The sequence below is a fragment of the Occallatibacter sp. genome (assembly GCF_036502485.1).
GTDB lineage: Bacteria > Acidobacteriota > Terriglobia > Terriglobales > Acidobacteriaceae > Telmatobacter.
Genome location: NZ_DASXYM010000127.1, coordinates 1 through 57,671, shown reverse-complemented (window position 1 = coordinate 57,671; position 57,671 = coordinate 1). Strand labels below are relative to the sequence as shown.

Here is a 57,671-nt window from a genome sequence, read left to right as displayed (position 1 = left end):
GAAGTCTATGGTGCGATCGCTATCGCCAATTCTCTGGCATTCGTAAGCGAATGCATCGATCCGATCTCGGTGTTCATCGGGCTGACTCGCCGCGATTTGATGACGCAGGCACTGCGCTACATTCTGTTCGGCGAAGGCGAGACCGGGCTGATGTTCTATACGATTCTTCTGCGGTTCTGGGATGCCACGCCGGAAGAGGATATTCGCCCGCTGATCTTTCTGATGAGCGACTGAAAAGATCAGGCCAGCGTGAGTCGCGGGTGCCTGGACGCCGCTTTCCCGTTGCCATGCGAACTCCGCGCAGTGCGACGGCTGCCGGAGTTCGCATGACGAGGCTTCTGTGATCAGCGGCCCGCTGGAGCCTGCCCGAACCCACGCACCATGCAGTGGATCAGTTCGTCGATCTGTGCGGGTTTGAGCTGGTTGCTGAAGGCAGGCATCCCGTGGTCTGTGCCATTCCTGAGCGCCTCAATGAGCGCGGCATCGGTGCGGCTCGCCTGCCACGCGGCATCGGTAAAGTCCGGCGAGCGCCCACCGGCGGAGCCCTTGCCATTGGGCCCGTGGCACTGCGCGCATCGCTGGACGAAGAGGGTTTTGGTTTCGCCGCACTCCGGCACGTAGGTGGCCACCGCGGCAGCAGCATGGGACACGACCGGTGCGCTCGATGCCGCGGGGCCCTGCACAACGTTGGTGCGAACAGCCGGCGCCCCTGCCTTGCGCAATGCGAAGGCGTACACCACGCCATCATGTGTGGTTACAAAAACTTTGCCATCGGCGACCGCCAGGCCGGAGAAATGTGTCCACCCGCTGATGGCATCGCCGCTTGACCACAACTGCTTGCCGGTGGCCGCGTCGAGTGCATACAGGATGGCATGGCCTGCGGCGCGCGCTTCGCGGCCTACAAGAAGCTGGTTGATGTCGCCATTGTTGACCTGGCGCGTGTCTTCGCCGGTTCCCAGCACGAACACGAGTCCGCCCGCAATGGCGGCGGGATCCGGCACGGTGATGTTTTGCGAGATCCACGCGGGGGTGAGCGAAAGCTTGTGATCAGCGCCGGCTGACACCTTGAACGCCATCAGGCTGCCATCGTTGGCCGGTCCATACGACAGCGGGAATTGCGCATCCCTGGTGGGCGAGCCCCACGAAGGGACGTAAAGCCACCGCTGCCCTGCGCTGTCGCGATAAGAACTCATGGCGCCCCAGATGCCGTTGCGCTCGAAAGTCTGCGCGGCGTTGGTATAGCGCGGCGAGATGAAGGCGGTGGTGTGATGGTCAGGGCCGGACATGGCGGAGGTGTCGGTCAGGTAGATTGCGCCTTCCTTGCCGCCCACCGCGGTGTATGCATGCGATCCCATTCGAAACACGATGGGTGTGGAGGTGCCCATGTCCAGGTCGCGCCGGGTGAGATACTGCCAGTCCGCGGGCGTGTAGTAGCCGGCCAGTTGGAGGGTGCGGGGCGCGAGGCGAAACACCGTGTCGCCGAATTCGTTCGCGGGGGGATCGAAGGGGGCATCGCCGGTCACACCGTAGATGTTGTCGTCGAACCCAACGGAGAGGCCTCCGCGGCCCCACACGCCGGCGCCGTTGGCAGCCGTGTAAAAGCGGGTGACGGGCCGGCCCGGGGCATCGGGATCCATGGCAGCGGCGCCGGACTGGGCCTTGGCGCAGCCCTGCGAGATGGACGTGTACACCACGCCGCCGACATAGTTGAGGCTCCACATCTTCGAGTAGGCGGGGACAAACTGCGCGGGGGGTTGCGCGTCCTGCCCGTCAGTCAGGTTCAGGATGTGCAGCACGCCGTCGCTGGACACCACAAAGACGCGCGCCTTGCCGGGATCGATGACGGGTGTGGCGTTCAGGGCGTTGGGACAGAGCCAGTCGCCGTTGCCGGGGCGCGGCTCGCGGAGCTTGAAGTCGACCTTCCAAGCGAGTTCGCCGGTCTCGGCGTCAAGGGCCCAGATGTGGTCAGAGCTGCCCGCGACAAGGACGAGGTTCTTCTCGCCGTGCGCAGACTTCACTCCGCGTACGACCAGCGGTGCGGTCAGGCCGGCCATGGAGAGCGGCTGATTGGGGACGGTGGTCTTCCACTCGAGGCCCATGGCCGCGACATTGGCCGGCGAGAACGCATGCTCTTCCTCGGTATAGCCGGAGCGCTGCGGGTCATGCCCGAAGGTGGTCCACTGGCCCATCTGGGCAAGCGCTACCGCGCCGAGGGAAACAACGGAAGTAGAAATGGCGAGGAGAATTTTTCGCACTGGCGCTCCTGATTCGTTGCCGGTTGGTTGCTGACTGCCGCAGCATTGCACTCGCCGGAGCCGAGATCATCCGAGCGGCCCAGGCATGCGCCCGGCAGGCTTTGACAAGGGAAGCGGCGGGCAATTTCCGGGTGGTGCGTTGAAAGGTTTCAACCGGCTGGCACGAATCCTACCGACGCCCCGCTCCGGCTGTCAACGTCCGCCCGCGCGCGGCCGCGTTTGTTTGCGATCTCTCCGGGAACTCGGAGGCAATCACCTCGCCGCCCTGGGACGTTAGAATGCAGAGTGATTCGAACCTCCACGACAGAACTCACCAGATCAGGCAGAGATCGAACTATGGGGATGATTGCACAGGTGCGATATGCCGCGGCCGCGTGTACGCTGGCTGCCTCACTGAGCCATGGGCAGGCGCAAAAAGCAACGGAGACGCCGGCCACCGCGACGGTTTCCGCCGATCGTTGCGACCTGCACAACCAGCACCTGACTGCGGGGTTCGTCACCACGGGCGGGCATGTGAGCGGCTTTCTGATCACCGATCGCATGCACCACATGGCCCTCCCGATCTCGCAACCATTTGCCATTCTGCTGAAGAGCGGCGGCAACTATCGCGCGTCGGATGTGGTGCTGTCGGGGCCGGTGTCACAGCACGAGCTCACGGCTCGTCCGGCAGCATCGCGGATGGCGGACCGTATTCGCGGCGAGCAGATCGAGGTTCCGCTGGAGACAGCCGATCACGCACTGCGCCTCACGTGGTCACTGATCCTGCGCGACGGCTCATCTTATATACGCGAAGCTCTCAGCATTGCGGCGGTCGATCAGGATGCCGAGATCAGCCGCGTGCAGTTGATTGACCTGCCGCTGGCGGGCGCCCAGGTAAGCGGCTCGGTGCAGGGATCGCCGATCGTCGCGGGCAACATCTTCGCGGGATTCGAGCACCCCATCGCGCGCAGCAAAGCCACGGCGGGGCGCGCCACCGCCTGGATCGATCGCGAGTTGCCTCTCAAGGCGGGGCAGTCCGTCACTTACTCGGCCGTGATCGGCGTGGCGCGCGAGGGGCAGATGCGCCGGGATTTCCTCGACTATATCGAACGCGAGCGGGCGCATCCCTATCGTACTTTTCTGCATTACAACTCGTGGTTCGACCTCGGCTTCGGCAACGACTTCAATGCCGACGGCGCGCTGGACCGGGTCAACGCCTTTGGCCGTGAGCTCAAGCAGAAGCGCGGCGTCACGCTGGACTCCTATCTATTCGACGATGGGTGGGACGATCACAACGCGCTGTGGAAGTTCAATGCCGGATTTCCGCAGGGGTTTGCACCGGTGAAGCAGGCCGCCGAGCAATACGGCGCCGAGCCGGGGGTCTGGATGTCTCCCTGGGGCGGTTACGGCAAGGCCAAGCGGGAGCGCATCGCTTTCGGCAAGTCGCAGGGTTACGAGATTGTCGCGGGCGGGTATGCGCTCTCCGGCCCCAGGTATTATGCGGCCTTTCGCGATGTGGCGCTGGATATGATGCGCACCTACGGAGTGAACCAGTTCAAGTTCGACGGCACCGGGAACGTGGACTCTGTATTTCCCGGCAGCCAGTTCGACAGCGATTTTTCCGCGGCCATCCACCTGATTGACGAGCTGCGTGCGGCCAAGCCGGACGTGTTTATCAACCTGACCACGGGCACCTGGCCATCGCCGTTCTGGCTGCTTTATGCCGACTCCACATGGCGCGGCGGGGAGGACGACGATGCGACCGGGGTGGGGCCTTATCGGGAGCGCTGGATCACGTATCGGGACGCGCAGACTTATCAGAATATTGTGCAGGCGGGGCCGCTTTATCCGCTGAACTCGCTCATGCTGCACGGCATCATCTACGCGAAGCAGCATCCGCATCTCAATGTCGATCCTGACAACCGCTTCCGCAATGAAGTGCGCTCGTACTTTGGCACCGGCACGCAGTTGCAGGAGATGTACATTACGCCCTCGCTGCTTTCGGATCAAAACTGGGACGATCTGGCGGAGGCCGCCAAGTGGTCGCGCGATCACCAGGACATTCTCAAAGACACGCACTGGGTGGGCGGCAATCCGCAATGGCTGGAGGTCTATGGGTGGGCCGCATGGGACTGGGGCAAAGGGACGCTGGTCCTGCGCAATCCCAGCGACAAGCCTCAAAGCATTAAGCTGAAGCTGGCAGATGTGTTTGAAATGCCGCCCGGGGAAAGGCAGAGCTGGACAGCGAAGAGCCCATGGAAGAGCGACGCCCGCAAGCCTGCTCTGGACCTGAACGCGCAGCAAGGGCATGAGTTTCACCTGGAGCCATTCGAGGTGCTGACCCTGGATGTAACCCGGCGTTGATGCCGCGGATCACCACACGACGCAACAAGAGCAGACGCGAAACGCATCACATACACGTCACGATTAAGGAAAGGAAACGATGCAAGCACCCACTCTTCTTGTGATGGCGGCCGGCATGGGCAGCCGCTACGGTGGACTCAAGCAGATCGATCCCGTTGGCCCGGCGGGCGAAACCATCATTGACTACTCGATTTATGACGCCATGCGAGCCGGATTCGGCAAACTGGTGTTCGTCATCCGCAAGGACATTGAAGAGCCTTTCAAGCAGACTGTCGGCTCGCGTTTCGACAAGCGCATCCATGTGGAATACGCCTTCCAGGAGCTCGACAAGTTGCCTGCCGGCTTCAGCGTTCCGGAAGGCCGCACGAAGCCCTGGGGCACCACCCAGGCGGTGCTCATGGCTGAGGATGTTATTCAGGAGCCCTTCGGCGTGATCAATGCCGACGACTTTTATGGCGGGGAGAGCTATGGGGTGCTGGCGGAGCACCTGAAGTCCGGCTCGCCCGACTACGCGATGGTCGGGTTCATCCTGCGCAATACGCTGTCGGACTTTGGTTCGGTGGCGCGGGGCGTGTGCCGTGTGAGCTCGGACAATTACCTGCAGCGCATCGAGGAGCTCACCAGCATTGAGCGCGACGGCGAGGGCGGCAGGAACACGGCGCCCGATGGAACGGTGACCAGGCTCAGTGGCGACGAACCCGTCTCAATGAACTACTGGGGATTTACCCCGCAGATCTTCCCGCAGATCCGCGAGGTGTTCCAGCGCTTCCTTGAGAAGAACACAGGGGAACTGAAGGCGGAGAGCTACATTCCCATGGCAGTGGGCGAACTCGTATCCGACGGCGAGGCGCGGGTGAAGGTTCTGCAGTCACGCGATCAATGGTTCGGCGTCACGTATCGCGAAGACCGCCCTCGGGTGGTAGACAGCATCCGTGCGCTGGTGGATGCGGGCAAGTATCCGAATCCACTGTGGTCATGAGCTCCGGGGCGAGTGAAGACTCAGCAGTTTCAGAAGCGATTGCGACTGTGGTTCGCCAGTTCGAGATAGCTGGCGAACCGCGCAGCGCCGAGCCGTTCGGCAAGGGTCTCATTCACCGCTCGTACCTGATCAGGCTGGACACGGGAGCGCGCTTCCTTCTGCAGCGCATCAACACACGGGTTTTCTCGCGACCGGTCGAACTGATGGAGAACATCGACCGGGTCACCGGGCACTTGTCGCGGATGGCCGCGGAAACCGGCGGCCAGGCTCTGCAACTCGTTTCCGCAACCGGCGGCGGCTCATGGAGTGTCGATGATGAAGGCACCTACTGGCGGCTCTACCACTACATCGACAAGACTCGCACGGTGGAGCAGATCGAGTCGGCCGAACAGTGCTTCACAGTCGCCCGAGCGTTCGGCGACTTTCAGCGCCTGCTCACTTCCCTGCCTCCTCCGCGGCTGCACGACACGATTCCAGGGTTTCACGACACGCCCAGCCGGATTGCAGCCCTGGATCGCGCCATTGCCGCCGACGCTGCCGGCCGCGTCCGACCAGCGGGGGCGGAAATCGATTTCGTCGAGGCGCGGCTGCCCCTCGCCCGCGTCCTGCTGGACCGCGGGATGCCGGAGCGCGTCACCCATAACGACACTAAGATCAACAATGTCCTTCTGGATGCGCGAACCGGAAACCCGGTCTGCGTGATCGATCTGGACACCGTCATGCCGGGTCTGGCGGTCTATGACTTCGGCGACATGGTTCGGACTGCGACCTGCCCGGCCGCTGAAGACGAGCAGGACCTCAGCAAGGTGCATGCCCGGTTCGACCACTTCGAGGCGCTCGCCCGCGGGTATCTGGCCGGAGCGGGCGGCTTCCTGACCGGCGAGGAGAAGCTCTCCCTGACGGCCGCGGGCAAGCTCATCACGTTCGAGCAGGGCGTCCGGTTCCTTACCGACTATCTTTCGGGGGACACCTATTACCCTGTGAGCCGGCCCACGCATAACCTGGACCGTACGCGAACCCAGTTCCGCCTGCTCGAATCGATCGAGGCCCAGGAGCGTCTAATGGTACAGGTAGTACGTTCACTCACATAACGTGAGTGTCCGACTCACCTGCGGCAAACGACGTCCGCTGCGACATAAAATGGGAATACGGGCTGTCCTCCGCGCACGCGGAAGGAGCGATGCCCGGCGAAAACGGGAGTTTACAGATGCCTTTGATGAAGACTTCGAATCCGGCCCTTGGTGAAAACACGTTTCGTAACGTGGGCGGCGGCTACGGCGGCGGGCTGATTGATGCCGCTGCGCGGATGACCCTGAGCGGCACGGTCAACAAGACCGGGGTGCTGCTGGTGCTCACCTTTGCCACGGCGGCATGGACGTGGTTCAAGTACCTGTCGTACGGCTCCCCGGCGGCAGTGGGCGGGCTCATGGCCATTGGCGGCATTGGCGGATTCATCTGCGCCATGGTGACGATCTTCAAGAAGGAGTGGGCGCCGGTGTCTGCGCCGATCTACGCTCTGCTGGAGGGGCTGCTGCTGGGCGGAATTTCCGCCATGTTCGATCAGCGCTATCCGGGCCTCGCCATTCAGGCGGTGGGTCTCACGTTCGGCACGCTGTTCGCATTGCTTTTCCTCTACAGCACGCGCATTATCCGCGTGACGCAGAAGTTTGCGCTTGGCATCGTGGCTGCGACGGGCGGCATCATGCTGCTTTATCTGGCGCAGATGGTTCTGGGCTTCTTCCACGTGCAGTTTTTGTCCAGCGTCAACGGCTCCGGGCCGATCGGCATTGTGTTCAGCCTGATTGTGGTCGCCATTGCCGCGCTGAACCTGGTGCTCGACTTCGATTTCATCGAGCGGGGCGTCAACTATGGAGCTCCCAAGTACATGGAGTGGTATGGCGCGTTCGGCATCATGGTCACGCTGATCTGGCTGTATCTCGAGATCCTGCGCCTGCTGGCCAAGACGCGCAGCCGCGACTAGCGGCAGCGCCGCCTAACAGCAAGGCCCGCTGTCAAGCGATCGCGGGCTTTGCTGTTTCAGGGCGGCAATGGGAGGCGAGACCTGGCCGAACGAGGCCGGTCATCGCGTAGCGCTGTGGCTCATCCGAGGGATCAACGAGTGCGTTTCCGTATAAGCGAATGCCCGCCATCGCTGCGCGATAGCGGGCATTCGACCTGTCTCCCCGGCGGCCCCAGACAGCCGGCTCGGAGACATCTTGTTACCGCGGGCTGACAGTCAGGTGTCCTCCGCGGGGGCGCCAGGCTGCTCGAAGCGACCGTCACGCCTCCGGGTCGGCAGCGGTCGCGTAAGCGCCGGCAGCATCGTTGGCTGCGTTCTTACACTCTGGATTGAGCACGTATCATGCCAGATGGTAAAAACACGAGAAATGACTGCCGGTGAAGGAGTTAGCCCCCGGTGCTATCGAGGGCGGCGCAAGGGAATAATGTCGCCCATCGGGCAAAACTTACCTGCGAACCAGCCCAACGACGGCGCGCAAGCTATGGTTTGTATCCCGCTCCGCGCAGGACCTTGCCCGGAAGGGCGCCCGTCATTTTGCCATCCGCGATAACCGGAACCCCGTTCACCAAGACGTATTCCATTCCCTCGGAGAGTTGGTTGGGCTGCTCGAAGGTGGCGAGGTCACGGATGGTAGCCGGATTGAAGATCACGATATCGGCGGCCATGCCCGCCTTCAGCACACCGCGATCGTTGAAGTGCAGGCGCTGCGCCGGCAGAGCGGCGAACTTGCGGATGGCATCTTCGAGTGTAAGTGCGTGCTCCTCACGAACATACTTTCGCAGGATGCGTGGGAATGTTCCGTAGGCCCGCGGGTGCGGATGCTCGGCGCCCAGGAGACCGTCGGGGGAGGTGCCCTGAGAGTCGTTGTCGACTGAAACCCACGGCTGCTTAAGGGCGAGAACCACGTCCGGCTCCGACATGGCGAAGACAGCTACCTCGGTGAACGCCTTGTCCTTGATGAGAATGTCGCAGAGCGCATCCATGGCGTCCTCGTGCCACAGGGTGGCCACATCGGAGAGTCGCTTGCCTTGCAAGGGGACTAGTTCGGGATTCTGCACCACCGCGATCTGAATCGCCTCCGGACCGGGGATTTCCTGCCACTCGTTGTCCCAATCGCCTTTGGGGTCGAGCATGTCTTTGCGGATGCGGGCGCGCGTGGCGGGATCTTTCAGGCGCTCCACCAGTTTGGCGTCGCCGCCATCGTGCGCCCAGGGAGGGACGAACGCGGAGAACGTGTTGAACCAGGCGGTGTAAGCGTAGGTGTTGGCGGAAACGTCGACCCCGGCATCACGGGCTGCCTGAATCTGCGCGACGATCTGCGGCATTTTGCCCCAGTTATTTTTACCGGCCACTTTCAGGTGCCAGATCTCGACGGGGATGTGGCCTTCGCGGCCAATGCGGATGGCTTCGTCAATCGCGGCGGGCTCGGCATCGCCTTCGCTCCGCATGTGGGTCGCGTACACGCCGCCGTACTTGCCTGCGGTGGAGGCGAGCGCGATCAGCTCTTCTGTCCTGGCGTAAGGCGCGGGGGCATACTGCAGCGAGGTGGACACGCCGACGGCTCCATCGCGCATTCCCTGCTCGACGAGCGACTGCATCTGCGCGAGCTGGGCCGGCGTGGGCTGGACATCCTCGTCGCCCAGAACCATGCGGCGGACGCTGGTAGCGCCTACGTAGCTGGCCAGATTAATGCCCATGCGCTGCTTTTCCAGCCGCGCGAAGTACTCACGGAACGTAGTCCAGTCAGGCGTGATCTTCAGGTGCTCGTAGCTGGCTCGGTCAGCCTCAATCATCTGCGGGTTGAGCGGGGCAGCAGAGCCACCTTCCCCCGTGACCTCGGTGGTGATGCCCTGAAAGATCTTCGAAGGCAGGCGCGGATCGACCAGGATGGTCAGCTCGGACTGGCCGAGCATGTCGATGAATCCGGGGGCGACGACCTGGCCGTGCGCATCGATGGTCCGGGTGCGCGGCGCGTCCTCAAGACTCCCGATGGCCACGATGCGGCCGTTGCGGATCCCGATCTGGCCGGAGTACCAGGGGGATCCGGTGCCGTCGATGATGTGGCCGTTGGCGATGACGAGGTCGTAGGGCTGTGTTGATTGCGAGGGCAGCGCCAGCGGCAGTGCGAAGAGTGAGGCGGCGAGGGTGAGTGCGCGCATGTGTCTCATAAGCATTGAATTGGTGATCGACGGCGTGGGTGCATCGTAACACGCCCGCGCCTGCGGCACGCGCTTTGATATCGAATCACAAAGCGAACGGATTGTGGAGAGTACGCATCTCACTCAGCGTTGAGTAGTGCACAGGGCGAGGTGAAGAGATGAAGTGGCTATCAGAGGACTTTCAGAATCTGCGCGATCTTTGGGTGAACCAGCTTCGGGTGCTGCTTTCAGCCGAGGAGCAGATTGTGCGGACGCTGCCCACTATGATCACGCATGCCAACGATGAGCAATTGCGGCAGGCCTTCCAGTCGCATCTTCAGGAGACAGAAGAGCACATCAAGCGGCTGGAGGAGATCCTGGCTGAACAGAAGCGCAGTGACGCGGGCCTGGACAATACAAGCCCTGCGAAGTGCAAGACGATTGCTGCGATGAAGACCGAGGCTGAAGATCTTTTCGTAGATGCCCGCGATGCCTGGGTGCGGGACGCGGCGCTGATCGCCGCAGCCCAGCGCGTGGAGCACTTCGAGATTGCCTCCTATGGAACGGTGCGGCAATGGGCAACGCTGCTGGGCGAGACCCGCGCGGCCGAGTTGCTGGACCAGACCGCCAAGGAAGAAGGGCACGCTGATCACCTGCTGACGGAGATCTCGGTTCGGGTGAATCCGAAAGCTAAAGCGGCCTGAGGGGCCAGTGAGTCCTACCTCATCCTGAACGTGAATGCCTTGTTCAGGATGGGGTACTTGTGTCTGTGCAGGGGCAACTTCACACAAAAGCTGGGAATCTGACTGAAAGAAAAGGAGGTTCGAGGGTGGCGCGTCCGTTCTGGTCAGGACAGATACAGATTTCGCTGGTCAAGTTCGGCGTGAGGCTGTTCCCCGCCGTGGAGGCCAAGAGCGAGATTCATTTTCACCAGATCAGCAAGAAGTCTGGCGAACGCGTGCGGCACCAGAAGGTTTCAGGCAGCGCTTCCGGCGAGGAGGAAACGGTTGAGAAGGATGATGTGGTCAAGGGCTACGAATACCGCAAGGGGGAATACATCCAGATCGACCCCAAGGAGATTGCCAAACTGCGGATTCCCTCACGCCGCACGCTGGAGTTGCAGCAGTTTGTAGATATGAAGGAACTTTCGCCGGAGTACTTTGAAAAGCCGTACTTCGTCACGCCGGACGGAGACTCGCAGTCTGAAGCGTTTGCCGTGGTGCGCAAAGCGCTGCTGGATACGCACAAGGTGGGGCTGGGCAAGATTGCGATGAGCGGCCGCGAACACGTGATGGCGATCAGCGCACCGGAGGATGAGTCGTTACCCGGGCTGATGGCCTACGCGCTGCGGTATGAAGAGGAGTTGCGCAAGCCGAAGGGTTACTTCGCAGACATCAAGACGCCGACGGTGGATCAAGAATCGCTGGACCTTGCGAAGGAACTTATCAAGCGCAAGAGCGGCAAGTTCGCGCCCGAGAAATTCAAGGATGAATATGAGACAGCGCTGCGCGAGATGATTGAAGCCAAGATGAAGAACGAGCCTTTACCGAAGGAAGAGAAACCGGGGCCGCGCGGCAAGGTGGTGAACCTGATGGATGCGCTGCGGGCCAGCATCGGAAGCGGCGAGAAGAAGCCGGCGGCGCACGCGACCTCTCATAAGAGAACGAAGGGGTCGGTAACGGAAATGCCGCGCCGGACGAGTCGAGGGGAAAAAGGAAATCACGAAAAGCGACGGAAGTCTGCTTAGGCGAACGCTATGGCACAGGCGCGGCGAGCAGTCTCAAAAAAGCGACCGGCAGACGAGCAGCTGAGCAAGTATCGTTCCATGCGTGATTTTCAGGTCACACAGGAACCGAGCGGGCACAAGGCGGCTACGCCGAGGAGCGCGTCGGAGCTGCCGTTTGTGATCCAGAAACACGCTGCGAGCCGTCTGCACTATGACTTCCGGCTGGGCTGGAACGGCGTACTGAAGAGTTGGGCCGTAACCAAAGGCCCCAGCTACTTCCCAGGGGACAAGCGGTTGGCGATGGAGGTGGAAGATCATCCCATGGAATACGGCGGCTTCGAGGGCATTATCCCCAAGGGGCAGTACGGGGGCGGCACCGTGATGCTGTGGGACCGCGGTACGTGGGAGCCGCATGTGGATGTGAACGAGGGCCTGCGCAAGGGCTCGCTGAAGTTCGCCATGCATGGCGAAAAGATGAAGGGCAACTGGGCTCTGGTGCGCATGCATCCCCGCCCCGGCCAGCGCGCCGACAAGCCCGCGTGGCTGTTGATCAAGGAGCATGACGAGTTTGAGCGCGCGCGGGACGAGATGGCGATTACAGAGGAAGAGCAGAAGAGCGTGCTGACGCAGCGCGACATGGATGCAATTGCGCGAGCCGAGGATAGGGTGTGGCAGTCAAATCGTGGCGCGGAAGATGGCAAGGGCGGCGAGACGAAGGCCGCACGGAAGAAGCCGGTTGAGCGCGAGTGGTCAAAAGAACTGCGGGGCGCCAAGAAGGAGACTCTGCCGGATTTCATCGCGCCGCAACTGGCGCAGATCGCCAAGGATCCGCCCACGGGGGACAAGTGGGTTCACGAGATCAAACTCGATGGCTATCGCATCCAGGTGCGCGTCGACGCAAAAAAGCGCGCGGTGCAACTGCTCACGCGCAACGGGCTTGACTGGACGCATCGCATGAAAGAGGTGGCAGATGCGGCACTCCGGCTGCCGGTCAAGAGTGCGCTCATCGACGGCGAGGTTGTGGTGCTCAGCGCGGAAGGCACCTCAAGCTTCGCGGAACTGCAGGCGGCATTCCAGGAATCGACGAAGAGGCCGCTGACCTACTTTGCTTTCGATCTGCTGCACCTGGACGGCTACAATCTGCGCGGTCTCCCCCTTATCGAACGAAAGCGGATTTTGGGGGAAGTGCTGGAGGCAAGCGGCGAGAGCGAGACCATGCGCTTAAGCGAGCACCTGGACGGCGACGGGCGCGCAATCTTTAGCAAGGCATGCGAGCTCGGCACCGAGGGGATTATCTCCAAGCTGGCGGACGGTAAGTACTCCGAGGGCCGGGGCGGTGGCTGGCAGAAGATCAAGTGCTATCGCGAGCAGGAACTGGTGATCGGCGGATTCACTCTGCCGACGAATGGAAGCTATGGAATCGGCGCGCTGCTGCTGGGATACTATCGCGAGGGAAAGCTGATCTTCGCCGGCAAAACCGGAACAGGCTTCACGCAGAAGACGCACCGCCTGATGCGCGACAAGCTGGAGAAGCTGCGCTGCGCGAAGACTGCGTTTGCTCAGATCCCGCGCGATGCGGTGCGGGACGCCATGTGGGTGAAGCCGGAATTGGTGGCGCAGGTGAACTTCACGACGTGGACAGCGGACCATCTGGTGCGGCAGGCATCCTTCAAGGGCTTGCGGGAAGACAAACCGGCAAAGAGCGTAGTACTGGAAGACGTCGAGAGCGAAGCAGAGTCATCGGTGGACAAGCAGGTGCGCAGCGCGGCGGCACACAAGACAAGGGCGCCCAAAGCGGCCAAGAGCGCGGGCAAGTCCGTGGCAAGCGACGGCTCCAAACCGCTGCCCATCAAGTTGTCGCATCCTGACAAGGTTCTGGACGAGAGCACCGGCGTGAGCAAGGAGCAGCTGGCGCGCTACTACCTGGAGATTGCCCAAATCATGCTGCCGCACATTGCCGATCGGCCGCTCACGCTGGTGCGTTGCGTGGATGGCAGCGGGAAGCCGTGCTTCTATCAGAAGCACCGCAACCAGATGGTGAGGGGCCTGGACAGGGTGGACGTGCTGAATCGCAAGACTGGCGAGCGCGAGCCCTACATCACGCTCAGCACGCCGGAAGCCCTGGTGCAGCTTGCGCAAATCGGCGTACTCGAAGTGCATCCGTGGGGCTCAAAGAACGAGACGATGGAGCAGCCGGACCGCATTGTGATTGATCTCGATCCTGATCCCTCGATTGAATGGGCGACTGTAGTCTCAAGCGCGAAGGAAGTGCGCAAGCGCCTGCAGAAGCTGGGCTTGAAGAGCTTTGTGAAGACTACCGGAGGTAAAGGGCTGCACGTGGTGGTACCGATCCGGCCGGAGCATGAATGGCCTGCGGTGAAGGACTTCACACATCAGTTTGTGCTGAACATGGAAAGAGATTTTCCCAGCCAGTTCCTGACCAAGATGAGCAAGGCGGCCCGGGTGGGCAAGATTTTTCTGGATTACCTGCGCAACGATCGCGGGGCAACGGCGGTGGCGCCGTACTCGCCGCGGGCACGCGCCGGGCTGCCGATAGCCATGCCTCTCCGTTGGAGCGAACTCGATCAACAAGGGCCGCCACGTTTTCTGGTTTCAGACATCCAAGACTGGAGAAAGCGGCTGGCGCGCGATCCGTGGAAGGAAATGCTCAGGCTGGATCAACCGCTCAGGCTGGGCTGATTCTCTTCCGTAACTCGGCATGAAAATGAAACATCCCACGGGCAGGCGTGAAGCCGATGCTCTCTTTGTGACCCAACCAGGTGACTCGATGCGACGTGTTCCTCAATCGACATACCGGCTGCAGTTGAACAAGCAGTTCAAGTTCAACGATGCGTCCGCCATTGCCGGTTATCTGAAAGATCTCGGCGTAACTCACGTTTATTGTTCTCCCTATCTGCAGGCCGCGCCAGGCAGCATGCACGGCTATGACGTCGTGGATCACGAGAAGGTGAATGAGGAACTGGGCGGCGAGGAAGGGCACCAACGTTTTTGCGAACGGCTGCGGGAACTGAGCCTGGGCCAGGTGCTTGATATCGTGCCTAACCACATGGCCATCGGCCCGTGGAATCGCTACTGGTGGGACGTGCTCGAGAACGGGCCATCGAGCTGTTACGCAACATGGTTCGACATTGACTGGAACTCCGCCGAGGTGAAGCTCAAAAACAAGATTCTCATCCCGGTGCTCGGCGATCAGTATGGCAAGGTGCTTGCGGCGGGCGACATCAAGATCGAGCAGGAGGGAGAGAGTTTCCGCGTCCGATACTTTGACCATTCCCTACCGATTGCGCCCCGCTCTCTGGGAAATGTTCTCAAGATGGCGGCCCAGAACCTGCAGGAGAACACAATCGGATTTCTCGCGGACAGCCTGGCGCGATTGCCCGTGCCGGATTCTACCGATCCTGCGCTGGTGCAGGAACGGCAGCGCGACAAGGACGTGATCTACGCGATGCTGGCGCGTGCGTGCGCCGAAAAGCCGGCGACCTGCGAGGCGATCTCGAGAGCCATTGCAACCATCAACGCTGACGTCAATCTGCTGGATGATCTGCTGAATCAGCAGAACTACAGGCTCGCGTACTGGCGCACAGCGGATCAGGAACTGGGATACCGCAGATTCTTTGACGTCAACACGCTTATCGGGCTGCGCATGGAGCGGCAGCATGTATTCGATGCGACCCACGCCCGCATTCTGGAGTGGGTGCGGAGCGGCGTGCTGGACGGCATCCGCGTCGATCATCCTGACGGGCTGCGCGATCCACAGCAGTATTTCGATCGTTTACGCGCACAAGCCGGAGACGCGTGGATCATCGGTGAAAAGATACTGGAGCCGGGAGAATGGCTTCGCGAGCAGTGGCGGATCGATGGAACGAGCGGCTACGACTTCCTGAACGTGTGCAACAACCTGCTGATGCATCCTGAAGGGCTGCGCGAGTTCAGCGCGATATATGGTGAGTTCACGGACAGGACGCTCAGTTTTGAAGACATGGTGCACGATAAGAAGCTCAGCGTAGAGCAGGAGGCGCTGGGAAGCGACGTGAACCGGTTAGCGAGTCTCTTCGTGGAGATATGCGAGGGCAATCGCGACCGGCGCGATTACACGCGCGCGGAGATACGGCGCGCCATTCGCGAGGTTGCGGCGGCGTTCTCGATTTATCGAACCTATGTGGTGGCGGAGCGGAACGAGATCACGGATCAGGATCGTGAGCATATCCACGCAGCAGTGGTCAGGGCAAAGGAGAACCGCCAGGACGTTGATGCCGGGCTCTTTGATTTCATGGAGGACGTTCTGACCCTGCGATACCGTGGCGTGCTGGAAAGCGAGTTTCTGCTTCGGTTCCAGCAGTTCACGTCGCCGGTGATGGCCAAGGGAGTGGAAGACACGGCGTTCTACTGCTTCAACCGCATGATCGGACTGAATGAAGTGGGGGGCGCGCCGGCAATCGATGGCATGAGCATTGATCAGTTCCACGGGTACTGCGAGCACATGCAGGCGAAACATCCGTTGAGCATGACGACGCTGGCGACGCATGATACCAAGCGCTGCGATGATGTGCGCGCACGGCTCGCGGCTCTGACGGAGATACCCGCGCGCTGGAAGACCGCGCTGCAGCGGTGGGCCAAGATGAATGCGCGCTTCAAGACGAAGGGTTTGCCGGACAGAAACACGGAGTATTTTCTTTACCAGACGATGATTGGCGCATGGCCTATCTCCGAAGAGCGGCTGCAGGCTTACATGGTGAAGGCCGTGCGCGAAGCCAAGGAGCAGACGACCTGGACGCAGCAGAACAAAGAGTTCGAAGACGCGCTGCAGGCGTTCATCGCGCAGATTCACACGTGTCGCGAGTTCCTTGCCGATCTCGAAGCACTGGTGGGCCGGGTGGATCACCCGGGGCACATCAACAGCCTGGCGCAGACGCTTCTGCATTACACGGCTCCAGGGGTTCCCGACACGTATCAGGGAGGCGAGCTCTGGGATTACAGGCTGGTCGATCCCGATAATCGCACTCCGGTGGATTATGAGCAGCGGCAATCGATGCTCAGTGCTCTAAAGGCTGGAATGCCGGTGGAAGAGATCATGAAGCACGAAGACGCGGGCATGCCCAAGCTCTGGGTAGTGCATTGCACGCTCAGTCTGCGTCGCGAGCATCCGCAGTGGTTCGGTGAGGAAGCAGCCTACGAGCGGCTGCTCGTGAGCGGGGCAAAAGCGGAACATGCGGTGGCGTTTATGAGGGGTGATCGCGTGGCAACGGTGGTTCCGCGCTGGCCCATCAAGCTGGGTGACAGCTGGGCCGGAACCACAATTTCGCTTCCTCAGGGAAAATGGGCCAATTTGCTCACAGGGGACGTAATAGATGGCGGCCCGATTCGCATCCAAGCGCTGTTGCGGCGTTTTCCCGTCGCACTGCTGATAAAAAATTCGGAGTGAGCTGATGCACAGGTTTAAAGTTTGGGCACCGCTGGTAGGGAAACTGGAGGTGGAGGCGGGAGGCGTGCGCGCCGCGATGCAAGGTCCTGATGAGCACGGATGGTGGGTGGCAGATGTGGAAGCGGCGGGGCCGGGTTCTGACTACGGCTTCGTCATAGGCGAGGATGAGAAGGCGTATCCCGATCCGCGGTCGCAGTGGCAGCCGAACGGAGTGCATGGGCTCTCGCGTGTGTACGATCAGAGCGCGTTTGGGTGGACTGACGCTGGGTTTCAGGCCAAACCGCTGGCCAGCGCCGTCATGTACGAGTTGCACATCGGAACGTTCACGCAGGAGGGCACGCTCGACGCGGCGATTGAAAAGCTGGATGCGCTGAAGGAGCTGGGAATCACGCATGTGGAGTTGATGCCTGTAAATGCCTTCGAGGGTCGACACGGCTGGGGGTATGATGGCGTGGCACTATTCGCCGTGCAAGACTCTTATGGCGGGCCCGACGCACTCAAGCGCTTCGTGAACGCGGCGCATGAAAAGGGTCTGGCCGTGCTGCTGGACGTAGTCTATAACCACTTTGGGCCGTCAGGAAATTACACCGGTAAGTACGGCCCCTATCTCACTGAGGCGCACCAAACACCGTGGGGCGGCGCGGTGAATTTAGAGGACACGTGGGCCAATGAGGTGCGTCGCTTCTTCTGCGATAACGCGCTGATGTGGATGGGCGCCTTTCATATCGATGGCCTGCGGCTGGACGCTGTCCATGCCTACGTGGACCGCTCGGCAATTCACTTTCTTGAGCAGCTTGCGGTGGAGACCGAAGCACTTGAGGCGACCGCGGGCCGCCGGTTGGTGCTGATTGCGGAGAGCGATCTCAACGATCCGCGGGTCGTGACAGCCCGGGAGGCCGGCGGCTACGGACTGGATGCGCAGTGGAGCGATGACTTCCATCACGCGCTGTTCACGATGCTCGAACCGGGACAAGGTGGATACTACGGCGACTTCGGCACACTGGCCCATCTGAAGAAAGCGCTCGAAGAGACGTTTGTCTACGACGGCATCTACTCGAAATACCGCAAACGCGTGCATGGAAGGCCCACGCGCCACCTGCCGCAATATCGGTTCCTTGGGTTCATCCAGAACCACGACCAGATTGGAAACCGCGCCGTGGGCGATCGGCTGCACGAGTGCGCGGGTCTTGCGCGCGCCAAAGTAGCGGCGGCGCTCGTACTCACCGGCCCGTTCGTGCCAATGCTGTTTCAGGGCGAGGAGTGGGCTGCATCTTCGCCGTTCCAGTACTTTGCGGATCACAGCGATCCGGAGCTGGCGCGCCTGGTCTCTGAAGGGCGCAAGCGTGAATTCGAGGCCTTCGGGTGGGATCCCTCTGAGGTGCCTGATCCGGAGGCGAAGGAGACCTTCGAGCGCTCAAAGCTCAACTGGCAGGAGGTCACGGAGGGCGAGCACGCCGAAATGCTGGCGTGGTACCGCGAACTCATCCGCGTGCGGAAAGCGACTCCGGCGCTGAACGACGCCGAACCGGGGCATACACGGGTCACCGTCGGTGAAGAAGGCCGATGGCTGGAAATGCAGCGCGGAAACATTCGTGTGCAGTGCAACCTCGGAACTCAGGCGCATCGGTTTCCGGCACCTGCGGGATCGGTGATTCTGCTGAGTTCAGGGGCCGGGCTGGAAGTGAAGGACGAGGGCGTGCTGGTTGAGCCCGACGGAGTCGTGATTATCCAGTCCTGAAGTGCATGATTGGCGGCCGGGTCCGTTGCCCCCTCAGCGCGCGCTCTGGGGCTCTGTCGGGCCGCCAAATTGGCGTCGAATACAACTCAGGGGACGGCAGCGCATCCTACTTCAAGAGACGCGAACCATATTGAGTGGTTTCAACCTCCGTTTATCTATTCCGGGGTGGTAAGTTCCTCGTGATCCAGGATTTGTATATGGCTGCATCTACGGTAAATATCGCTGATTTCCGCTGCCGCGGGCTGAAGGAACGCTCAACGGACACTCCGCAGGGAGCGGCGCAGAACCCGGGCGGGCTAAAAATCGTGGACCGTCAGACGGCACCCGAGGAGCGCGAGCCTGCGGTGAGCACTGCAACCGGGGACAGTCCGGCCGTGCGCGAAATCGGCGTCGGGCGCGAACCTCAGCACATGCAGCGGTTGATTCTACGTCCTGCGTTGATTTCGAGGAACCGCTCGAATCTGGTGCGCTTCAACGAGCCGCATGTAACCGTAATGAAGGTCAAGCAGCCTTATGCCATTCAGAGCTGGGCGGAGCTTGCCGATGACTACGATCACCCGCCCGCCGCGTAGAGCGCACCGTTAGAGACACAGGAGCCGCCGATCCAACTGGATCGGCGGCTCTTGTTTTAGGCGAATTCAGCGCTTGCGCAGGAAGCTACGTGCCGCGCGCAGGTCCTCAAGAAACTCCGCCGTCTGGCGGTGGCGATCATCCTCCGTGCGGGCTCTAAGTATGGAAGCGGGGTGCGCAGTGGCGAGAATGGGCGGCCATCCTTCCGCATGCTGCACCTGACCGTGGGACTTGGTGACACGAAACCCGGCGCCTAGAAGCGACTGCGCCGCCGTCGCTCCAAGGCATACGAGGAGTTGCGGTGCGACTGCGTCGACCTCGGCGCGCAGCCACGGACTACAGGCGAAGATCTCCCTGGAGTTCGGCTTTTTGTGGAGGCGGACCTTGCCGCGCGGTTCCCATTTGAAGTGCTTCACGGCATTGGTGACGTAGACTTCCTTGCGGACAATGCCGGCCTCATCCAGGCAGCGGTCGAGAAACTTGCCGGCTGGGCCTACGAAGGGATGCCCTTCTCTGTCCTCGCGGTCGCCGGGCTGCTCGCCCACGATCATCATGCGGATTTTGCCGGAAGCCGAAACATCGGCTTCACCGAAGACGGCCTGGGTGGCGTTGCGGTAAAGGTCGCATCCTTTGCAGTGCTGAACGGCGACTTGGAGGACCGGCAGGCTATGCTCGGCGGGCAGAAACTCCGCCGCACCGGGCACTTTGATCTTCTGAGACTTGAGAGTAGCCATGCAGGCGCACACCAACTATGGGACTGGGATGCGTGAGGAAGCGAGCAAGGATGCGCGAGAGGCGTTCAAGCTGCGCGCGGAATATCGAGGTTGAGCTTGCGCAGGCGGTTGGCGGAGCCCAGGGCGGCACGCAACTTGTCCTGGCTGGTGTCGCGGAGATGATCCAGGATGTCGCGATCGGCCGCGGGATCGAGACATTCTTTCGCAAGGCTGTGAAGTTCGAGCCAGTCGTGCCACTCACCAGCCTTGTCCTTGAGCTCGCCGAGAGCGTCCATGCGCTGCCGGGTGGTTTCAGGAAAAAGCTGCAGCATGTAGCGCAGTTCCTTGGCGTGGATACGGAAATCGTGGAGGTTTGCGGCGTGCAGTTTGGGCCATCGGTCCAGTTTCTCGGCCAACACCTGAGGTGCGGCGGGGCTGAGGTAGCCGTCGCGTGATCCAAGCCAACGCACGTATCGCTTGAGCACGCGGCGGGTCAGTTTAAGCTCGCTGGCGATGATCAGGTGAAGACGCGCAAGGCGTTTTTGGCGGAGCTGCGCGATGTGTTCCGTAAGGCGCACCAGGCCGTTGCTTTCGGGTTCGATTTTCAGTTGATGGAGCCGAGCGATAAAGACGTCCATGTCGCGGGCTTTTCCGGCAGCTTTGCGTATCGGCTTGATGAGTTTGAGGAGGGTGTGGGCTTGGCGATCGGACTCAGAAGAAAAGGTGTGAACGATGGCTTCGAGCTTGCGCGCGTTGGTACGCAGGCTGTGCACCTGCTCTGGGGATGGATGCGGAGGGAAATCTTTGAGCAATTTGCGAAGCTTACGCAGCGGCTTGACGGCTGACTGGGTATCCACGTCCATAGGGGAATTAGACCTCGGGACCCATCCCGGAGTTGCTAAGCGCGTGAAGGCGGGAACGAACGGCCGCACCGGCAGTTCCGGGTGTGGATAAAGAGCATATCACCGCCGATCCCAGGGCGATCAGCTTTGAGACGGAAGCACGGTGTAGCGTCGGCGAATTACCCAGAGAAGGATTCCACTGAAGGCCCAGACAGTGCCGACGATTTTGGCTTTGGGATCGAGGTTCCACCAGAGCAGGGCGCAGGTTGCGAATCCGCCGAGCGACAGGAGGATGGGGAACCACTGGGCGGCGCGTCCGTGACGCCAGCCCCAGAGCATGGAGGCAAGGTTGACTCCCATGAAGGCGAGAAGCGCGCCGAAGTTGAGCAGGTCGGCTCCCAGCGAGTAACTGAAGATCATGGCCCCGGCGAGACAGATGACGCCAATGAGGATCACGTTGTTGCGGGGAATGCGGTTTTTGGGCGACACACTGGCGAAGAAGCGGCGCGGGAGAGCGCCATCCTGGCCCATGGCGTAAAGCAGGCGTGCAGCGCCCAGTTGCGAGGCCATGCCGGAACCCACATTGGCGAGCAGAAGCGCAGCATTGACGACGGCGAAGAGGAGCGGACCACCGACGCGGCCGGAGACGTACACATAGGCGGTATTGATGTCAGGAAAAGCGGCTCCGCGCGGCCAGACGAGTTGGGCGAAGTAGACCTCGACTACCGCCAGGATGCCGGTGATCAGGCAGGTGAGAACGATGGCGCGGGGCACGGTGCGTTCAGGGTCGCGCGCTTCGTCCGTGAGTGTGGAGATGCCGTCAAACCCGATGTAAGTGAGCACGGCGGTGGCGGTCCCGCGGAGTACGGCGCTGGTGTGAAAGCTGGAAGGATTATAGAGCGGGTCAAGGAACAGTGCGGCCGACGGGTGTACGAGTGCCAGCACCCAGCGCACCGACGCAGCGAGCACCCACACAATAACCAGGCCGAGGGCTGCCGCCAGCAGGGCGTTGATGCGCGCCGAGGTTTCGATGCCGTTGCAGTTGAGGGCAGTGAAGAGGATTGCGAAGAAGGCGGCCCAGGCGACATAGGGTACCTGGGGAATGAAATTCATGGCCGCACTGGAGCACCAGATGGTGCAGATGAGCGGATTGATGATGTAGTCCATCACCAGGCACCAGCCGGTGATGTAGCCGAGGCTGGAGTGAATCTCCTTGCCCACATACAGGAACGCCGAACCACCGTGCGGGTATACACGCGCCATGCGGCCGTAGCTGATGGCGGTGAAGAGCATGGCCACAAGGGCGAGGAGGATAGTAGCGGGCACGTGGCCGCCGGACTTGTCGTAGAGCACGCCGAAGACCGGCATGGGCGCCGTTGGCTGAATCAGGATGATCCCGTAGAGGACTAGATCCCGGAAGCGCAGGCTGCGCCTGAGGCCGAGCCTCTCTGAGGTTCCGTCAGCCGCGGCCACTACTCGCCACCATGCGCTGCCGCAGCAATGACTGGCGTGAGGACGAGGGGGCTGATGTTCCATCCATCCACGTGAATCACCGTAGAATCGGGCGCGCCGTCAGGCAGGTCGGCAGTGAGAGTCGCAGATTCGCCGGGGCCGAGTTCAATCCAGTTGTCAGACCAGAGCACGGGGGCGATGAGGCCGCCGTCTGCCGTACGCGGTGCGACGCTGACCTGGAAGGCAAGCGTGTTGGATGGATTATTGAGTTGCACTGAAACGCGGCGGCTATGTCCGGCGCGTTCCAGGGTTGCGTCTGCCTTGATCTGCGCTTTGGGCAGATTCGCGAGCGCGGTGAGATCTTCATGGCGTTGGGCGGCGGTGTGCGTGTAATCCGTGCGCCCGAAATCAAACGTGGTGAGCGTGTATGGCACCCAATAGAAGTTGCGGCTGACGGTGCGGCCGCCGGAGTCAGTGAGTGCGAGTTCGATGAAGAAGATCTTCTCCGCTCCGGTTAAGAGGCTCTCAGGCAGTTCGAAGACCGTCTGCGAACTGTCGGCGCCGGCATTCAGACTGGCTTCGGCTTTGTACAAGTCTTTCCAGCCCATCCCACGCACGTGCAGGCTGGCATGCAGCCCCTCGATCGGCATGTAGGTGCTGTTGACAACCACGATGGAGCGGTCATCGTAAGAATATTGGATGTGCACCGGCTCGCAGGCCTTTTTGGCGGCGTAATAGCCGGCGCCCGTGTCGAGATAGTAGTCGTAGAGATGCCAGATCATCGACGGCCAGGCGTTGTTCAGCATCCACTGAATGACCCCGGTGGACACGTACTTATTCTTCGAGTAGGCCTCGAACATGGCGCGTTCCGAGTCATACGCCATGGTCTGCGCGGTGCGTTCGTAATCCGCGGCGGAGCTGGGCTTGGCGTAAACCGCGGCCATAGCCTCATCGAGCACCCTCAAATTGGTGAATTCACCGCCGCCGTTGTGATACGACCAGTTCGCCGAGGGCGGCCACGCTTCAGGATCGGGCAGAAATTTCGCGCGGCTCGCGAGCGAGGTGATTGCCGGGCCGGGGCTCGTCTCGGTGTTGTAGCCGAAGGCGCCCCCGTTGTGCTGATCGACATACCAGTAGCTCGGCGCTACGTAATCGTAGGGCCCCGTCATCTTGACGCCGTTAGGTCCAGCGCCGGCGGTGTTTTGCGCAGACGCCGCAGAGAGAACCGGATTGGGCCAGTGCACATCGCTTTCAACCTGCAGGTACGCGCGCTCGACGTTCGGGGGCGGCGCGTTGTCACTGCCGTTAAGCCACACGAGCAGGCTGGCATGCGAGCGCAGACGCAGCAGTTGATCGCGTAAAGACGCCGTCGCAATGGGCAGATCCTGCGGACCCCATTCGTTCCAGTGTTCCCAGTGATCGCAGCAGCACCAGCCGAGCATCACCAGGATTCCCTGCTCGTCCGTGAGGCGGAAGAAGTCCTCGGTCTCGAGCTTGCCTTCAAGGCGAATGGTGTTGAGGTGCATGTCCGCAACCATGCGGATCTGATCGCGCAAGCGGTGCCCGTCCGTGCGGAGCAGCATGTCCTGCGACCAGCCCGCTCCGCGGATCAGGATGGGCTTGCCGTTGATGCGGAACAGCCGTCCGCCGGTAGCGCTGAGCTCGGACGTGATCTCGCGGATGCCGAAGGCCACGGATTTCTCATCGGTCTTTACGCCGTGGTCGGCGAAGCTGATGTTGAGCTGCTCGAGGTGAGGCTCGCCCATCTGCGCCGGCCACCATGGCCTGGGATTACGGATGCGAAGATTCGGGAACTGCTCTGGGGAGAAAGCGACGGTTCTGTCTTCATTCGCCGCAAGGCGAACCGGCTGCTCGATGCGCACGCCGGCGACGGTGGCGCTCACAGCGCCCTGGATGTCGCGACTCGTGGCGTTGTGCAGTTCGGCGTAGACGGTGAGTTCGGCCGTGGCCAGCGACGAATCGGTAAAGTGCGTGACAGCCATGGGCGAGCGCAGCGTGACAGCACCGGTTTCGACCAGATTTACTTCACCCCAGAGGCCCATATCTTTGTCGGGCGGACAGGGGTTCCAGTCCACCCAGTTGATGCCGAGGTCTTTCTCGGTGGGCGCAAAGGTTTCGACGGCGAGGATGTTCTTCGCGCCGGGCTTCAGGGCGTCGGTCACATCGAAGTCATAGGCGCGATAGGCTCCCGCCACCTGGGTAGAGTCCGCGATTCGATGGCCGTTCACCCAGATTTCACCGCGATAGTTGATGCCGCCAAAATGCAGCCATACGCGCTGGTCGCGCGTTGCGGGGGGGGCCGTGAACTCAGTGCGATACCACCACCCACAGCGATAGGGGCTGTCTTGCGGCATGGGAAGATTGGAAAAGTTGTGGCCGATGGGATAGTTGCTGCCCGGAATGTTGCGCAGGTTCATCCCGAAATACGGATCGGGGTAGACCTTGCCGGCCACCTGCGCCGCAAGAACCGTGTTGGGAACCGTTGTCTCCAGCCAGTCGTTGGAGGCGAAACCCGGCGTCGAAATTGCAGCTCCGTCCGCCTTGACGGAACATGCTGACTGCAGCCGCCAGCCGTCATGCAGCGGAGTCGGGGTTCCCGCATGGGCGCAGGCGATGGAAAAAACGGATATCACGGCAAGGATAGGAGTTTTGAAGTTCATCGGCGCGTTCATTTCTGAACCCTCGCGAGGGCCGGACCTCTGACCGAACCGCTTGGGAACGGCATCCTCCGTATTCAGGGAGATGAAGATCGCAGCCTGGGCTTTTCACGTGGTTCGTTGTTCCTGATCAAAATAGCATAATCCAATCAACACGTTGCGCATTTTCTGGTTTTCTGCGAAGCTTTGACACAGGAAAGCCAGTTCTTCACCATGTCTCCAGAGAAGCCTACGTTCGAGCTATGTGCACCGACTCTGGCGGCCGCGGTGGCCGCAGACCGCGGGGGCGCAGACCGCATAGAGTTGTGCGCGGAGCTGCCTCTGGGCGGGATCACGCCCGGGCACACGTTGCTCGCGTCTGTACTCGCTTCCGTCTCGATTCCGGTGCATGTGCTGATCAGGCCGCGAGCGGGAGATTTTGTATTCACATCCGAGGAGTTCGCCCACATGCGCCGTCAGGTGGGAGCGGCCAAGGCCGCCGGTGCGCACGGGGTCGCGGTGGGAGTGCTCTTGCCCGAGGGCGGAGTGGACGTAAAGAGGAGCCGCGAACTCGCGGAACTGGCGCGCCCGATGAAGGTGACTTTTCATCGCGCCTTTGATGTGACGCCGGATCTGAATGAGGCTCTCGATGCCGTTATTGAAACCGGCGCTGACTATCTACTGACTTCAGGGGGAGCCGCCGACGTGGCCACCGGTGCGGCGTCGATTGCGCGCATCCGAACGCAGGCGGCAAGCCGGCTCGAAGTGATGGCGGGCGGAGGACTGCGGCTCAGCAATCTGCGCGAAGTGGTGCGCCGGGCCGGCGTCTCGTGCCTGCACGGATCGCTATCCACCCCTGTCAACGGACACCCCCGCGAGACGGATCGCCTGGAGCAGGATGTGCGTGAGGCGGTGCGGCTGCTGTGCGAAGCGTGCGCTCAGATTGCCGCTGACGCGGCGAATGAGCTGAATCATCAGCATCATTAAAAGTTGTCAGAGGTATTTGTGCTCACACGCGCAGGATCTTTGTTCCCTGGCGCTCGAAGGGGGCCAGCAATTCGGGGCTCGCTCCTGAATCGGTGATCAGCACCTGAACTTCGCCGGCCGGGCAGATGAACGCGGGGCTTACCTTGCCCAGCTTGCTTGAATCAGCCGCGATGATCACGGACTTCGATTGTTTGATCATCTTGCGATAGACCAAAGCTTCATCGGCCTCGAGCGACGTCGCTCCGCGCTCGGCATCGAAGCCGGTCACGCTGATGAAAACCTTGTCCATATACATATTGTCGAGGAAGCTGAGCGCGGCATTGCCTGCCAGCGCAAAGGACCATGGCCAAAGAACGACGCCGCCGGTGAGATAGGTGCGGATGGCGGTCTGGTTGCAGAGTTCCATGCCGATGTTGATGGCGTTGGTGACAACCTGGATCTTTTCGCGATGGCGCAGGCTGCGGCCGATATGCGTTGTGGTGGTTCCGGCAGAGAGGCCAACGGTTTCACCCGCTTCCACGAGTTCGGCGGCACCCAGTCCGATGCGGCGCTTCTCAGCGGCGTGGCGCTGCTCGCGCGCGAGGAAAGAGCTGTCGTATCGGAACGGCTCGTAGAGCAGAGGCTCCACAAGTTCTGCTCCTCCATGGGTGCGCCGGATGAGTCCGCGCGCTTCAAGCCGTGCCAAGTCGCGGCGAATGCTGGGTGCGGAAGAACCCGCGACCGCCAGCAGTTCCTCGATGGTTGCCGAACCGGAGCGAAGAAGAAGCTTGACGATTTGCTCGGAACGGCGGGTTATCGACTCGGACATGATGCGACGCGGCGTTCTCCCCTCGCTTTAAAAGGAACTGCTGCCTGGGTCGCCTAGAATCATACATGAGCGTCATCGTTTCAATCGATCTCTTTCAACGAACTGATCATTCCGAGCGGATTTTGACAGCTCGCTCCCGCACCGAGGGTCTCCGTCGTGATTTGGCGGGGCGTACCTGTAATGCAAGAATTGGCATGCTGCCAATACATCCCTCGGGAGAACAACGTGGCAAGTGCTCTACAGATGCTCAGAACTATCTTTGCGTGCGCACTGTTTGCGACTGCTCTCAGCGCCGGGTCGCAGGAAGCCCCTGCGACGATAAAGATGGATCAGGACCTGCTCGAAGTCACCGTTCCGCAGCTTCAGCAGTTTTATCGCGATCACCGATACACCGTGACGGACGTGGTGGAGTGGCACATCGCGCGCATCCGCCGCTATAACGGCACCTATGGAGCTATCGAGTACGTCGACGTGCAGGGCGCCCTGGCAACCGCGGCGCGCGAAGATGCCGAGATGAAGTCCGCAGGCACAACGACGCGCGGGCCGCTGTGGGGCGTGCCTATCGTCATCAAGGAGAACACCAGCGTCCGAGGGCTCGCAACCACCGACGGTTGGAAGGGCTACGTGATTCCCGGGCACGAGCTGATGGCGCCGAAAGATGCCACCATCGTCGCGAAGCTGCGTGCCGCCGGCGCCATCATCCTGGGCAAGAGCAACATGCCTGACTTCGCCGGTAGCGATACGAACCGCAGCACATCTTATGGCCGCACCGGCAATGCCTATGATGTGCGCTTCAGCCCCGGGGGCTCATCGGGCGGGACCGTCACGGCCGTCACCTCGAATATGGCTGTGCTGGGCAACGGCACCGATACAGGCAATTCCATCCGCATGCCCGCCGCTACGAGCGCAGTGGTTGGCGTGTTTCCCACGCGCGGACTGGTGAGCATCGCCGGGATTGCACCGCTCGACTGGCTGCTGGACAACACTGGTCCCATCGCCCGCAACGTTACCGACGCAGCCATCGCTCTCACGGTGATGGCGGGCCCCGATCCGCTGGACCCGGCGACGCTTGGATCGGCCCAGCAGGCACAGCCCGGCCCTTACACGAAATACCTCAAGCCGGACGCGCTGAAGGGAAAACGCTTCGGGGTTCCCGCTTTCATCCTGGCGGGAGCCGGCATTCCCTTTCAGGGCATTCCCGCCGCAGAAACGCCGGAACAGGCCGCGGCAGATCGTAAATCAGCGGTTCTCCCCCTCCAGCCGGAGACTCGAGCGGCTTTTATGAAGGCGGTGGAGGCGCTGCGCGCGGCCGGCGCAACCGTGGTGTTTGATGACGCCATCCTGCCAGAGAGCTTCGCAGAAACCGCCTCGCGCATTGGCACACTCCCCTACATTCGCGAAGGCACCGAGAAGTTTCTCGCGGAGTTCGGGCCGGCGCAATATCACTCGCCCGCGGAGTACGAACGCGTAGTGGGATCGCCCCTGCCGGCAACGATCATCGGAGGCGATAAGCCGGGTACGCTCTCTGCCGATTTGCGGCCCGTGGTCAAGCAACGGAGGTTCGAAGGCAATCCCCAGGCTGAAGCCGACGTGCTTGGGCCGAAGCGCCGCGCGCTCGCCATGTATGACGACACGCTCGACCGCCTGCACCTTGATGGGTATGTTTATCCCGCCATCCAGATGCCGCCGCCCGACGAGACCATGCCGCAGGATGGCGTGCTCAGCACCGGCCCGCACAGCGACACGGGCTGGGTGAACATGCTGGGGGTGCCGGCTGTTGTCGTTCCCGGAGGGTTCTATCCGAGCGGGCTCCCATTCGGCCTGGAGATCTCCGCGCGCCGCTGGCACGACGGCGACCTGCTGGGCTGGGCCTATGCCTTCGAGCAGGCTGCGCACCTGCGCAAGCCTCCAGCGCTGGTCGAAAGGGGTTTGCTGCCCATTCATCCTAAGATGTGACGCGCCAAGCTTACGCGAGGCTGAACCCGCTCTGGGTAATCGGTAGCGAGCGCACGCGCTTGCCTGTCGCAGCAAAGATTGCGTTGCACACCGCCGGAATGGCCGCGGGCATCACCGGCTCCCCAAGTCCGGTGGGTGGGTTGTCCGTGATCCGCCACGAGATGTGCATCTTCGGCGTGTGACGCATGCGGGGCAGATGGTACTGCCAGTAGTTGGTCTGCTCCACGCGGCCGCCGGCCAGCGTGATTTCCACGTTCATGTGACCGAGCGCTTCGAGGATGCCACCTTCCGCCTGTGCACGCGCGCCAGAGGGATTGATGATCTGTCTGCCCACGTCGGCAACGGCCCACACCTGGTTCACGCGTATGCGGTTCTCTGCATCTACCGCGACTTCAGCCACCTCAGCGCAATAGCCCGAGTGACAGGAGTAGGCGGCGATACCCATGCCCCTGCCGGGCGCGCGGACGCGGTTGCGCCAGTTGGACTCCTCGGCCACCTGCCTGAGGACACCCGCTAGACGCTCCGCATTGAAACCCGAAGGGCGGCCGGATCCGTTCGCGACGGGCGTGGCGAGCAGCTCAAGCTGCAGATCGAGCGGATCGCGGGCGGCCGCCAGCGCTACTTCATCCACGAACGACTGCCCCACGAACGCATAGGCATTGGCTCCCGGCGCACGCATTGGCCCGGTCCGCAGCCACAGCGGCATGGCGGAGTGACCGATCAGGTAATTGGGAACGCGGCCGGATGGGAACTCGTCCCCGCTGATGTCCGCAGTAGGCGCCGTGTGCTCGCCTTCCCCATAGGTGACGAGGTGCTGGCTCCACGCCGTCACGTGCCCCTGCGCATCGAGCCCTGCCTTGAGGCCGTGCCATCCGCCTGGGCGGAAGGCATCATGCGCAAAGTCGTCCTCGCGTGACCACATCACCTGCACGGGCGACTTTGCCTCGCGCGCGATCCACGCCGCCTCCACCATGTAGTCATTCATGAGCCGGCGGCCAAATCCCCCGCCGGCACGCACCAGGTGAACGGTGATGTCGCTCTCGGCGATTCCGAGTTGCTGCGCAACATAACGGCGCCCCTCGCCGGGTGTCTGGCTGGTGGTCCATATTTCCAGCTTGCCGCCGTTGAAGCGGGCGGTGGCGTTCTGCGGCTCTAGAGTCGCGTGATTCAGAAACGGATAGGAGTAGCTGGCTTCCACGATCTTCGCGGCATTCTGGAATGCGCTGTCGAGGTTTCCGTTAGAGCGGATGGTGTGCGCGGGAGACTGCTTCAACAGGTTCTGCGCCTGCGCTTCGAATGCCGCGCTGCTCTGCGCCGCAGCCGATGCCGAGCCGGCCACCTCATCCCACTCCACCTTGAGTGCCTTGCGTGCGGCCTGCGCCTGCCACCAGCTATCGGCCACAATGGCAATCCCCGGCTCAATGCCTGGATCGGAGCCGACGATCGGTGCCTGCTTTACGGTCCCCTCCACCACAAATGCGTGGCGCACGCCGGGCATGGTGCGGACGTGGTCGAGATTGGCTGTTTTCACCTTGCCTGCGAACACCGAGCACTTTTGGAACACGGCGTACAGCATTCCGGGCAGCTTCACATCGACGCCAAAGATGGGCTTGCCGGCGAGGATCGCGGCGTTGTCGACGTTGGGCAGCGGCTTGCCGATGATGCGGTAGTCACGCGCGTCCTTCAGCTTGATGGACGACGCATCCGACAGGGGAAGCGACGAGGCCTCTTGCGCCACTTCGCCATAGCTGACCGAACGCTGTGATGTTGCGTGATGAACCTTGCCCGCGGCAGTAGAGCACTCGCCTTCCGGCACTCCCCATCTGCGCGCCGCGGCCGTAATCATCAATTGGCGCGCCGCGGCGCCCACTCGGCGCAGAGGCTCCCAGTTCATAGGCGTCGACATGGACCCGCCCGCGAACTGCGGCCCAAAGGCGTGTTCATCGAGTTCAGCCTGGGCCACCCGCACTTGGCTCCAATCCACGTCGAGCTCTTCGGCAATCAACATGGGGAGCATGGTGCGAACGCCCTGACCGATCTCAGGATTTTTCGACTTGATCGTCACCGTGCCGTCGGAGTGGATCTCAAGAAATGCGCGGGGAGAGAGTCCCTGGCCGGCGGCCTGTTGGCCTGCTCCCATGGCGCGGGCCAGTGGCCGCTCGTAGAGTGCGAGCGCAAACCCGCCGCCCGCGAGGGCCGTCATCTGCAGAAAATGGCGCCGATTCATTGCCACGCGTCCCCTCCACTTACAGTCCAAATTCACGCTGATCAGTCGCGCAGGGCGGTCTGGCCCGCGGCGCGGTGAATTGCGCTTCGAATACGCGCATAGGTTCCGCAGCGGCAAAGGTTACCCTGCATGGCCGTGTCAATCTGCTCGTCGGTCGGGTTCGGAGTGCGGCTTAGCAGGGCGACTGCGGCCATGATCTGGCCCGACTGGCAGTATCCGCATTGCGGAACGTCCTCCTGCTGCCACGCCTTCTGCACCGGGTGGGCACCCTCCGCGGAGAGACCTTCAATGGTGGTGATCTTCGCGTTGGCTACGGCTGAAACCGGCGTGATGCATGACCGCACCGGGCGCCCGTCCACCAGAACCGTACAGGCACCGCAGGAGCCCACACCACAGCCGAATTTGGCGCCCCTCAGGTCGAGCGAATCGCGCAGTACCCACAGCAGCGGCGTGTCGGGGGAGGCCTCCACCTGGACGGTCTTTTCATTCACCGTAAGTTTCACAGACAGGCCCTCCTTGGCGGCGCTGCAACCCTCCGAGTGTCTGCGAACTGCCTGAGGATCATCAGTGACGTGGGTCACTACGAGTCTCGGTCGAGCCTGCTCAGCCAAGATTGACGGGTTTGCGTCCGCCCCAGAAGAACAGGCGCATCATGTCTGGTTGCTGCAGATCCCCGGATGGGCCCACCCCAGGATTCCACGTGGCGCATTGCGCACAGAAAGGCTCAGCCATGTCACTGGCGCTATGAATGGATGCTTTCGGAAAGGGCGCCGAAATCCCCAAGATGTACACCTGCTCCGGCAACGATGTTTCGTCGGCCGTGAGTTGGAAAGTAACGCCGCGGAATACCCAATCGCTTGCTCTGATCCTGGATGATCCCGATGCGCCCGGCGGTACGTGGACACACTGGGTTATCTGGGATATCCCGGCAGACGCAGGCGGCCTGACGGAGAGCGTTCCCACCCGTGAGAGGTTCTGGAGAATGGAGCGCGCCAAGGCAAAAACGGCTTCGGCCGCATGGGCTATGCGGGACCATGCCCGCATCCCGGCAAAGCACACCGCTACTTCTTCCGGCTCTATGGGCTGGACAAAGCACTTGAGTTGAAGGCGGGCAGCGAGCGCCGCGACTTGGAGAATGGCATGCAGCGGCACGTGCTCACACAAGCAGAATGGATGGGACTTTCCAAGGCTGACGTGATGAGTGGAGGAACTGCTTACTGGGCAGAACGCCAGGCTCGCGGCTACACGGCCGTCACACTCTTCGATGTGACTTTAGAACGCAAAAATAGGCGCCCCAGCCACACCACTCAACCCAAGGAGGAAAAACAGGAACATGAATGCCACGAGCCTGCGTGCTGCCGGCGGAGCGCCCGCGAACTCACGCCATACAAAGACGCCCCAGACCGCTGAGACCATCGTGGCGCCCTGCCCCAGAGCGTACGCAGCGGCCGGCCCGACCATCTGTGCGTAGGAGGCCACGAAGTTCGAAATCATGCCTATACCCCAGATGGCGCCCCCAAGGATTCCCCAGAAGTGGAACGCCATGGAACCGCGGAAGTAGTCGCTCATCGCGACGGGCTGCCCTGAGATCGGCTTGCGCATAAAAAGGTAGTTCACCGGGATGGTGCACGCCAGCACGCCCAGGGAGAACACAAACGCAACCGTATAAGGCCCAAGGTGATGGGGTCCGGTGGTCGCTTTGGCAACGAACGGATAGAACAGACCCATGCCGGTTCCGGCAAGAAGACTGAGCAGAATGCCTTTGCGAGTGACGCTGAGATCCTTCACCAGCTTGCGATAGGCGAAAGCATCGAGCACGATGGCGACAATCACCAACAGGATCCCGCCGAACAACAGCACTGGATTGCCCTTGGGGAGAATGATGTAATTGAGCACCGAGCCGATCACCAGCGCGAGGCCGATACCAATGGGGAACGCTACAGCCAGGCCGGCGATCGCGATGGCGGCAACCAGCAGGATGTTTGCCACATTGAAGACCGCGCCGCCCAGCAGAGCGAGGCAGAGATGTTGTCCGTCGGCTGCGCGGAGATTGGCAAGGAAGCTGTCAGGACTAGAGGAATCGGTGTTCCCCATGGTGAAGCCCAGCACCACGGCCATCAGCACGATACCCAGAACGTAATCCCAATAGAACAGCTCAAAGCGCCAGCCCCTGGCCAGCTTTTGGGTGTTGGCCCAGCTGCCCCAGCAGATCATCGTCACGATCATCATGAACAGCGCAATGGGATAAAGACTTGGTATGTACATGCCGTCCTCTTAGCGATGGATCAACTCGGCAACGCGGGTCATCGTCGTCACCTGTTCTTCGGGGATTCGTCCCGTGTTGTCAGGCGTGAGATTCAAAAGCAGGTTGGCGTTGCTGCCCATGCAAATCTCGTAAGACTTCGCGATCACTTCGGCGGGCTGTGTCTTGTACCAAGGATGCCAGAACCAGGTGTGCATCCACGGCATGGGCGGATACACCGGCCCCGTAGGCAGCCACGTCTCGAAGGGCATGTAGTACTGCTTCCCCTCAAACTTGACGTGGGGATCATGACCATCCAGCGGCGGCAGCGTATCCTCTCCGTTGATCACATCGCATGGCCAGCTTGCCTTCTCGGAGGAGCGCCCCTGGTTGACCCGGCTCTGCCTGAAGCCCTGGTTCATCACGATGATGCAATCCGGACTATGCTGCTTCACCAGGCTGTAGAGTTCGGCGCGCTGTTCCGGTTTCAGCTTCCACGTTATGTCGAATAGCTGATAGAACGTGTTCGGATAGAGGGAATGCAATTCGGCCACGTGCCGCTTTATGGTGTTGAAATACTGATCCGAGATCAGCGAGTCCCAATCGAACTTCTCGAATGTGCCCTCGTTATGCGGATCGAGGATGCAGTAGTAGAAGCCGGCTTTGAGTCCGAACTCGTTACAGGCATCCACGAACGCGCGCACCACGTCCGTCTTGTTGCCGCTGTTGGCAACGCTATAGTCATAGCCCTTGGACGGCCAAAGTGTGAATCCCGACATGTACTTTGCAACCAGGATCGCGTATTTTGCGCCGAGGCTGTGCGCTACCTTGATCCATTGCCGGACGTTGAGGTGCGTGGGATTGTAGGTGCTGGCGGGCACTCTGCCAACATCGTAGTCGTCGCCCGTAAAGTTGGGCATGCCGAAGTGGAAGGAGCAGCCGAACCGCAGCTTCTGATAGGCGTCGAGGGCTGGGGTCAACTCAGTTGCGGGACCAACCGGCGGCGCCACAGTTGCAAAGGACGGGGTCATTCCATTCAGGGCCGCTCCGATTGCCGGGGCTGTGATGAACTTGAGCACGCTGCGTCGATTCACCAGAACTTCTCCTTGCGTGCACCTTGATTCTTCTCTCTCAAGAAACCCGCCAGCATCCCGGCTCACCCTTCAGTTCGTCCCAGTGAGATGTGCGAACGCACAGTGTTGCCGCAGGCTTGAAAGCTTTCAGAGAACGGGATGAATCTACATGCTGGCGATTTGCATGTCAAGACAGGTAAAGGGACGCTGTCGAGTTTATCCCCAGGTCGGTCATCCGACGCGCGTTCACGCCAGTGCAGCTGCTTCCCGAGCCTTGCGCGATCGAATTCGTTCAGCTCCGAGCGGCGGCGCCACCGACTCGCGAATGCGAAGCTCTGTGTTGAGCACAACCTGACGTACCGGACTGTCAACCTTCGCCAGCCGATCCAGCGCCAACTGCACGGCGGTCGCTCCAAGCTGATAGGGCGATTGATACACAGAGGTGAGTTGCGGGGTGGTAATGTCCGCAAGATCAAGACCATCAAAACCGATCAGCGAGATATCCTCCGGACAGCGCAGCTTTGCCTCTCGTATGGCCATCAGCGCTCCCAGCCCAATCAAGTCGTTGCAGGCCAGAATCGCGGTTGGCCTGGGCACCATGCGCATCAAAATCTTGGCCTTCGCGTACCCGCCGGCCCTATCAAAAGTGGTCTCTTGCAGGTAGCCCGGAGGCAGTTGGAGACCTGCCTTACGCACCGCTCTCTTGAATCCCTTCAGCCGATCCTGCGAGTTGGTCAGGTGCAGAGGGCCTGTGATCGCCGCCAAATGGCGATGGCCAAGCCCGATAAGGTACGAGGTTGCATGAAACGCGCCGCCGTCATTATTGATCGTGACGCTGTCGCCATCCCAGTTGCGCGGAGTTCTGTCGACGCATACCACAGCCGATCCCGCTTTGCGGAAAGAGTCGGTCTCCCCCACCAGTTCGCTGAAATCCGAGGGAATGACGATCAGCCCCGAAGGCAGGTACGCCAGCAGTGCCCTCAGATGGGCCACTTCTTTGTCATGATCGTTGTCTGTATTGCACAGCACCAGGCGATAGCCGTTTGCAAATGCGATATCTTCCGCTCCCCGCACCACGCCGGGAAAAAACGGATTCAGGATGTCAGGAATGATCATTGCAAGGATGTCGGTCTTGTCCTTGCGCAGGCCCCGCGCCAGTTGACTCGGCTGATAGCCAGTCTGGCGAATCGCTTCTAGAACCCGGTTGCGCAGCGGTTCGCGCACCTTCACCGTGTTATTCAAAACATGGGATACGGTGCCGAGGGAAACACCCGCGAGCTTCGCAATCTGCTTCATGTTGGCCATGGCTGTGCCTCTTTTCAGTCCTGCAGTGCGCTGTTCCTGTTCGCGAACAGCACGCGGGCCCATGGACAGTGCCTTGAATGCTTTCACGAAAGCATACCAGAGATGCAGATTCCGTCATGCAGCAGGCGGCCGCTAAATCTTCTCCAGGTTCGCGAACTTCTCAATCAGCTTCTTCATGCCATGGCGCGTGAACATCACCGTGATCTTTGCGTCCTCGCCGTCTCCCTCGCGCATCAGAACCGTGCCTTCGCCGTATTTCGAGTGCCGCACGCGCTGGCCCTTGTTCAGCCCGCTTGCTCCCCTCGACTCGGGAATATCCATGGCCGGCCGAGCGAACGAACCCGGCTTCACCACTCCCTTGCCACCGAAAAAACGGGCGATGTTGTCAATGGAATCGGCGTTGGGTGGCGGAGTCGACGACGCCTTGTTGCCAGCGCTTACGCCCTTGCTGTAGGTCAGCCGGGGAGTTTCCTGGCTTTCGTTTTCATAGTCGAAATGGCGATCGCCGTATTCCTGCGAGGCGCGTCTCTGCTGGCCATAGGCTGAACTTCCGCCGGCCCAGGCCAGTGCGCGATGGCTCAGATTCTCGACCAGCGCCGGGGGGACCTCTTCAAGGAATCGCGATGGAATACTCTGCTCCGGCGCATCGTTGCCATAGCGCCGGCGGTACTGCGCCCGCGTCATAACGAGGGTATTCATAGCCCGCGTCATGCCCACGTAACAGAGACGCCGTTCCTCTTCCAGTTCCTCCGGATTGTTCAGCGTGCGGGAGTGCGGGAACAAGCCTTCCTCCATGCCGGCGAGAAACACCAGCGGAAACTCCAGGCCTTTGGCTGCGTGCAGCGTCATAAGGGTCACGCGCGCGTCCGGGTCGAACTGGTCCGTGTCCGATGCCAATGCGGCGTGATCAAGAAATTCCGCCAGCGTCTCGCCGCGCACCTCGGCATCGTGCGCTGCATTCGCAAGTTCCTTCAGGTTTTCAATGCGGCTGAACGCCTCGGGCGATCCCTCCGCCTCAAGCGCTTTGATGTAGCCGGTGCGATCGTTCAGAAATCGGATCAACTCCGGCAGTGTAGCCGCATCGCCGGGCGCGCGGAATCCCTCCATCCGCTCCCCGCCGCCCGCCTCTCCGCCATTCGCGGGCTCCGGATTCAGCTTCGCTGCCTTCGTCGTCCAACCCTTCGAAGCCGACGCTGTCTTCTCCTCGGCAGCGCTCGTCTGCTTCGGCATCTTCAGGAACGGCTTCTTCGGCTCTGCAGCGAAGGGAGAAAAGCTCGTGAGATCGAGCAGCGACATCTGGTTCTCATTGCCGCCAAAGTTGAAGTCGACCGCCTCCGCATCCGCGAGAGCCTCGTTCGCTTCGGCGTCCGGCTCAGCTGCCCCAAACGAGAAGTCCGTATCCACATCCTCGTCGTTGCTCGCCGCAATGTCAGCCGACAATTTGCCCGCGAAATCGGGATCCATCATGGCCTGCGCATCGGTAATGAGAGTGCGGAATGAATCGAGCGCCATGAGCGCCCGCGTGGGAATCAGCTTGTTCTGGACCGCCGCCGCAATGGCATCCCACGTGGACGTACCCGTTTCGAGAGCGAGCCGTTCCAGTGTCGCCAAGGTCGTCGCGCCGATGCCGCGCGCCGGCGTGTTGATCACCCGCTGCAGCGCCATGGAGTCATGCGGATTGCGCACCAGACGCAGATAACCCATCATGTCTTTAACTTCAGCGCGCTCATAGAAACTGAATCCGCCCACCATGGTGTAGCGGATGTTGTAGCGCCGTAAGGACTCTTCCACCAGACGCGACTGTGAGTTGGTGCGATAGAGAACGGCGCACCGGCCCTGCTCGCCCTCTTCGTTGACTTCGCGCAGAAATTTCTGGATGCGGTTGGCGATGAACAGAGCTTCATTCTCGCCGTCCGGCGCTTCGTAGTACCCGATCAGCGAGCCGCCCTGACGATCGGTCCATAGCTTCTTGCCCTTGCGCCGCAAATTGTTTGCGACCACCGCCCCCGCTGCTTCAAGAATGTTCTGCGTGGACCGATAGTTCTGTTCCAGGCGAACGATCTTGGCATTCGGGAACTCCTTCTCGAAATCGAGAATGTTCTTGATGTCGGCCCCGCGCCATGAGTAGATGCTTTGGTCCTCATCGCCCACCGCGCACACATTCTGCTTCTCGCCGGCAAGGAGTTTCATGATCTCGTACTGGGGACGATTCGTATCCTGGTATTCATCCACCAGCAGGTAGAGATACCTGCGCTGATAGCGCTCGCGAACCTCGGACGAGACCTTCAGAAGGCGGACCGCCTCCAGCAAAAGGTCGTCGAAATCCAGCGCGTTGTTCTTTTTCAGATCCGCCTTGTACCCCTGGTAAATGTGGGCGATGCGCTCGTTGTTCGGGTCCTTGGAGCCGAGATAATACTCCTGCGGATCGACCATATGATTCTTCGCCCAGGAGATCCGTCCTAACACCGTTCGCGGCGTCAATTGCTTCGTGTCGATCCCCATGCGGCGCATGATCTGCTTGACGATGTTCGATTGATCGTTCTCGTCGTAAATGGCGAAACTCCGCGTAAGCCCTTCATTCCCCACCTTCAGCGCCTCGATGTCGCGGCGCAACATGCGCACGCACAGCGAGTGAAAGGTGGAGATCAGCGGCTTTTGCACGGATGCGTGCCCAATCAGCCGGTCCACGCGCTCCGCCATCTCCGCGGAGGCCTTGTTGGTAAACGTGACAGCCAGAATCGAGTCGGGCGCCACGCCCTTCTCGGAGATGAGCCATGCAATACGCGCCGTGATCACGCGGGTCTTTCCTGACCCCGCGCCGGCAAGAATCAACAGCGGCCCTTGCGTCGCTTCGACGGCCTCGCGTTGTTGAGGATTCAGCTTTGCAATGAGTGATGACAAGAATACAGATCCGGAGGGAAACGCCCTTCTCCCAGTTTACCTGCTGGCGGATTCGTTCGCCGGTTGGCTTATGCCGCCCTCACTCTTGTCAGGAGACAATAAGACATGTTCGATCTGTTGCGCGGACTGGCGATCATCGTAGCCGTCTCTTTGGCCGGCGGCTGGCTGCATGCGCATGGCGCCCCCATACCCGGCGGCGTGCTGGGCCTCCTGCTCTTTTATGGAGCGATGGTCACGGGCGTGCTCAAGCTGCGATGGGTCGATCGGGCCGCCAACCTCCTGCTTCGCCATATGGTCCTTCTCTTCGTACCACTCACGGTCGGTCTGATCGAGATTGGGCCGGTTCTGTCGCGCCAGGCTGTGGCCATTGTGGTGAGCCTGATCGTGAGCTTTTTAGCCGTCCTCCTCACCACCGGCCTGCTGGCGCGCTGGCTGCTTCGTCCGGTAGAGACCAGGGCCACGGAAACTGCCGAGGTGAGCAGGTGAAGTATCTCTCCTTTCTCCTCTCGAACCCGCTGTGCAGCCTGGTGCTCACCGTCGTGTGCTACGGACTGGCTGTGAAGCTCCATCAAAGGTGGCGGTGGATTCCCCCCATCGTCGTGGCGTGCCTGCCCATCGCTGCGCTGCTCCTGGTGGCTCACCAGCCCTATGCTGTCTACAACCGCGGAGGCAGCCTGCTGACCTGGTGCCTGGGTCCGGCCACAGTCGCGCTTGCCGTGCCCATGTATCGCAATGGCCTCGTCCTGCGCAGTTCCCTTCCCAGGCTGGCTCTCATCGTGTTTATCGGCGTGGTGGTAGCCATGGCCACCGCCGGAGGGACGGCCTGGCTGCTGGGGGCGCCCTTCCCTGTAGTCATGTCGACCGTCCCAAAATCGGTAACAACGCCCATCGCCATCGAAGTGTGTCGCCAGCTTCACGGCATCCCGCAACTCACCATCGCCCTGGTAGTTCTAGCTGGCGTCTTCGGGGCGACCTTTGGGCCGTTCCTCCTGGGGCTGTTTGGAGTTTGGGAAGACCGCGCCGTTGGCGTGGCTATGGGCATCTCTTCCCACGGCATCGGAACCGCCAGCCTGGTGCGCCGCTCCGAGATGCAGGCCACGGTCTCCTCCTGGGCCATGGCGGCTACCGGCGTGTTTACATCGCTGCTGGGAGCTCTGCTGTCCGTTTTTTTGCGCTAATCCGGTCGCTCTGAACTCGCCGTTCGTTTTCATCATCCAACCCACCGCATCACCGGGCTGAAAAGGCTGAGGCGCGCGCATGGCGCCTTGACCCGGCTCCGGTGGATACACTGATAAATGGGAACACTATCGATTTTCGGCAATCAGCACCGCGTATCGGGCGGCCGCCCGTGAGCAGCGGCGACCACACCGCCGTGGCCGGAAACGCCGAGTGGGTGCCCTCGGCGAATCCCTGGGCCATCGCTGCCGCCGTAATGACCGCCACCTTCATGGTGGTTCTCGATTCATCGGTGGCGAACGTCGCGCTCCCCCATATCGCCGGAAACCTTTCCGCCTCTACCGATGAAGCTACCTGGGTACTGACCAGCTACCTCGTTTCGAACGCCATCATGCTTCCCGCGACCGGCTGGATCTCGCGCCGGATCGGCCGCAAGCGCCTGCTCATGCTCTCGATTTTGCTGTTTACCGGTGCCTCCATGCTGTGCGGAGCCGCCCTCACTATGCCCATGCTGATCGTCGCCCGCATCCTCCAGGGCATCGGCGGCGGCGGCATGCAGCCCCTTGCGCAATCCATTTTGCTGGAAAGCTTTCCGCCCGTGCAGCACGGCAAAGCCATGGCCGTCTACGGCACCGGCATCGTCGTTGCCCCGGTCATCGGCCCAACCCTGGGCGGATGGATCACCGACAGCTACTCCTGGCGATGGATCTTCTACATCAACCTCCCCGTCGGGATCCTGGCGTTCTTTCTGGTTGGCATGTTCGTCGAAGATCCTCCGTACCTGAAAGTCGCGTTTCGCGGAGTCATAGACGCGGTGGGTTTTGGGCTCATGGCCCTGTGGCTGGGGAGCCTCCAACTCGTGCTCGACAAAGGGCAGGAAGCCGATTGGTTTGAAGCTGTCTGGATCCGGTGGACGCTGGCGATTTCCGTTATAGCTTTTCTGGGCTTCATTCTGCGCGAGCTGACAGTGCCCGAACCCATCGTCCAACTTCACGTACTGCTCAACCGCAACTTCACCGTGGGCACACTGGTCACGGGGGTTTACGGGTTCGTCCTGTACGCCTCCACGGCCCTGCTGCCGCTCTTTTTGCAGACCCTTCTGGGATATCCAGCACTCGACAGCGGGCTGGCCGTGAGCCCGCGAGGCTTTGGGTCCATCGTATCGATGATTGTCGCCGGCGCGCTCGCCAGCCGCATCGATGGCCGCTGGCTGCTGATGTTCGGCTTCTTTGTCTTCGGCGCATCCACGCTGATGCTGAGCCATCTGAATCTTGGAATCGGCATGGGCTCCGTGGTCGTGCCCAACATCCTCAACGGTTTCGCCGGGGGATTTGTGTTCGTCCCACTGACGACCATGGCCATGGGGCGGCTGCAGCGGCAGGAAATCGGCAACGCCGCCGGCATCTACAACCTGGTGCGCAACATCGGCGGCAGCGTCGGAATCGCCACTGCAACGGCCCTGCTGGTCCGCCGCGGGCAGGTTCATCAAAATTATCTCGCAGGTAATGTGGGAGTAACCGACCCAGCCGCAAATGCCGCCGCGGCCGGGCTGGCGAGTACCCTGCACGCAGCCGGCGCCGACTCCGTGACGGCACATCAAATGGCGCTCGGAGCCCTTTACCGGAGTTTGCAGCAGCAGGCCTCCCTCATGGCCTATGTGGACGGTTTCCGGCTGCTGGGCTACCTGGCGCTGCTGTGCATCCCCTTCATCTTGTTTTTTCAGCGAGTGCGCAAGCCATCGGGACGAAGCATTTCGGTTGAGGAGTAGACCTACTATCCTGAAGCCATGCCCGCCTCAGCCGCGCCTTGCCGCGTTGCCGTTTACTGCGCCTCGTCGGAAGGCACAAACCCGCTTTACCGCGCGGAAGCCCAAGCCCTCGGCCATGCCATTGCCGCGGCCGGCCTCGGCATGGTCTACGGGGGCGCCAACATCGGCCTGATGGGCGCAGCCGCCGACGCCGCGCTGGCCGGCGGAGCCGAAGTCATCGGCGTTCTTCCCGAATTCCTTGCCGGCCGCGAGATTGCCCACACCGGCCTGACGCGCCTTGAGACCGTCGCCACCATGCATCAGCGCAAGGCACGCATGGTTGCACTGGCCGACGCATTCCTCATCCTGCCTGGCGGCTATGGCACCCTCGACGAGATGTTCGAGATCCTCACCTGGTCGCAGCTCAAGATGCACGCCAAGCCGTGCATTCTCATCAACACGGCGGGCTACTGGAACAAGTTGCTTGATTTCCTTGATAGCGCCGTCGCGGCCGGTTTTCTCCCGCCCAGGAGCCGCGCACTCCCGCAGGTGGCGGCCGACCCGGAGACCGCACTCGAAATGATCCTCACCCGAACCTGGCGAGGAACTTTCCGCAGGTAATATACTTCCGCTTCCGTCGCCAGCTTCACAGTCCCTCTAGAATTGAAGAGAAATGCTCGTCCTCGACGCCGCACACCCCGTACTTCACTGGCGATCTCTGTGGCTGATCATCGCGGCATTCATCGCAGGCGTGCTCAACGCCGTGGCTGGCGGAGGCTCCTTCCTCTCCTTCCCCGCCATGCTCGGCACCGGAATTCTCCCCGTGCAGGCCAACGCCACCAACACCGTCGCCCTCTGGCCGGGACAGCTCACCTCCGTCGCCGCCTACCGCGAAGACATCCGCAAGAACATGCGGCTGGTGTTCCCCATGACGCTCGCCGGCCTCATCGGCGGAACGTTCGGCGCGGTCGTGCTGCTCATCACGCCACAGACCACGTTCATGAAACTGGTCCCCTGGCTGCTGCTGGTCGCGGCCATCATCTTTGCGCTCAGCCGCCCCATCACCCGCTGGCTTGACCAACGCGCGGCCACCCGCCACCAGCTTGCCGGAACCCGGCCCCAGCCGCCGCGCCGCCGGCTTGTCTTCCTCTTCACGGTCGTGGTCTGCTTTTACATCGGCTACTTCGGTGCAGGCGCGGGATTCCTCATCATCACGCTGCTCTCGCTCTTCGGCATCGAAGACCTGAACGAGATCAATGCGCTCAAGGTCGTCTCCACCACTGCCGCAAATGGCGTCGCATTTCTCATCTTCGTGGTCAGCGGCAATGTGGCGTGGCGCTACTGCCTCATGGCCATGGTCGCCTGCGGCATCGGCGGATATACCTCCGCCCGCTTCGCCCGGGTGATTCCCCAGCCGGTGCTCCGGGCCATGGTCATCGTCATCGGCTTTGGAATGGCAGGCTGGTACTTCTGGAAGACGCACTGAAAACCCGCGAGCTGCTACCCGAGGCTGTGCGAGTCACATAGCAGACAACACCGTTGTACGGGCTGGCGCTGAGACCGGTTCAGCCCGCTCTCGTGCCTAAATTCCGAAGAGACTGCGCGGGCTGCGGTGGCTTCTTGGAAAGCGTCATGTTCCCCGAGCCCCCCACCTCCGCCTGCGATACATGCAGCCATCCCTGCACGTACGCGCCGTCGTCTGCCTGGCTGACGGTGGCAAACCGGTCGACCTCGATGCGGTTCGGCTGCGCATAGCGCGCCATCGCCGCGGCGCGATACGACGGTTCCATCGAGGCAGAGTCCAGCGCTTTCGACTGCTCCTCCGACTCTTCCACTTCCCATGTTCCAACCACTAGAGACTTGCCGTTCCTCACCACCGTCAGCGTGCCGGCCGTCTCTTCATCCTTGACCTCGTCGGTGAGGCGGCAATCCCCAATCAGCTTGAAGATCTCGGCCAGCGACTGCTGCGCCTTTTCCATATCCACTCGGATGACAAGCTCCATGTGCAGTTCCGCCCCTCCCCGCCTCACGCAGATTTGCGCTTCCCGGCAGCCTTGCCCGATGCCTTTTCCAGTCCCTTTTCTTGCCCTTTGACCAGACCGATCTTCCCCTTCTGCGGTTCCTTCTCACTCTTGGGCGGCTTCTTCCCGGTCTGGTTACCGGCCTGGCTCTCTTCCCCGATGCTCTTTCGCAGCGCATCCATGAGGTTGATCACCTTGCCCATCTTCGGCCTTGGCTCTTCCTCCACCGGCACCGGCATGTTGTTCACCTTGGCATCCACCAGCGCCTTCAACGCAACCTCGTAGGCGTCTTCGAACTTGCCTAGATCAAACTTAGCGCTCATCTTCTTGACCAGCGTCTCGGCCAGTTCCAACGAGTCCTGGTCCACCGCCGTCGACTTGATGTCACGAAAGTAGTCGGCATGGTTGCGCAACTCGGCCTGGTAGCGAAGCGTGTAAGCCATCATCCCGCGCTCGCCCGCCGGCACCACCGCGATAATGTTTTCGCGGCCTGAGAACGCGACCTTGCCAATGGCTACCTTGCCGCTCTTCACCAGCGCCTCGCGGATCACCCCATAGGTCTCGGTCTGGGAGTCATTCTCCGGCAGCACGAAATACGGCTTCTCCACGTACTCGGGATTCAGATCGGCTTTGTCGACAAACTGTGAAACCGCGATCGTGTGCTTGGTCGGCACCCGCAGATTCTCCAGCTCCGAGGGCTCGATGATCACGTATTGGCCTTTGCTGTACTCGTAGCCTTTGACGATCTCATCCTTCTCCACCGCGGTGGTCGCTTCGTTGTTCTCCACAGCGCTCTCCAGCACCTTCTGGTGGCGGATGCGCTCGCCGGTGCGGCGGCTCAGCTGGTGAAAGCTGATCTGACTCTTCGTCTCCGTGGCGACGTATAAACTCACGCCAAAAGACACAAGGGATATCTGCAGATTCCCCGTCCAATAGGGACGTGCCATTATGACCTCACTGGGAACGCATCCGGGATGTGCGCTCAAGACCTCGTAGATTGAGGAGTTTATCTCAACTTCAAGCTCGCTGAAAGCAAATTCCGCATGAATCCTGCAGCTTTCGCCTTGTATTCGCGTGACAAACTGTCTACTTCTTCACGCCGGCCAACGCCAGCATCTCCACCGTCAGATGCTGTCTGTCCTGAAGCATCTGCTTCCAGGGATCTCGCCCTAGCCGCGCCCGCCATCCGCTGAAGTCCGAAACGTGAAACACCGGGCGCGCATTCACCCGAAGCTCCTTCCATTCGAGCGGCACCGCCACGGGCACACCCGCCCGGGCACGCGTGGAGAATACCCCAATCGCCGTCGCCTCCCGGTCATTGCGCAGATAGTCGAGATAGATCCTGCCACGGCGCACCGCCTTGGACATATTGGTCGTATAGAGCTGCGGATTGTCCTTCTGCATCTGAGCCACCACGCCATACGAAAACTGCTTGATCGTCGGCCAGTCATGCTCCGGCTCAATAGGAACAACCACGTGCAGCCCTTTCCCGCCCGTGCTCTTCAGGTAGCTCGTCAGGTTCAGCTTTTTGAGACGCGAGCGCATCTCCGCCGCGGCTTCTGACAACGTCCCCCAGGTAACCGCTTCATCCGGATCCAGGTCGAAGATGATGCGATCGGGCTTGTCCACCGCGTCGTTCTTCGATCCCCACGGGTGAATCTCCAGCACCCCCAACTGCGCCATGCCCATGAGGCCCTCGGCAGAATTGACCGTGACAAACTCCTCCACTTTGCCGGTCTTTTTGTTCGCAACCGGAACCGTGTGCACCCCGGCGGGCAGCCCTGAAGCGATGTGCTTCTGAAAAAATGCCTGCTTCCCGATGCCATCAGGGCAGCGCAACACGCTCAGCGGCCGATCCCCCACGTGCGGCAGCATATGCTCGGCAACCGCAAGGTAGTACTCCGCAATCTGCTGCTTCGTGGTCCCGCTCGCCTCGTCCAGCACTTTGTAAGGCTTCGTCAGCGCAAGGGTCACGCCAGCCTTGCGATCCTGCTTGAGCGGGGACTGGGTCCGCGACGAAGTTTCCTCCTCCGCCGCCGCGCACTCCCGCACCACTTCCGTCGGCAACTTATCTTCGCGCAGGCTCTTGAAGGACGACTGCCGGATCAGGTTCTCATTGGTCCACGCGGAAAACGCCACCTGCGCCACCAACTCAGGCTTCACCCACGTCGCATTCTCTCGCGCCTCGCGCGGCAGTGCCGCAAAGGCCGGCGCCTTCTGCGCCAGCGCATCCAGCCGAACCCGCAGCGTGCGCTCCACCTCCTGCGAGAAGCCCGTCCCGGTCCGCCCGGCGTAGATCAACCTCTCGCCATCGTAATAACCCAGCAGCAGCGCGCCGATTCCCCGCCCGGTCCTTGCAACCGGGGTGAATCCGCCAATCACAAACTCCTGCTTCTGCGCCCCTTTTCTCTTCAGCCACATGCTTCCACGCCCGCAGACGTAGGGTGCCGAAATCAGCTTCGACACAATCCCCTCAGCGCCCAGTTCGCACGCCTTGCGAAACACCACGTCAGCGTCCGCTTGGATGTGCTCGCAAAATTGCAGGGCGTGATCTGCACCCGAAAGCACGGCCGCCAGAATCTCTTTCCGCTTCAGCAGCGGCAACCCACGCAAGCTGTGCCCGTTCAGATGCAGCAGGTCGAAAGCAAAGTACGTCAGCTCGGCGCGCGTGCCGTTCTGGAATGCCGCCTGCAAGTCCGAGAAGCTGCTCCTCCCCGAAGCATCAAGCACCACGACTTCGCCATCGAGGATCGCGCTCTCCACAGGCAGCGCCGCCGCGACCCGCGCCAGCCCCCGCATTCTTGCCGTCCAGTCCAGCCCTTTGCGGGTGAACAGCCGCACCTTCCGAGGGCCGCCTTGTTCCGCGGCGCGAATGTGCAACTGCGTCCGGTAGCCATCCAGCTTGATCTCGTGAACCCACTCGTTTCCCTTTGGCCCTGACCGCGCCTCCTCCGCAAGCTGCGGCGCAACAAAGCTCGGAAACTCCTCCACCGGCGCCCCACGCAGCAGCCGGTCAAGCAACTTGATCCTCTGCGCATCGGCCTTCCCGTCAGCTCGTACCGGAGGCTTCTCCGCGTCCCGCAAACCTTTTCCCGAATCCCACACATGGTCGCTGCTCGCAGCAATCTCTTCCATGCTCCGCTGCGTCAGCGCACTGTCTGAAGCCAGATCCGTGATCTCCTCGCTCCCGTCCGGCTGCGCCCACTCATCCCGTTCCTTCAGCAGCAACCAGCTCGGCTTGTCTCCTCGATCGCGATCCGGATTGCGCTTCATCCGCACCAGCGCCCACTTGCCTTTGAGCTTTGTCCCACTCAATTGGAATTTGAGATTTCCCTCAGCCAGTTGCTTCTCCACATCGCCCAACGGCTGCCACTCGCCAAAATCCCACACCATCACGGTGCCGCCGCCATATTGCCCCTTGGGGATCGTGCCCTCGAAGCCGCCATACTCCATGGGGTGATCTTCCACCTCTACGGCCAAGCGTTTCTCCGCCGTCGAGTAACTCGGCCCCTTCGCCACAGCCCAGCTCTTCAGCACGCCGTGCCAGCCCAGCCGGAAGTCATAGCGCAACTGCCGCGCCGCGTGCTTCTGCACCACAAACGGCAGGCCGGCCGCCTTCTTCGTAACTCGCGTCCTCGACCCGCCGCGCGGCTCTGCCGTCATTTCGAAATCGCGCATAGCGCGATAGCGCTCGAGCTGCCCATCAACAGCCTTGGCCGAATCAGAAACGGATTTGCTTCGCGCCGGCATCAGCCCAGAGCCCGCGCAAACGCGAGGAATCGCGCAGTGACCTGCTCGATGAATTGCTCCCGATTCTTCTTCAGCAGCTCATGGCCCGCGCCCTCCACAGGCAGAAGCTCCGTCCGTGCCGGAATCAGTTCCAGGGCCGACTGCATCTCCGCAGCCGTGCCGAACCCGTCGCAGGTCCCATGCACGAAGAACGCCGGCACGCGCAATGACGGGAGATGTTGCGTACGTAAGTTCTCCGCCTGCTTGGGCGGATGCAGCGGATACGAGAGCAGCAGCAGAGCCTCCACCAGCTCCGGCTCGCCTGCCGCCAGCATCGACGCCTGCCTTCCACCATACGAATGGCCACCCAGAAACACGCTTCCCGCTCCGCCGCGCCGCATGGCCTGCGCTGCCGCTCTCAGTCCGGCCTGGTCGCGTTCCGCGCTGCCCCGCATGGGAGGCCCGTGGGGCCGCGCTTGACGAAACGGCAGATCGCAGCGCAGCACCGTCACTCCCGCCGCATCAAACGCCTCCGCCAGCGCAGTCAGCAGCGGCGACTGGCAGTTCGCGCCCGCACCATGGGTCAGGATCAGGCAGTCCCGCCCGCCTCCCACCACACCGTGCAGGTAGCCGCGCACGGGCGCTTCCTTATGCGACAGGTCAATGAACTCCGTCCACGCCTGTATCGTCATGCAGCCCCGGTCACCTCTGCGATTCTCTTCGTCAGACTCACCGCGTCATGCGGCGCACGTACTTTCACATCATCATCGAAATAAACAAACACATCGCGCGCTGCCTGCCTCGGAGCAAGATCCGGATGGATGTGCACGCCATCCATCACCTCTTCCCCGCACGACCACTTGAGCACCCGCTGCGCCCACGTCTCGATTCCCTCCGCGTCATAGCCGATGGGATACACCTCTTCCATCCCATGCAGCCGGCAATACACAAAATCCGCGGTAATATCCATCATGCGCGGCCACTTATCGGTGTCAGCGACCACTAATGCAATATTGTTCCTGCGCAGCAGAGAAACATACTCCGGATCCGCAAAGCTTTTGTGCCGCGCCTCCATGGCATAACGCAGAGGCAGGTCTTCCTCCACTTCCAGCCAGCACCGCTCTGCCATCCACTCATCGCGCTGGCGCGCATATGCCGCAGCCTGCCTGTGCGTGCGCGGCAGCAGATTGAAAAACTCCTGCAGCCGCTGCGCATCGAACTTGGAAACCGGCGGCAGCTGCCAAAGAATAGGTCCCAGTTTCCTGCCCAGCCGCAGCAAACCCTGCGCCAGAAAATTCGCCAGCGGTGTCGCCACGTTCTCCAGCTTGCGTATGTGCGTGATGAACTGCGTCCCCTTCACCGCGAACACAAAATCATCGGGCGTCTGGTTGTTCCATTCCAGATAACTCTTCGGTTTCTGGAGCGAGTGAAACGTGCCATTCAGCTCTATCGAGTTAAGCTGCCGTGACGCATACTCAAGCTCGCGCTTTTGCACCAGCTTCTCGGGATAGAAGCTCCCGCGCCAATCATCAAAGCGCCACCCGGACATGCCAACGCGGATTCGACCCTGCTCGCTCATCGATGCACTCACCAGCGAAGTGCCACGAGTCTATCAAAGGACAAGTCACGAACGCGTCAACTTCACCCCCGTCCTGCGGACCGATGTTCAGCCGCCGGCGAATACTGAACACCTCCGGCGAACCCCGCCACGGCGCACCCGTTCCCGTGGTTGTTGTGGCGCAACTCCACCCAATTCATACGCATAGAGAGGCCATAATTCCTTTGCTGCGCTGCCGGTTGCGTGTTAACCTTCCCGTCAGGCTTTCCCCCCATCTAAATAACGCCACCAGCATCCATACAGGGAATCGACTTGAGCTCACCCTTGCTGCTCCACCTGCGAAAGGCGTCCGTCGCTGCCACGCTGCTGGTGCTTGCCACCTTTGGCGATGTCCGCGCGCTGGCGCAAGCCGCCCCGCAGTCCCCCGGATCTCCCAACATCGGTGCCGGCATTCCCGTCGTCGAAAACTACACCAACAAGGAGTACAACGCCTCCGGCCAGGTGTGGACGATCGCCCAGGACAAGCGCGGCATCATGTACTTCGGCGTCTCCGCCGGCATGGTCCTCCAGTTCGATGGCGTCTCCTGGCGCAAAATCTTGCTGGGTTCCAGCGTTGTGCGCTCCCTCGCCGTCGACCCCGATGGCCGTGTCTGGCTCGGCGCCAATGCCGACATCGGCTACCTCGCCCCAGATGCCGCCGGCACTCTCCAGTTCGTCTCCCTGCTGGACCAGATCCCCCAGGCTGACCGCGGATTCACTGACGTCTGGCAGACCCTCGTCACGCCCCAGGGCGTGTTCTTCCGCAGTTTCGAGCGCCTCTTCCGCTGGGACGGCAAACGCATGCAGGTCTGGCGCCCCGCGGACAACTCGCGCTTCCAGGCTCTTTCGCTCGTCCGCGACCGCGTCTACACAGACCAGGAAGGCATCGGGCTCCAGGAGATCGTAGGCGATGAGATCCGCAACAGCCCCGGCGGCGACGGCTACCGCACCTCCATCAAGCTCTTCCTCTATCCCTACGACGACAACCAGATCATCGTCTCAGAGCGCAACGGTCTGCTCAGCCTCTATGACGGCCAGAAGGTCACCCCCTTCCACACCGGGGCGGACGACTACCTCAAGAAAAGCAAAGTCTATGTAGCCACCCTCCTGCGTGACGGTTCGCTGTGCGTCAACACGCTGAACGGTGGTGCCGTCATCCTCAACCACGACGGCACCCTCCGCCGCGTCATCGACGTTGCCGAAGGGATCCTTACCTCGGACGCACTCTCCGTATTCCAGGACCGCGAAGGCGCTCTATGGATCGGCAGCGACGGCGGCGTCTCCCGCGTGCAGATGGATGGAACTTTCTCCATCTACGTCAACGCATTCGTTGAAGACATGACTGTGTTCGAGAACACGGTCTATGCCACCACCGTCTCAGGCAACACAGCTCTTGCCCGCGTCGTGCTCGATCCCCAGACGCACCGGCCCAATCTGCAGCCCATTCACGGAGCAACGCAAGGCTGGACCCTGGTCGATTTCAAAGATCCCGCCGGACACGCTCCGGAACAACTGCTCGTTGGCACCAGCGAAGGCGTCGTGCGCGTCGCCGGAGACCAGATGGTGCCGGTCATTCCGTCGCTGCACGGGCTGCAGGAGCAGACTTATTTCATCGGCCAGTCGCACGCCGATCCCATGCGGATCCTGGTCGGCCACTCGGATGGCGTGCAATCCATACGCTGGACCAACGGCCAGTGGGTCGATGAAGGAAGACTCCCCGGCATTGTCTTTGAATCCCGCAACATGGTCGAAGATGGGCACGGCGATGTATGGGCAAGCGGCGGCGCCGGCAAGGTCCTCCGCATCCACATGGCGCCGACGGGCATGCGCGATTCCAAAGCCGATTTCTTCGGCGCGGCGTCGGGCCTTCCCTCGGGGATTCTCGACGCCGAGGTCATCGACAACGGCGTCTACGTCGCCGCCCAGCATTCCAAACACATGTACAGGCTTGATGAGGGGGCCCGGAAATTCGTCATCGACGATCGCTTCCTCCTCCCCATGGATGTGCCTGCCTTCAACGCCACCCTGCAGCCGGACGGCAAAAACCGCGTCTGGTCCGAGACGGTCTCCTTCGATGGCCGCCGGCTGGGATTGTTTCAGCACGGAACCGACGGCGCCTGGCATCTGGATGAAGACAGTTACCGGCCCCTCACGGAGTTGGGAACAGGCGTCATCTACACGCAACCCGACGGCGGCCTCTGGATTGCCGGCGAAAAACTCGTACACTTCGTGCCCCGCTCCGCCAGCTCTGCCACCACGGCTTTTGACACCATCGTTCGCCAGGTGTCTTCAGGCAAACAAACCCTCTTCGGCGGAACGGCCGTCGGCTCCGATCTCCATCTGCCCGCCGGCTCCAATGGCCTTCACTTCAGCTTCGCCGCCCTCACCTTCTCCAATCCCAAGGCGACCACCTATCAATACTTCCTCGATGGCGCAGACCGCGACTGGTCGGATTGGTCCAAGCAGACGGATGCGAACTACTCCAGCCTGGGCCCCGGCAAATATGTCTTCCGCGTGCGCTCCCGCGCCTTCGATGGCCGCACCGGCAACGAGGCCGCCTTCCACTTCGTCATCGCACCACCGTGGTATCGCACTACCGCGGCCTACATCATTTACGCCGTCCTCTGGCTTCTTCTCTGCCTCGTCCTCTGGCGCCTGGTGATCCGCCATGAACGCAACAAGGCCCGCCGCAAAACCGAGATTCTTGAGACCCAGGCCCGCGCCCTCGAAGCCACCGTCACTGAGCGCACCACCGAGATTCGCGCCCAGGCCACCGAAATCAGCGCCCAAAAGGAAAGCATCGAGTTACTCAGCCAGATCGGCCGCGAAATCACCGCGTCCCTCGATCTCAACGTCATCCTGTTCAAGCTCTACGAGCGCGTCAACCAGATCGTCGACGCCACCATCTTCGGCGTCGGCCTCTACCGCCCCGAAAAGCAGCTCATCGATTACACGCTGGCCATCGAAAGCGGCAAGCGCTACGCGCCCTACTCGCGCAGCACTGCCGATAAGGACCAGTTCGCCGTCTGGTGCATTGAGCACCGCGAGCCCATCCTTATCAACGATGTCGCCACCGAACACGCACGCTACATCTCCCAGTACACCCACGGCGCGCGCGTTCTGGAAGACGGAAGCGCCGCCCAGCCGCCGGCTTCCATGATCTACCTGCCCCTCATCGCCCAGGACCGGGTCCTCGGCGTGCTCAGCGTGCAGAGCTTCCGCAAAAATGCCTATACCGAGCAGCACCTGCGCCTGCTCTCCAACCTCGCCTCTTACACCACCATCGCCCTCGACAACGCCAACGCGTACACCGTGATTGCCGACCAGGAGCGGTCGGTTCGGGAGCGCGCCGCTGAGCTGATCACCATCAATCGCATCACCAATGCACTCTCTACCCAGCTCGACCGAGACCGTCTCATCCAACTCGTCGGGGAGCAACTGCGCGAGCTCTTCAAGGCCCCCATCGTCTACGTCGCGCTGCTCGATCGTGCCACCATGATGCTGCACTTTCCCTACGCATGGGGCGAAGAGGCGCCCTCACGGCCTTTCGGCACCGGCCTCACCTCGCAGATCCTCCGCAGCGGCGAGCCCCTCCTCATCAACGAGGATATGGACCGTAACCGCGAGCGCCTTGGCGTGGAACACGTCGGCCGCCAGTCCGCCTCCTACTTGGGTGTTCCCATCCCCTCCGGCGGCGAAATGATCGGCGTCCTCAGCGTCCAGACCACTGACCAGGAAGGCCGCTTCACTGAAGCCGATCAGCGCCTGCTCTCCACCGTCGCGTCCGCCGTCGGCGTCGCCTTCCATAACGCCCGCCTGTTTGAAGAAGCCCAGGCCGCCCGAGCCGCCGCCGAAGAAGCCGACTCCGCCAAGAGCTCCTTCCTCTCCACGGTCAGCCACGAGCTGCGTACGCCGCTCACCTCCGTCCTCGGCTTCGCCAAGATCATCCGCCGGCGACTCCACGAGCGCCTCTTCCCGCTCATCCCTGAGTCCGACGCCAAGATCGCGCAGTCCAAGCGCCAGGTGCTCGAAAACCTTGACGTCGTCGTCAGCGAAGGCGAGCGCCTCACCAAGCTCATCGATGATGTGCTCGACCTCGCCAAAATTGAAGCCGGCAAGTTCACCTGGAACATGGCCAGCGTCTCCGTCAAGGAAGTCATCGAACGCGCCGTCGCTGCTACCTCATCGCTCGTCGAAGCTCGCCGCCTCAGGATCGAGACGTCCATCGGTGAAGGACTGCCCGACATCAGCGGCGACCACGACCGGCTCATTCAGGTTGTCATCAACCTCATCTCCAATGCCGTCAAGTTCACGCCCGCCGGAACCATCACCTGCTCAGCCATTCGCCGCGACGGTGAAATCGTCGTCAGCGTGAAAGACTCTGGCATCGGCATCGCGCCGGCCGATCAGCCCAAGGTGTTCGAAAAGTTCAAGCAGGTAGGCGACACCCTGACCGACAAACCCAAAGGCACTGGCCTGGGTCTCCCCATCTGCAAGGAGATCGTCGAGCACCACGGCGGCCGCATCTGGGTCGACTCCGCCGTCGGCGAAGGCAGTACCTTCTCCTTCACCCTCCCCGTCACCGAAGCGGCAAAGCAGCTTGAGCTGCTCCCCGTCCGCCGCTCCGTCGACATCGAAGCCATCGTGCGCCGCCTCCGCGACACCGTCGCCAACCAGCAGACGCACTCCAAATCCATCCTTGTGGTCGACGACGACCCCAACATCCGTACCCTCCTCCAACAGGAACTCACAGAGGCCGGCTACTCCGTGCGCCTCGCCGAAGACGGCCGCAAGGCTCTCGCTCTCATCCGCGAAGAGATCCCCGGCCTCGTCATTCTCGATGTCATGATGCCGGAGATGAACGGCTTCGACGTGGCCGCGGTCCTCAAAAATGACCCCGCCACCATGCACGTCCCCATCATCATCCTGTCCATCCTTGAAGACCGCGAGCGCGGCTTCCGCCTCGGCGTCGACCGCTACCTCACCAAGCCCATCGACACCGGCTCCCTGTTCCAGGAAATGGATACCCTCCTCGACCAGGGCAAGTCGCGCAAAAAGGTCATGGTGGTCGACGAAGATGCTTCCACCGTCAGCACTCTCGCCCAGGTTCTTGAAACTCGCGGCTACCAGGTCACTGAATCCAACGGGCCAGACCTCGTGGCCCGCGCCGTCGACTCCAAACCCGACATCATCATCCTTAATTCGCTGCTTTCGAATAACGAGGCCGTGCGCGCCCTCCGCTTCGAGAAAGGCATGGAGAACGTTCTCTTCCTCATCTACCAATGACCAATAAAAAAATACTGATCGTCGACGATGAACCGCACCTTCGTACCCTCATCCAGCAAACCCTGGAAGACCTGGAGTACGACGGCGTGGAGTTGTTCACCGCTACCAACGGCGAAGAGGCCCTCGAGTCAATTCGCGCCGAGAAGCCCGACCTCGTTCTGCTCGATGTCATGATGCCCAAGATGAATGGCTTTGACGTCTGCCACACCGTGAAGAAGCAGATGGGCTGGAACCACGTGCACATCATCCTCCTCACCGCCAAAGGCCAGGAGTTCGATCGCAACCGCGGCCTTGAAGTCGGAGCCGATCGCTACATGACCAAGCCCTTCGACCCCGACGCCCTCATCGCCAACGCGCGCGCAGCCCTCGGCTTGGCCGCCGCCGGGAGCTGATCGCGCATGCCTGCTCTCACCCTCAAATCTCTCCTCGGACGCCGCTCGCCCGCGCATGCCGTCGTGCTTGCGCTCATCGAGAGCATGGGCAACACCGTCCACATCACTGACCCCAACGGCACACTCCTCCTCGGCTCGCCCCAGAACCTGGGTGCCCCAGGTCTCGATTCTGAGACCTGGGATCCCGAGCGCTTGCTCAGCCGCATCCCAGTCCTCCACGACGACTCCATCCTCGGCTGCGTCATCGGCCCCGCCCCCCAGGCCACCCCCGTCGCCGCCCTCATCCACCACCTCTGGTCGAAAGAAATTGAAAGCCGCTCCCTCGGCTCCGAGGTCCTGCACCTCTACCGCGAAGTCCACCTCATCGAACAGCTCTCTGAGCAGCTCGCCCAGGTTCTCGATTCCCCGGCCGTCGCCGCCTGCGCGCTCGACCAGGCACAACGCCTCATCAAGGCCACCTTCGGCATCATTTACCTCCACAACAGCACCGGCGCACTCGACGCTATCGCCACCTTCGGCAGCCACGCCGGCGCCAGCCTGCTCCCACTCGTTGCCACTGTCCTCGAAAAAGGCTCCGCCGAAATCGTCAACGACTGCGCATCGGATCCCCGCATCGGCCACCCGACGCACTGCGCCATCCTCTGCGCCCCTCTCCGCTCCGGCGAGAACACCCGGGGCGCCATCGTCCTTGGAAACCAGGCCCACGGCGCGTCCTATTCCTCGCCTGACCTCAAGCTCCTCAACACCATCGCGCTGCAAACTGCCGCAGCCATCGACAATGCGCTTCTCGTATCGGACATGGTCGAAGCCGAGCGCCACCGCGCCGCCTATGCCGCCGAACTCCAGGCTGCCAGCACTGTCCAGCAGTTGCTTCTGCAGGGCGCCTCGCGCTCCATCGCCGGGTTCGATGTCGAGCCTGTCTACGTCCCCGCCAGCGAAGTCGGCGGCGACTTCTATCTCGTCTACCCGGCCGCCGACGGCGCCCTCCTCGCCATCGTCGGCGACGTCTCCGGCAAGGGCCTCACCGCTGCCATGCGCGTCGCCCTCATCCTCGGCGCGCTCCGGCGCGAAACCTCCACCGAGCCCGCCGACATCCTCGCCGCGCTCAACAACGCGCTCGTGGCCCAGGGTCAGCTCGGCTTCACCACCGCCCTCTGCGTGCGCATCAACCCGAGCGGCGAGTTCTGCCTCGCCAACGCCGGCCACATCCCGCCTTACATCGACGGCCACGAATTCGAAACCGCTCCCGCACTGCCCCTCGGCCTTGTCGCTGACCAGGCATACCACACCAAGTTCTCGCGCCTCGATCCCGGCCAGCAGATGGTCCTCATGTCCGACGGCGTCCCGGAAGCCCGCTCCGCCACCGGCGAGCTCTACGGCTTCGCGCGCCTCCCATCCCTCACCCGCCACCCAGCCGCCCACATCGCCGAGGCCGCCCGCCACTACGGCCAGGAAGACGACATCACCGTACTCGCCATCCGCCTCGCCAGCGCAGGCTCCAGGCAATCTTCAAACGCGCAGATCGAAACCACCGCCTGATCCTCTCGATACCAATAGAAATGCCGGTTCGACACACCGCATCAGGAGCCCTCTGTTTCTCCTGACGGCGCATCGAACCGGCCATTCATTAATTTAGGAAAAGTAATGTACTGCCGAAATGTAGGCCGCGCCTCGCTTTTGTGACGGCCTCTCACAAGTTTTCTGAGATTTTTCTCACTTACCGTTCCATTGCGAGACAATCTATCCCTCCCCGTTCCCCTTCAGGCGATCGCCTGTCTTAGACTGCTTCCATGCCGTTCCTTCGCCGAATCTTGGTTTCGTCCTTCCTCCTCGCGGCAGCCGCATCCGCATTCTCCGCATCTCCCAGATCCACCCCCCAGATCGTCGCTTACATCTTCCCGCAGAACGCCACCCTCACCAGCGGCGAGGTGGACCCGCACAGCGTCACCCGCCTCAACTACGCCTTCGCCAACATCCAGGACGGCCGCATGGTGACCGGCTTCGCGCATGACGCCGAAAACTTCGCCTTCCTCACCGCCTTGCGCAAAGAGAACCCAAACCTCACCATCCTCGTTTCAGTTGGCGGCTGGCTCTGGTCCACCAACTTCTCTGACGTGTCGCTCAACAGTGCAACCCGCGCCACCTTCATTCACTCCGTAGCGGAGTTCATCACCCAATATCAACTCGACGGCCTCGACATCGACTGGGAATATCCCGGCCTCCCCGGCGCCGGCCATCCTTTCCGCCCGGAGGACAAGCAGAACTTCACCGCACTGCTCCGCGAACTGCGCCAGCACTTCGACCGCGTCTCCAGGGAGACCGGCCGCCGCCTTTATCTCACCATCGCAGCCGGCGCGTCGCCTGAATTCCTCGCCCACACTGACATCGACAAAGTGGCCCGCATCGTCGACACCGTGAACCTCATGTCGTACGACTACTATGAGCCCGGGAGCGGCCCCCTCACCGGCCATCACGCCGCGCTCTTCACCAACCCTGCCGATCCTGAAAAAACCTCCGCCGATGCTTCTGTTCGTGCCTTCGAGAAAGCCGGCGTCCCCGCGGGCAAGCTCGTCCTCGGCATCCCCTTCTACGGACATGCCTGGACCGACGTCCCCCCCACCAGCAACGGCCTCTACCAGCCGGGCAAGCCCGCACCCCGCACCGGCGCGCCCTTCAGTCAGATCGAAACCACCATGCTCGGCCACGGCTTCACCCGCTACTGGGATCCAACTTCACAGGTCCCCTCGCTCTACAATCCCGAGACCCGCACCTTCGTCAGCTACGAAGACCCGGAATCCATCGCAGGAAAATGCAAGTATGTCCGCGCTCACAAGCTCGGCGGCATCATGATCTGGGACCTCGAAAGCGATGACCCCGCCAGGACGCTGATCAAATCTGTGAATGCCGGCCTGCACTGAGTCACCCCCACGCACACGAGGTGCCCCTATGACCGAAACTGCACACATCAACCTCGCATCCACCTTTCTGCGCGCCACCCGCGAGATGCTGCTCGATCAATCCTGGACACGCCTGCGCACCTGCGTCGAGTCCCTCACCGACGAGCAGATCTGGTGGCGGCCGAACTCCTCCTGCAACAGCATCGGCAATCTCCTGCTGCATCTCAACGGCAATGTCACGCAGTGGATCATCACAGCCTTCACGCAGTCTCGCGACCACCGCGACCGCCCCGCCGAATTCAGCCGCACCGAGGGCATCCCTCGCGATCAGCTCATCCAGACGCTCTCATCCACCATGCATCGCGTCTCTGAAGTACTGGCGCAGCTCACTGAAGCCGATCTGCTCGCTGCCTGCGACATCCAGGGCTATCACACCACCGGCATGGAAGCC

Annotated in this window: 42 protein-coding genes and 2 pseudogenes (1 of these 44 running past the window's edge); 26 read left to right on the top strand and 18 right to left on the bottom strand. The window is 61.7% G+C overall.

From position 1 onward, the window contains the following. Positions 1–234 carry the end of an APC family permease gene (locus tag VGL22_RS16615; protein ID WP_465268059.1) on the top strand. Its footprint begins 1,815 nt before the window's first position, so 234 of the gene's 2,049 nt are visible here — the last part of the coding sequence; the start codon falls outside the window, past its left edge; its stop codon occupies positions 232–234. 110 nt (positions 235–344) lie between these two features. Here VGL22_RS16615 and VGL22_RS16610 read toward each other — a convergent pair whose 3' ends face one another. Next, a complete protein-coding gene (locus VGL22_RS16610; protein ID WP_465268058.1) occupies positions 345–2,255 on the bottom strand; it encodes an outer membrane protein assembly factor BamB family protein in 1,911 nt (636 codons plus the stop codon). Positions 2,256–2,591: 336 nt separating this feature from the next. Between VGL22_RS16610 and VGL22_RS16605 the strand changes: the two genes are divergently transcribed. The 4 genes from VGL22_RS16605 to VGL22_RS16590 all read left to right on the top strand — a co-directional run bounded on the left by VGL22_RS16605 (position 2,592) and on the right by VGL22_RS16590 (position 7,558). Next, positions 2,592–4,598, top strand: a complete 2,007-nt coding sequence (locus VGL22_RS16605; RefSeq protein WP_465268057.1) for an alpha-galactosidase — start codon at positions 2,592–2,594, stop codon at positions 4,596–4,598. Between the two features lie 79 nt (positions 4,599–4,677). Continuing rightward, positions 4,678–5,577, top strand: coding sequence for a nucleotidyltransferase family protein (locus VGL22_RS16600; protein WP_465268056.1), 900 nt, complete (start codon positions 4,678–4,680; stop codon positions 5,575–5,577). Between the two features lie 47 nt (positions 5,578–5,624). Continuing rightward, positions 5,625–6,668, top strand: coding sequence for a phosphotransferase enzyme family protein (locus tag VGL22_RS16595; protein WP_465268055.1), 1,044 nt, complete (start codon positions 5,625–5,627; stop codon positions 6,666–6,668). Between the two features lie 116 nt (positions 6,669–6,784). Further along, positions 6,785–7,558, top strand: a complete 774-nt coding sequence (locus tag VGL22_RS16590) for a Bax inhibitor-1/YccA family protein (protein WP_465268054.1) — start codon at positions 6,785–6,787, stop codon at positions 7,556–7,558. A 518-nt stretch (positions 7,559–8,076) separates the two neighbouring features. On the opposite strand, the gene VGL22_RS16585 is transcribed toward VGL22_RS16590, so the two are convergent. Then, on the bottom strand, positions 8,077–9,756 hold the full coding sequence (locus VGL22_RS16585) for an N-acyl-D-amino-acid deacylase family protein (protein WP_465268053.1): 1,680 nt from the start codon (positions 9,754–9,756) through the stop codon (positions 8,077–8,079). 158 nt (positions 9,757–9,914) lie between these two features. On the opposite strand from VGL22_RS16585, the gene VGL22_RS16580 reads away from it, so the two are divergent. The 6 genes from VGL22_RS16580 to VGL22_RS16555 all read left to right on the top strand — a co-directional run bounded on the left by VGL22_RS16580 (position 9,915) and on the right by VGL22_RS16555 (position 19,214). Then, complete coding sequence (locus tag VGL22_RS16580) at positions 9,915–10,439, top strand: YciE/YciF ferroxidase family protein (protein ID WP_465268052.1); 525 nt, start codon at positions 9,915–9,917, stop codon at positions 10,437–10,439. Positions 10,440–10,564: 125 nt separating this feature from the next. Further along, on the top strand, positions 10,565–11,482 hold the full coding sequence (ku, locus tag VGL22_RS16575) for a non-homologous end joining protein Ku (protein WP_465268051.1): 918 nt from the start codon (positions 10,565–10,567) through the stop codon (positions 11,480–11,482). Positions 11,483–11,491: 9 nt separating this feature from the next. Next, entirely contained in the window at positions 11,492–14,161 is a 2,670-nt protein-coding gene (gene ligD / locus VGL22_RS16570; RefSeq protein WP_465268050.1) for a DNA ligase D, read from the top strand. A gap of 88 nt (positions 14,162–14,249) precedes the next feature. Beyond that, complete coding sequence (gene treY / locus VGL22_RS16565; RefSeq protein ID WP_465268049.1) at positions 14,250–16,904, top strand: malto-oligosyltrehalose synthase; 2,655 nt, start codon at positions 14,250–14,252, stop codon at positions 16,902–16,904. 4 nt (positions 16,905–16,908) lie between these two features. Beyond that, on the top strand, positions 16,909–18,642 hold the full coding sequence (gene treZ, locus VGL22_RS16560) for a malto-oligosyltrehalose trehalohydrolase (protein ID WP_465268048.1): 1,734 nt from the start codon (positions 16,909–16,911) through the stop codon (positions 18,640–18,642). A 197-nt stretch (positions 18,643–18,839) separates the two neighbouring features. Beyond that, complete coding sequence (locus VGL22_RS16555) at positions 18,840–19,214, top strand: hypothetical protein (RefSeq protein WP_465268047.1); 375 nt, start codon at positions 18,840–18,842, stop codon at positions 19,212–19,214. Positions 19,215–19,280: 66 nt separating this feature from the next. Here the strand turns inward: VGL22_RS16555 and VGL22_RS16550 are convergent, their stop codons facing one another. Continuing rightward, positions 19,281–19,946 carry a UdgX family uracil-DNA binding protein gene (locus VGL22_RS16550; RefSeq protein ID WP_465268046.1) on the bottom strand — a complete coding sequence of 222 codons (666 nt, stop codon included), beginning with the start codon at positions 19,944–19,946 and terminating at the stop codon, positions 19,281–19,283. 65 nt (positions 19,947–20,011) lie between these two features. Then, positions 20,012–20,659 carry a CHAD domain-containing protein gene (locus VGL22_RS16545; RefSeq protein ID WP_465268069.1) on the bottom strand — a complete coding sequence of 216 codons (648 nt, stop codon included), beginning with the start codon at positions 20,657–20,659 and terminating at the stop codon, positions 20,012–20,014. Between VGL22_RS16545 and VGL22_RS16540 the strand changes: the two genes are divergently transcribed. After that, positions 20,624–20,770, top strand: coding sequence for a hypothetical protein (locus tag VGL22_RS16540; protein ID WP_465268070.1), 147 nt, complete (start codon positions 20,624–20,626; stop codon positions 20,768–20,770). The genes VGL22_RS16545 and VGL22_RS16540 overlap by 36 nt on opposite strands. Positions 20,771–20,908: 138 nt before the next feature. Here VGL22_RS16540 and VGL22_RS16535 read toward each other — a convergent pair whose 3' ends face one another. Both VGL22_RS16535 and VGL22_RS16530 read right to left on the bottom strand, forming a co-directional pair. Continuing rightward, positions 20,909–22,240 carry an APC family permease gene (locus tag VGL22_RS16535; protein WP_465268045.1) on the bottom strand — a complete coding sequence of 444 codons (1,332 nt, stop codon included), beginning with the start codon at positions 22,238–22,240 and terminating at the stop codon, positions 20,909–20,911. Then, entirely contained in the window at positions 22,240–24,912 is a 2,673-nt protein-coding gene (locus tag VGL22_RS16530) for a glycoside hydrolase family 2 protein (protein WP_465268044.1), read from the bottom strand. The genes VGL22_RS16535 and VGL22_RS16530 overlap by 1 nt, the downstream gene beginning before the upstream one ends. Before the next feature lie 198 nt (positions 24,913–25,110). Here VGL22_RS16530 and VGL22_RS16525 point away from each other — a divergent pair, with 198 nt between their 5' ends. Next, the gene (locus VGL22_RS16525) at positions 25,111–25,863 is read left to right on the top strand and encodes a copper homeostasis protein CutC (protein WP_465268043.1); all 753 of its coding nucleotides are present in this window, start codon (positions 25,111–25,113) and stop codon (positions 25,861–25,863) included. A gap of 22 nt (positions 25,864–25,885) precedes the next feature. On the opposite strand, the gene VGL22_RS16520 is transcribed toward VGL22_RS16525, so the two are convergent. Continuing rightward, a complete protein-coding gene (locus VGL22_RS16520) occupies positions 25,886–26,671 on the bottom strand; it encodes a DeoR/GlpR family DNA-binding transcription regulator (protein ID WP_465268042.1) in 786 nt (261 codons plus the stop codon). Between the two features lie 324 nt (positions 26,672–26,995). Here VGL22_RS16520 and VGL22_RS16515 point away from each other — a divergent pair, with 324 nt between their 5' ends. Next, entirely contained in the window at positions 26,996–28,627 is a 1,632-nt protein-coding gene (locus tag VGL22_RS16515) for an amidase (protein ID WP_465268068.1), read from the top strand. 10 nt (positions 28,628–28,637) lie between these two features. Here VGL22_RS16515 and VGL22_RS16510 read toward each other — a convergent pair whose 3' ends face one another. Further along, positions 28,638–30,854: a xanthine dehydrogenase family protein molybdopterin-binding subunit gene (locus VGL22_RS16510; RefSeq protein ID WP_465268041.1), complete on the bottom strand. Its 2,217-nt coding sequence runs from the start codon at positions 30,852–30,854 to the stop codon at positions 28,638–28,640. A gap of 41 nt (positions 30,855–30,895) precedes the next feature. Then, positions 30,896–31,357: a (2Fe-2S)-binding protein gene (locus VGL22_RS16505; RefSeq protein ID WP_465268040.1), complete on the bottom strand. Its 462-nt coding sequence runs from the start codon at positions 31,355–31,357 to the stop codon at positions 30,896–30,898. 245 nt (positions 31,358–31,602) lie between these two features. On the opposite strand from VGL22_RS16505, the pseudogene VGL22_RS16500 reads away from it, so the two are divergent. After that, a pseudogene (locus VGL22_RS16500) lies at positions 31,603–31,824 on the top strand (YbhB/YbcL family Raf kinase inhibitor-like protein); the annotation flags it as partial. Positions 31,825–31,871: 47 nt separating this feature from the next. After that, positions 31,872–31,973 (top strand): annotated as a pseudogene (locus tag VGL22_RS16495) (hypothetical protein); the annotation flags it as partial. A 153-nt stretch (positions 31,974–32,126) separates the two neighbouring features. On the opposite strand, the gene VGL22_RS16490 reads toward VGL22_RS16495, so the two are convergent. From VGL22_RS16490 to VGL22_RS16475, 4 genes are all read right to left on the bottom strand, one after another. Beyond that, entirely contained in the window at positions 32,127–33,119 is a 993-nt protein-coding gene (locus VGL22_RS16490) for a GRP family sugar transporter (RefSeq protein ID WP_465268039.1), read from the bottom strand. Positions 33,120–33,128: 9 nt separating this feature from the next. After that, positions 33,129–34,190 carry an alpha-L-fucosidase gene (locus tag VGL22_RS16485; RefSeq protein ID WP_465268038.1) on the bottom strand — a complete coding sequence of 354 codons (1,062 nt, stop codon included), beginning with the start codon at positions 34,188–34,190 and terminating at the stop codon, positions 33,129–33,131. A gap of 225 nt (positions 34,191–34,415) precedes the next feature. After that, on the bottom strand, positions 34,416–35,474 hold the full coding sequence (locus tag VGL22_RS16480) for a LacI family DNA-binding transcriptional regulator (RefSeq protein ID WP_465268037.1): 1,059 nt from the start codon (positions 35,472–35,474) through the stop codon (positions 34,416–34,418). A gap of 132 nt (positions 35,475–35,606) precedes the next feature. Then, positions 35,607–38,375: an ATP-dependent helicase gene (locus VGL22_RS16475; protein WP_465268036.1), complete on the bottom strand. Its 2,769-nt coding sequence runs from the start codon at positions 38,373–38,375 to the stop codon at positions 35,607–35,609. A gap of 105 nt (positions 38,376–38,480) precedes the next feature. On the opposite strand from VGL22_RS16475, the gene VGL22_RS16470 reads away from it, so the two are divergent. The 5 genes from VGL22_RS16470 (at position 38,481) to VGL22_RS16450 (ending at position 42,784) form a co-directional block, all read left to right on the top strand. Continuing rightward, positions 38,481–38,861, top strand: coding sequence for a CidA/LrgA family protein (locus VGL22_RS16470; RefSeq protein WP_465268035.1), 381 nt, complete (start codon positions 38,481–38,483; stop codon positions 38,859–38,861). After that, positions 38,858–39,553 (top strand): LrgB family protein, encoded by a 696-nt coding sequence (locus VGL22_RS16465; protein ID WP_465268034.1) that lies wholly within the window; start codon positions 38,858–38,860, stop codon positions 39,551–39,553. Before VGL22_RS16470 ends, VGL22_RS16465 begins: the two co-directional genes overlap by 4 nt. Before the next feature lie 170 nt (positions 39,554–39,723). Continuing rightward, positions 39,724–41,319, top strand: a complete 1,596-nt coding sequence (locus tag VGL22_RS16460; RefSeq protein ID WP_465268033.1) for a DHA2 family efflux MFS transporter permease subunit — start codon at positions 39,724–39,726, stop codon at positions 41,317–41,319. Between the two features lie 18 nt (positions 41,320–41,337). Next, the gene (locus VGL22_RS16455; RefSeq protein WP_465268032.1) at positions 41,338–41,919 is read left to right on the top strand and encodes an LOG family protein; all 582 of its coding nucleotides are present in this window, start codon (positions 41,338–41,340) and stop codon (positions 41,917–41,919) included. Positions 41,920–41,971: 52 nt separating this feature from the next. Beyond that, on the top strand, positions 41,972–42,784 hold the full coding sequence (locus VGL22_RS16450; protein ID WP_465268031.1) for a sulfite exporter TauE/SafE family protein: 813 nt from the start codon (positions 41,972–41,974) through the stop codon (positions 42,782–42,784). A 79-nt stretch (positions 42,785–42,863) separates the two neighbouring features. Here the strand turns inward: VGL22_RS16450 and VGL22_RS16445 are convergent, their stop codons facing one another. The 5 genes from VGL22_RS16445 to VGL22_RS16425 all read right to left on the bottom strand — a co-directional run bounded on the left by VGL22_RS16445 (position 42,864) and on the right by VGL22_RS16425 (position 48,627). After that, positions 42,864–43,301 (bottom strand): hypothetical protein, encoded by a 438-nt coding sequence (locus VGL22_RS16445; protein WP_465268030.1) that lies wholly within the window; start codon positions 43,299–43,301, stop codon positions 42,864–42,866. 23 nt (positions 43,302–43,324) lie between these two features. Beyond that, positions 43,325–44,266 carry a non-homologous end joining protein Ku gene (gene ku, locus VGL22_RS16440; protein ID WP_465268029.1) on the bottom strand — a complete coding sequence of 314 codons (942 nt, stop codon included), beginning with the start codon at positions 44,264–44,266 and terminating at the stop codon, positions 43,325–43,327. A gap of 139 nt (positions 44,267–44,405) precedes the next feature. Next, positions 44,406–47,069, bottom strand: coding sequence for a DNA ligase D (gene ligD / locus VGL22_RS16435; RefSeq protein WP_465268028.1), 2,664 nt, complete (start codon positions 47,067–47,069; stop codon positions 44,406–44,408). After that, entirely contained in the window at positions 47,069–47,740 is a 672-nt protein-coding gene (locus VGL22_RS16430) for an alpha/beta hydrolase family protein (RefSeq protein WP_465268027.1), read from the bottom strand. The genes ligD (VGL22_RS16435) and VGL22_RS16430 overlap by 1 nt, the downstream gene beginning before the upstream one ends. After that, entirely contained in the window at positions 47,737–48,627 is an 891-nt protein-coding gene (locus VGL22_RS16425; protein WP_465268026.1) for a DUF72 domain-containing protein, read from the bottom strand. The genes VGL22_RS16430 and VGL22_RS16425 overlap by 4 nt, the downstream gene beginning before the upstream one ends. A gap of 291 nt (positions 48,628–48,918) precedes the next feature. Here VGL22_RS16425 and VGL22_RS16420 point away from each other — a divergent pair, with 291 nt between their 5' ends. From VGL22_RS16420 to VGL22_RS16400, 5 genes are all read left to right on the top strand, one after another. After that, a complete protein-coding gene (locus VGL22_RS16420) occupies positions 48,919–53,931 on the top strand; it encodes a GAF domain-containing protein (protein ID WP_465268025.1) in 5,013 nt (1,670 codons plus the stop codon). Further along, the gene (locus VGL22_RS16415) at positions 53,928–54,323 is read left to right on the top strand and encodes a response regulator transcription factor (RefSeq protein ID WP_465268024.1); all 396 of its coding nucleotides are present in this window, start codon (positions 53,928–53,930) and stop codon (positions 54,321–54,323) included. Before VGL22_RS16420 ends, VGL22_RS16415 begins: the two co-directional genes overlap by 4 nt. Before the next feature lie 6 nt (positions 54,324–54,329). After that, positions 54,330–55,862 (top strand): PP2C family protein-serine/threonine phosphatase, encoded by a 1,533-nt coding sequence (locus VGL22_RS16410; RefSeq protein ID WP_465268023.1) that lies wholly within the window; start codon positions 54,330–54,332, stop codon positions 55,860–55,862. Between the two features lie 272 nt (positions 55,863–56,134). Beyond that, positions 56,135–57,241, top strand: a complete 1,107-nt coding sequence (locus VGL22_RS16405) for a glycoside hydrolase family 18 protein (protein ID WP_465268022.1) — start codon at positions 56,135–56,137, stop codon at positions 57,239–57,241. Positions 57,242–57,269: 28 nt separating this feature from the next. Beyond that, positions 57,270–57,671 (top strand): DinB family protein (locus tag VGL22_RS16400; protein WP_465268021.1); only part of this gene is annotated, 402 nt, incomplete at its 3' end.

Bases quoted from the DNA above. Each gene is read 5' to 3' on its own strand.
- VGL22_RS16470 (WP_465268035.1), top strand. From the start codon at position 38,481: ATGTTCGATCTGTTGCGCGGACTGGCGATCATCGTAGCCGTCTCTTTG.
- VGL22_RS16520 (WP_465268042.1), bottom strand. From the start codon at position 26,671: ATGTCCGAGTCGATAACCCGCCGTTCCGAGCAAATCGTCAAGCTTCTT.
- VGL22_RS16455 (WP_465268032.1), top strand. From the start codon at position 41,338: ATGCCCGCCTCAGCCGCGCCTTGCCGCGTTGCCGTTTACTGCGCCTCG.
- VGL22_RS16480 (WP_465268037.1), bottom strand. From the start codon at position 35,474: ATGGCCAACATGAAGCAGATTGCGAAGCTCGCGGGTGTTTCCCTCGGC.
- VGL22_RS16530 (WP_465268044.1), bottom strand. From the start codon at position 24,912: ATGAACGCGCCGATGAACTTCAAAACTCCTATCCTTGCCGTGATATCC.
- VGL22_RS16550 (WP_465268046.1), bottom strand. From the start codon at position 19,946: ATGGCTACTCTCAAGTCTCAGAAGATCAAAGTGCCCGGTGCGGCGGAG.
- ku (WP_465268029.1), bottom strand. From the start codon at position 44,266: ATGGCACGTCCCTATTGGACGGGGAATCTGCAGATATCCCTTGTGTCT.
- VGL22_RS16510 (WP_465268041.1), bottom strand. From the start codon at position 30,854: ATGAATCGGCGCCATTTTCTGCAGATGACGGCCCTCGCGGGCGGCGGG.
- VGL22_RS16430 (WP_465268027.1), bottom strand. From the start codon at position 47,740: ATGACGATACAGGCGTGGACGGAGTTCATTGACCTGTCGCATAAGGAA.
- VGL22_RS16605 (WP_465268057.1), top strand. From the start codon at position 2,592: ATGGGGATGATTGCACAGGTGCGATATGCCGCGGCCGCGTGTACGCTG.
- treY (WP_465268049.1), top strand. From the start codon at position 14,250: ATGCGACGTGTTCCTCAATCGACATACCGGCTGCAGTTGAACAAGCAG.
- VGL22_RS16450 (WP_465268031.1), top strand. From the start codon at position 41,972: ATGCTCGTCCTCGACGCCGCACACCCCGTACTTCACTGGCGATCTCTG.
- VGL22_RS16445 (WP_465268030.1), bottom strand. From the start codon at position 43,301: ATGGAGCTTGTCATCCGAGTGGATATGGAAAAGGCGCAGCAGTCGCTG.
- VGL22_RS16525 (WP_465268043.1), top strand. From the start codon at position 25,111: ATGTCTCCAGAGAAGCCTACGTTCGAGCTATGTGCACCGACTCTGGCG.
- VGL22_RS16425 (WP_465268026.1), bottom strand. From the start codon at position 48,627: ATGAGCGAGCAGGGTCGAATCCGCGTTGGCATGTCCGGGTGGCGCTTT.
- VGL22_RS16580 (WP_465268052.1), top strand. From the start codon at position 9,915: ATGAAGTGGCTATCAGAGGACTTTCAGAATCTGCGCGATCTTTGGGTG.
- VGL22_RS16415 (WP_465268024.1), top strand. From the start codon at position 53,928: ATGACCAATAAAAAAATACTGATCGTCGACGATGAACCGCACCTTCGT.
- VGL22_RS16600 (WP_465268056.1), top strand. From the start codon at position 4,678: ATGCAAGCACCCACTCTTCTTGTGATGGCGGCCGGCATGGGCAGCCGC.
- VGL22_RS16490 (WP_465268039.1), bottom strand. From the start codon at position 33,119: ATGTACATACCAAGTCTTTATCCCATTGCGCTGTTCATGATGATCGTG.
- VGL22_RS16555 (WP_465268047.1), top strand. From the start codon at position 18,840: ATGGCTGCATCTACGGTAAATATCGCTGATTTCCGCTGCCGCGGGCTG.
- VGL22_RS16515 (WP_465268068.1), top strand. From the start codon at position 26,996: ATGGATCAGGACCTGCTCGAAGTCACCGTTCCGCAGCTTCAGCAGTTT.
- ligD (WP_465268050.1), top strand. From the start codon at position 11,492: ATGGCACAGGCGCGGCGAGCAGTCTCAAAAAAGCGACCGGCAGACGAG.
- VGL22_RS16590 (WP_465268054.1), top strand. From the start codon at position 6,785: ATGCCTTTGATGAAGACTTCGAATCCGGCCCTTGGTGAAAACACGTTT.
- ligD (WP_465268028.1), bottom strand. From the start codon at position 47,069: ATGCCGGCGCGAAGCAAATCCGTTTCTGATTCGGCCAAGGCTGTTGAT.
- VGL22_RS16410 (WP_465268023.1), top strand. From the start codon at position 54,330: ATGCCTGCTCTCACCCTCAAATCTCTCCTCGGACGCCGCTCGCCCGCG.
- treZ (WP_465268048.1), top strand. From the start codon at position 16,909: ATGCACAGGTTTAAAGTTTGGGCACCGCTGGTAGGGAAACTGGAGGTG.
- VGL22_RS16585 (WP_465268053.1), bottom strand. From the start codon at position 9,756: ATGCGCGCACTCACCCTCGCCGCCTCACTCTTCGCACTGCCGCTGGCG.